This is a genomic window from Exiguobacterium sp. s16 (assembly GCF_018618115.1).
GTDB lineage: Bacteria > Bacillota > Bacilli > Exiguobacteriales > Exiguobacteriaceae > Exiguobacterium > Exiguobacterium mexicanum_A.
The window spans coordinates 115,344-172,044 of the sequence record NZ_JACSLM010000005.1 but is presented as its reverse complement, the minus strand read 5'-3'; the positions used below and the strand labels follow the sequence as shown (position 1 = coordinate 172,044).

Annotated in this window: 59 protein-coding genes, 1 tRNA gene, 1 pseudogene and 2 riboswitches (2 of these 63 only partly in view); of the genes and pseudogenes, 40 read left to right on the top strand and 21 right to left on the bottom strand. The window is 52.5% G+C overall.

Annotation, left to right across the window (positions count from 1 at the left end):
• Positions 1-125, top strand: the end of a protein-coding gene (gene nagB / locus KNP86_RS11075; protein ID WP_034781267.1) for a glucosamine-6-phosphate deaminase. Its footprint begins 640 nt before the window's first position; the window shows 125 of its 765 coding nt (coding positions 641-765); its start codon lies off the left edge, out of view; the stop codon is at positions 123-125.
• A gap of 151 nt (positions 126-276) precedes the next feature.
• Entirely contained in the window at positions 277-1,380 is a 1,104-nt protein-coding gene (locus KNP86_RS11070; protein ID WP_034781266.1) for an LCP family protein, read from the top strand.
• Positions 1,381-1,413: 33 nt separating this feature from the next.
• On the opposite strand, the gene KNP86_RS11065 is transcribed toward KNP86_RS11070, so the two are convergent.
• Positions 1,414-2,142, bottom strand: a complete 729-nt coding sequence (locus KNP86_RS11065) for a GntR family transcriptional regulator (protein WP_034781265.1) — start codon at positions 2,140-2,142, stop codon at positions 1,414-1,416.
• 90 nt (positions 2,143-2,232) lie between these two features.
• Between KNP86_RS11065 and KNP86_RS15730 the strand changes: the two are divergent.
• The 12 genes and pseudogenes from KNP86_RS15730 to KNP86_RS11010 form a co-directional block, all read left to right on the top strand.
• Positions 2,233-2,463 (top strand): annotated as a pseudogene (locus KNP86_RS15730) (alanine--tRNA ligase-related protein); the annotation flags it as partial.
• Complete coding sequence (locus KNP86_RS11060) at positions 2,452-3,399, top strand: alanyl-tRNA editing protein (protein WP_353048174.1); 948 nt, start codon at positions 2,452-2,454, stop codon at positions 3,397-3,399. The pseudogene KNP86_RS15730 and the gene KNP86_RS11060, both read left to right, overlap by 12 nt.
• A complete protein-coding gene (locus KNP86_RS11055) occupies positions 3,393-3,821 on the top strand; it encodes a GNAT family N-acetyltransferase (RefSeq protein WP_052090281.1) in 429 nt (142 codons plus the stop codon). The genes KNP86_RS11060 and KNP86_RS11055 overlap by 7 nt, the downstream gene beginning before the upstream one ends.
• Before the next feature lie 77 nt (positions 3,822-3,898).
• Positions 3,899-4,079, top strand: a riboswitch (Lysine riboswitch).
• A gap of 114 nt (positions 4,080-4,193) precedes the next feature.
• Positions 4,194-5,393, top strand: a complete 1,200-nt coding sequence (locus KNP86_RS11050) for an aspartate kinase (RefSeq protein ID WP_034781262.1) — start codon at positions 4,194-4,196, stop codon at positions 5,391-5,393.
• A 12-nt stretch (positions 5,394-5,405) separates the two neighbouring features.
• A complete protein-coding gene (locus KNP86_RS11045; protein WP_034781260.1) occupies positions 5,406-6,401 on the top strand; it encodes an aspartate-semialdehyde dehydrogenase in 996 nt (331 codons plus the stop codon).
• Between the two features lie 12 nt (positions 6,402-6,413).
• On the top strand, positions 6,414-7,295 hold the full coding sequence (gene dapA, locus KNP86_RS11040; protein WP_034781258.1) for a 4-hydroxy-tetrahydrodipicolinate synthase: 882 nt from the start codon (positions 6,414-6,416) through the stop codon (positions 7,293-7,295).
• Positions 7,292-8,041 (top strand): 4-hydroxy-tetrahydrodipicolinate reductase, encoded by a 750-nt coding sequence (gene dapB / locus KNP86_RS11035; RefSeq protein ID WP_034781256.1) that lies wholly within the window; start codon positions 7,292-7,294, stop codon positions 8,039-8,041. Before dapA ends, dapB begins: the two co-directional genes overlap by 4 nt.
• Entirely contained in the window at positions 8,019-8,726 is a 708-nt protein-coding gene (gene dapD, locus KNP86_RS11030) for a 2,3,4,5-tetrahydropyridine-2,6-dicarboxylate N-acetyltransferase (protein WP_034781255.1), read from the top strand. The genes dapB and dapD overlap by 23 nt, the downstream gene beginning before the upstream one ends.
• 46 nt (positions 8,727-8,772) lie before the next feature.
• A complete protein-coding gene (locus KNP86_RS11025; RefSeq protein WP_034781253.1) occupies positions 8,773-9,699 on the top strand; it encodes a branched-chain amino acid transaminase in 927 nt (308 codons plus the stop codon).
• Positions 9,700-9,712: 13 nt separating this feature from the next.
• On the top strand, positions 9,713-10,801 hold the full coding sequence (alr, locus tag KNP86_RS11020; protein ID WP_034781251.1) for an alanine racemase: 1,089 nt from the start codon (positions 9,713-9,715) through the stop codon (positions 10,799-10,801).
• Entirely contained in the window at positions 10,771-12,063 is a 1,293-nt protein-coding gene (gene lysA, locus KNP86_RS11015) for a diaminopimelate decarboxylase (RefSeq protein WP_034781248.1), read from the top strand. Before alr ends, lysA begins: the two co-directional genes overlap by 31 nt.
• Before the next feature lie 116 nt (positions 12,064-12,179).
• The gene (locus KNP86_RS11010) at positions 12,180-12,728 is read left to right on the top strand and encodes a nitroreductase family protein (RefSeq protein WP_034781247.1); all 549 of its coding nucleotides are present in this window, start codon (positions 12,180-12,182) and stop codon (positions 12,726-12,728) included.
• Positions 12,729-13,161: 433 nt separating this feature from the next.
• On the opposite strand, the gene KNP86_RS11005 is transcribed toward KNP86_RS11010, so the two are convergent.
• Positions 13,162-13,698, bottom strand: coding sequence for a gamma carbonic anhydrase family protein (locus KNP86_RS11005; RefSeq protein ID WP_034781244.1), 537 nt, complete (start codon positions 13,696-13,698; stop codon positions 13,162-13,164).
• A 120-nt stretch (positions 13,699-13,818) separates the two neighbouring features.
• On the opposite strand from KNP86_RS11005, the gene ade reads away from it, so the two are divergent.
• The 3 genes from ade to KNP86_RS10990 all read left to right on the top strand — a co-directional run bounded on the left by ade (position 13,819) and on the right by KNP86_RS10990 (position 17,868).
• A complete protein-coding gene (gene ade / locus KNP86_RS11000) occupies positions 13,819-15,528 on the top strand; it encodes an adenine deaminase (RefSeq protein ID WP_034781243.1) in 1,710 nt (569 codons plus the stop codon).
• A gap of 117 nt (positions 15,529-15,645) precedes the next feature.
• Entirely contained in the window at positions 15,646-15,930 is a 285-nt protein-coding gene (locus KNP86_RS10995; RefSeq protein WP_034781242.1) for a hypothetical protein, read from the top strand.
• Between the two features lie 57 nt (positions 15,931-15,987).
• Positions 15,988-16,162: riboswitch (Lysine riboswitch) on the top strand.
• A gap of 113 nt (positions 16,163-16,275) precedes the next feature.
• Positions 16,276-17,868 (top strand): Na+/H+ antiporter NhaC family protein, encoded by a 1,593-nt coding sequence (locus KNP86_RS10990; protein WP_034781241.1) that lies wholly within the window; start codon positions 16,276-16,278, stop codon positions 17,866-17,868.
• A gap of 122 nt (positions 17,869-17,990) precedes the next feature.
• On the opposite strand, the gene KNP86_RS10985 is transcribed toward KNP86_RS10990, so the two are convergent.
• Positions 17,991-19,622, bottom strand: a complete 1,632-nt coding sequence (locus KNP86_RS10985) for a peptide ABC transporter substrate-binding protein (protein WP_152567785.1) — start codon at positions 19,620-19,622, stop codon at positions 17,991-17,993.
• Between the two features lie 224 nt (positions 19,623-19,846).
• Between KNP86_RS10985 and KNP86_RS10980 the strand changes: the two genes are divergently transcribed.
• Positions 19,847-21,250 (top strand): basic amino acid/polyamine antiporter, encoded by a 1,404-nt coding sequence (locus KNP86_RS10980; protein WP_034781238.1) that lies wholly within the window; start codon positions 19,847-19,849, stop codon positions 21,248-21,250.
• A 41-nt stretch (positions 21,251-21,291) separates the two neighbouring features.
• Here KNP86_RS10980 and KNP86_RS10975 read toward each other — a convergent pair whose 3' ends face one another.
• Positions 21,292-23,334 (bottom strand): bifunctional diguanylate cyclase/phosphodiesterase, encoded by a 2,043-nt coding sequence (locus KNP86_RS10975; RefSeq protein WP_034781236.1) that lies wholly within the window; start codon positions 23,332-23,334, stop codon positions 21,292-21,294.
• A 156-nt stretch (positions 23,335-23,490) separates the two neighbouring features.
• On the opposite strand from KNP86_RS10975, the gene KNP86_RS10970 reads away from it, so the two are divergent.
• From KNP86_RS10970 to KNP86_RS10960, 3 genes are all read left to right on the top strand, one after another.
• Positions 23,491-24,693 carry an ornithine--oxo-acid transaminase gene (locus KNP86_RS10970; RefSeq protein ID WP_034781234.1) on the top strand — a complete coding sequence of 401 codons (1,203 nt, stop codon included), beginning with the start codon at positions 23,491-23,493 and terminating at the stop codon, positions 24,691-24,693.
• Positions 24,694-24,783: 90 nt separating this feature from the next.
• Positions 24,784-25,191 carry a fluoride efflux transporter CrcB gene (gene crcB / locus KNP86_RS10965; protein ID WP_034781232.1) on the top strand — a complete coding sequence of 136 codons (408 nt, stop codon included), beginning with the start codon at positions 24,784-24,786 and terminating at the stop codon, positions 25,189-25,191.
• Positions 25,188-25,532, top strand: a complete 345-nt coding sequence (locus tag KNP86_RS10960; protein WP_214754289.1) for a fluoride efflux transporter FluC — start codon at positions 25,188-25,190, stop codon at positions 25,530-25,532. Before crcB ends, KNP86_RS10960 begins: the two co-directional genes overlap by 4 nt.
• Before the next feature lie 35 nt (positions 25,533-25,567).
• Here KNP86_RS10960 and yhfH read toward each other — a convergent pair whose 3' ends face one another.
• Entirely contained in the window at positions 25,568-25,726 is a 159-nt protein-coding gene (yhfH, locus tag KNP86_RS10955; protein WP_021065246.1) for a protein YhfH, read from the bottom strand.
• A gap of 146 nt (positions 25,727-25,872) precedes the next feature.
• On the opposite strand from yhfH, the gene KNP86_RS10950 reads away from it, so the two are divergent.
• Positions 25,873-26,235, top strand: a complete 363-nt coding sequence (locus KNP86_RS10950) for an ArsR/SmtB family transcription factor (protein WP_034781229.1) — start codon at positions 25,873-25,875, stop codon at positions 26,233-26,235.
• Positions 26,236-26,344: 109 nt separating this feature from the next.
• Positions 26,345-28,378 carry a heavy metal translocating P-type ATPase gene (locus tag KNP86_RS10945; RefSeq protein ID WP_251130499.1) on the top strand — a complete coding sequence of 678 codons (2,034 nt, stop codon included), beginning with the start codon at positions 26,345-26,347 and terminating at the stop codon, positions 28,376-28,378.
• Between the two features lie 38 nt (positions 28,379-28,416).
• On the opposite strand, the gene KNP86_RS10940 is transcribed toward KNP86_RS10945, so the two are convergent.
• On the bottom strand, positions 28,417-29,043 hold the full coding sequence (locus tag KNP86_RS10940; protein ID WP_034781226.1) for a hypothetical protein: 627 nt from the start codon (positions 29,041-29,043) through the stop codon (positions 28,417-28,419).
• A gap of 159 nt (positions 29,044-29,202) precedes the next feature.
• On the opposite strand from KNP86_RS10940, the gene KNP86_RS10935 reads away from it, so the two are divergent.
• A complete protein-coding gene (locus KNP86_RS10935) occupies positions 29,203-31,272 on the top strand; it encodes an alpha-amylase family protein (RefSeq protein ID WP_233005449.1) in 2,070 nt (689 codons plus the stop codon).
• Between the two features lie 42 nt (positions 31,273-31,314).
• Here the strand turns inward: KNP86_RS10935 and KNP86_RS10930 are convergent, their stop codons facing one another.
• The 3 genes from KNP86_RS10930 to KNP86_RS10920 all read right to left on the bottom strand — a co-directional run bounded on the left by KNP86_RS10930 (position 31,315) and on the right by KNP86_RS10920 (position 35,381).
• The gene (locus KNP86_RS10930; protein WP_251130498.1) at positions 31,315-33,918 is read right to left on the bottom strand and encodes a putative bifunctional diguanylate cyclase/phosphodiesterase; all 2,604 of its coding nucleotides are present in this window, start codon (positions 33,916-33,918) and stop codon (positions 31,315-31,317) included.
• Between the two features lie 101 nt (positions 33,919-34,019).
• The gene (locus KNP86_RS10925) at positions 34,020-34,886 is read right to left on the bottom strand and encodes a YitT family protein (protein ID WP_034781221.1); all 867 of its coding nucleotides are present in this window, start codon (positions 34,884-34,886) and stop codon (positions 34,020-34,022) included.
• Positions 34,887-34,973: 87 nt separating this feature from the next.
• Entirely contained in the window at positions 34,974-35,381 is a 408-nt protein-coding gene (locus tag KNP86_RS10920) for a YkvA family protein (RefSeq protein WP_034781220.1), read from the bottom strand.
• A gap of 113 nt (positions 35,382-35,494) precedes the next feature.
• On the opposite strand from KNP86_RS10920, the gene KNP86_RS10915 reads away from it, so the two are divergent.
• A complete protein-coding gene (locus tag KNP86_RS10915) occupies positions 35,495-36,733 on the top strand; it encodes an aminopeptidase (RefSeq protein ID WP_200860057.1) in 1,239 nt (412 codons plus the stop codon).
• 42 nt (positions 36,734-36,775) lie between these two features.
• Here the strand turns inward: KNP86_RS10915 and KNP86_RS10910 are convergent, their stop codons facing one another.
• Positions 36,776-37,558 carry an alpha/beta hydrolase gene (locus tag KNP86_RS10910; RefSeq protein WP_034781218.1) on the bottom strand — a complete coding sequence of 261 codons (783 nt, stop codon included), beginning with the start codon at positions 37,556-37,558 and terminating at the stop codon, positions 36,776-36,778.
• Positions 37,559-37,683: 125 nt separating this feature from the next.
• On the opposite strand from KNP86_RS10910, the gene KNP86_RS10905 reads away from it, so the two are divergent.
• The 6 genes from KNP86_RS10905 (at position 37,684) to KNP86_RS10880 (ending at position 40,561) form a co-directional block, all read left to right on the top strand.
• Positions 37,684-38,262, top strand: coding sequence for a TetR/AcrR family transcriptional regulator (locus tag KNP86_RS10905; protein ID WP_214708893.1), 579 nt, complete (start codon positions 37,684-37,686; stop codon positions 38,260-38,262).
• On the top strand, positions 38,259-38,603 hold the full coding sequence (locus KNP86_RS10900; protein WP_167491846.1) for a DMT family transporter: 345 nt from the start codon (positions 38,259-38,261) through the stop codon (positions 38,601-38,603). The genes KNP86_RS10905 and KNP86_RS10900 overlap by 4 nt, the downstream gene beginning before the upstream one ends.
• Positions 38,600-38,914, top strand: a complete 315-nt coding sequence (locus KNP86_RS10895) for a DMT family transporter (protein ID WP_214754287.1) — start codon at positions 38,600-38,602, stop codon at positions 38,912-38,914. Before KNP86_RS10900 ends, KNP86_RS10895 begins: the two co-directional genes overlap by 4 nt.
• A 67-nt stretch (positions 38,915-38,981) precedes the next feature.
• Positions 38,982-39,539 carry a GNAT family N-acetyltransferase gene (locus KNP86_RS10890; RefSeq protein WP_029596076.1) on the top strand — a complete coding sequence of 186 codons (558 nt, stop codon included), beginning with the start codon at positions 38,982-38,984 and terminating at the stop codon, positions 39,537-39,539.
• Positions 39,540-39,626: 87 nt separating this feature from the next.
• Positions 39,627-39,699, top strand: a tRNA-Val gene (locus tag KNP86_RS10885).
• 157 nt (positions 39,700-39,856) lie between these two features.
• Entirely contained in the window at positions 39,857-40,561 is a 705-nt protein-coding gene (locus tag KNP86_RS10880) for a DUF554 domain-containing protein (RefSeq protein ID WP_034781214.1), read from the top strand.
• A gap of 46 nt (positions 40,562-40,607) precedes the next feature.
• Here the strand turns inward: KNP86_RS10880 and KNP86_RS10875 are convergent, their stop codons facing one another.
• From KNP86_RS10875 to KNP86_RS10860, 4 genes are all read right to left on the bottom strand, one after another.
• Positions 40,608-40,805 (bottom strand): hypothetical protein, encoded by a 198-nt coding sequence (locus KNP86_RS10875; RefSeq protein ID WP_034781212.1) that lies wholly within the window; start codon positions 40,803-40,805, stop codon positions 40,608-40,610.
• Between the two features lie 15 nt (positions 40,806-40,820).
• Positions 40,821-42,797 (bottom strand): ferrous iron transport protein B, encoded by a 1,977-nt coding sequence (gene feoB / locus KNP86_RS10870; RefSeq protein ID WP_214754285.1) that lies wholly within the window; start codon positions 42,795-42,797, stop codon positions 40,821-40,823.
• Positions 42,794-43,030: a FeoA family protein gene (locus KNP86_RS10865; RefSeq protein ID WP_214754283.1), complete on the bottom strand. Its 237-nt coding sequence runs from the start codon at positions 43,028-43,030 to the stop codon at positions 42,794-42,796. Before KNP86_RS10865 ends, feoB begins: the two co-directional genes overlap by 4 nt.
• Before the next feature lie 186 nt (positions 43,031-43,216).
• A complete protein-coding gene (locus KNP86_RS10860; RefSeq protein ID WP_034781206.1) occupies positions 43,217-44,014 on the bottom strand; it encodes a pyrroline-5-carboxylate reductase family protein in 798 nt (265 codons plus the stop codon).
• Between the two features lie 205 nt (positions 44,015-44,219).
• Between KNP86_RS10860 and yidD the strand changes: the two genes are divergently transcribed.
• Positions 44,220-44,489, top strand: a complete 270-nt coding sequence (yidD, locus tag KNP86_RS10855; RefSeq protein WP_034781204.1) for a membrane protein insertion efficiency factor YidD — start codon at positions 44,220-44,222, stop codon at positions 44,487-44,489.
• Positions 44,490-44,620: 131 nt separating this feature from the next.
• Positions 44,621-45,979, top strand: a complete 1,359-nt coding sequence (locus tag KNP86_RS10850; RefSeq protein WP_034781201.1) for an alanine/glycine:cation symporter family protein — start codon at positions 44,621-44,623, stop codon at positions 45,977-45,979.
• 18 nt (positions 45,980-45,997) lie between these two features.
• Here the strand turns inward: KNP86_RS10850 and KNP86_RS10845 are convergent, their stop codons facing one another.
• Positions 45,998-46,357, bottom strand: a complete 360-nt coding sequence (locus KNP86_RS10845; protein WP_034781199.1) for a potassium channel family protein — start codon at positions 46,355-46,357, stop codon at positions 45,998-46,000.
• 83 nt (positions 46,358-46,440) lie between these two features.
• On the opposite strand from KNP86_RS10845, the gene KNP86_RS10840 reads away from it, so the two are divergent.
• Positions 46,441-47,682: a cytochrome P450 gene (locus tag KNP86_RS10840; protein WP_214754281.1), complete on the top strand. Its 1,242-nt coding sequence runs from the start codon at positions 46,441-46,443 to the stop codon at positions 47,680-47,682.
• 16 nt (positions 47,683-47,698) lie between these two features.
• Here KNP86_RS10840 and KNP86_RS10835 read toward each other — a convergent pair whose 3' ends face one another.
• A complete protein-coding gene (locus KNP86_RS10835; protein ID WP_214754279.1) occupies positions 47,699-48,448 on the bottom strand; it encodes a sugar nucleotide-binding protein in 750 nt (249 codons plus the stop codon).
• A 100-nt stretch (positions 48,449-48,548) separates the two neighbouring features.
• On the opposite strand from KNP86_RS10835, the gene KNP86_RS10830 reads away from it, so the two are divergent.
• Both KNP86_RS10830 and KNP86_RS10825 read left to right on the top strand, forming a co-directional pair.
• Positions 48,549-49,103 (top strand): GNAT family N-acetyltransferase, encoded by a 555-nt coding sequence (locus KNP86_RS10830; RefSeq protein ID WP_214754278.1) that lies wholly within the window; start codon positions 48,549-48,551, stop codon positions 49,101-49,103.
• A 108-nt stretch (positions 49,104-49,211) separates the two neighbouring features.
• Positions 49,212-50,021, top strand: coding sequence for a DUF368 domain-containing protein (locus KNP86_RS10825; protein ID WP_214712213.1), 810 nt, complete (start codon positions 49,212-49,214; stop codon positions 50,019-50,021).
• Between the two features lie 65 nt (positions 50,022-50,086).
• On the opposite strand, the gene KNP86_RS10820 is transcribed toward KNP86_RS10825, so the two are convergent.
• The gene (locus tag KNP86_RS10820; protein ID WP_034781189.1) at positions 50,087-50,641 is read right to left on the bottom strand and encodes a methyltransferase family protein; all 555 of its coding nucleotides are present in this window, start codon (positions 50,639-50,641) and stop codon (positions 50,087-50,089) included.
• 116 nt (positions 50,642-50,757) lie between these two features.
• Positions 50,758-51,606 (bottom strand): ABC transporter ATP-binding protein, encoded by an 849-nt coding sequence (locus KNP86_RS10815; protein WP_034781188.1) that lies wholly within the window; start codon positions 51,604-51,606, stop codon positions 50,758-50,760.
• 189 nt (positions 51,607-51,795) lie between these two features.
• Here KNP86_RS10815 and KNP86_RS10810 point away from each other — a divergent pair, with 189 nt between their 5' ends.
• Entirely contained in the window at positions 51,796-52,845 is a 1,050-nt protein-coding gene (locus KNP86_RS10810; protein ID WP_034781187.1) for an NAD(P)/FAD-dependent oxidoreductase, read from the top strand.
• Positions 52,846-52,854: 9 nt separating this feature from the next.
• Here the strand turns inward: KNP86_RS10810 and KNP86_RS10805 are convergent, their stop codons facing one another.
• Positions 52,855-53,271, bottom strand: a complete 417-nt coding sequence (locus KNP86_RS10805; RefSeq protein WP_214754276.1) for a VOC family protein — start codon at positions 53,269-53,271, stop codon at positions 52,855-52,857.
• A gap of 102 nt (positions 53,272-53,373) precedes the next feature.
• On the opposite strand from KNP86_RS10805, the gene KNP86_RS10800 reads away from it, so the two are divergent.
• Entirely contained in the window at positions 53,374-53,745 is a 372-nt protein-coding gene (locus KNP86_RS10800) for a hypothetical protein (protein ID WP_034781184.1), read from the top strand.
• 58 nt (positions 53,746-53,803) lie between these two features.
• On the opposite strand, the gene KNP86_RS10795 is transcribed toward KNP86_RS10800, so the two are convergent.
• Entirely contained in the window at positions 53,804-54,676 is an 873-nt protein-coding gene (locus tag KNP86_RS10795) for a hypothetical protein (protein ID WP_214754274.1), read from the bottom strand.
• A gap of 364 nt (positions 54,677-55,040) precedes the next feature.
• Here KNP86_RS10795 and KNP86_RS10790 point away from each other — a divergent pair, with 364 nt between their 5' ends.
• A complete protein-coding gene (locus KNP86_RS10790) occupies positions 55,041-55,223 on the top strand; it encodes a hypothetical protein (RefSeq protein ID WP_233005286.1) in 183 nt (60 codons plus the stop codon).
• 180 nt (positions 55,224-55,403) lie between these two features.
• Here KNP86_RS10790 and KNP86_RS10785 read toward each other — a convergent pair whose 3' ends face one another.
• Positions 55,404-56,318: a hypothetical protein gene (locus KNP86_RS10785; RefSeq protein WP_034781180.1), complete on the bottom strand. Its 915-nt coding sequence runs from the start codon at positions 56,316-56,318 to the stop codon at positions 55,404-55,406.
• Positions 56,319-56,520: 202 nt separating this feature from the next.
• Here KNP86_RS10785 and KNP86_RS10780 point away from each other — a divergent pair, with 202 nt between their 5' ends.
• Positions 56,521-56,701, top strand: the start of a protein-coding gene (locus KNP86_RS10780; protein ID WP_214754272.1) for an LCP family protein. 1,049 nt of this gene lie beyond the right edge of the window; only the first 181 of its 1,230 coding nucleotides appear in the window; its start codon is at positions 56,521-56,523; its stop codon lies off the right edge, out of view.

The following is a 56,701-nucleotide window of genomic DNA, read 5'->3' as shown; positions in this document are numbered from 1 at the left end:
CGATCTTGCAGGCGCATCCAAGTGTCACGATCGTGCTCGACGCCGAAGCGGCTTCAGGATGCAGTGACGTGTTACAGGCACGTGGCAGCGAAGCGGCTGATCGATTCTTTTCCATCCGAGCTTAACGACCTGGAGACAAGTGTCTCCAGGTTTTTTTATGGCCAACTGTGGGAAATTGTATGGAAATGGATTTGTAATCAAAACGTTTTCGACAAAAGTCGAGGATTCCTCTATAATAGGTGAAGCTCATATCAATCGACCGTGAAGGAGAAAATCATGAATTCAAGAACCCAGGCTCGTAGACGTCGCAAAGGCCCGTCTGCGTTTTATAAGCTGTTCAGCGCCCTCGTATTGATCGCCGTCATCGTTGGCTCGAGCATGTATGGGACAGCGTTTTATAAAGCACATAACATGTTGTCCGGTACGCAAGTGACACTTGAGGATGATCCGACCCTCGAACCGACGCGATTCGATAAAGAGGATACCGAGAGCTTCCTCGTACTCGGGACGGACTTGTCCCCGCAAAAGAAAGCACGCGGGGAGTACGGTCGTTCAGACGTCATGATCGTCGTCATTTTGAACAAGAAAAATAAGCAGACGACGATGCTCAGCATCCCGCGTGACTCGTACGTCAATATCGACTACACGGGCTTCAACATCCCGTACGGCAAGACCGGACTCGATCAAGATAAGATCACGCATGCGTACTATTTCGGATCGATGGATGAATCGAACCCGAACAACGGGATGCGAGTAGCGACGAACACGATCGAAGACTTGGTCGGTATCGATATCGATCACGTCGTCTCGCTCAACTTCCAAGGGTTCGTCGACTTCATCGATGCCGTCGGCGGCGTCGAAATCGATGTCCCGTTCTCGTCGGAACAGAAGAGTTATGACGCTTCCCGTGAAGTCGTCCAAGTCGAAGAAGGATTGCAACAGTTGTCAGGTGAAGAGGCACTCGCTTACGTCCGGAACCGCTATGACGACCCACGCGGTGACATCGGACGCGGACAGCGCCAGATGGAAGTGATCAACGCGGTCCTTGACCAAGCGCTCGGCACATCACTCATCAACAACTATGACAAGGTGTTGAAGGCGGTCGGTGACAACATGCAGACGACGCTCGGTCCAAACGACTATATGCGCCTGATCGAAGACGTCGGTGCCCTCAACAACACGGTCCAGTATCAGTTGACCGGTGAAGGGGCCCGCGGCAACGACGGCCATTTCTATTACTTCTTGAACGAGCCGTTACTCGAAGAAGTCCGCTATCGTGTCCAACAGGCCGATGCGGGCAATGAAGTGGAGCCGATGACCGATACAGAGCTCGAAACGTATATGTATGACCCTGCCGGCATCACGTACGAAGCACAATAAAAAATGGTTTGCCGTCCGCGGCAAACCATTTTTTTACGTCCGATCCATGGAGACGGTGAACGAGTAGGCGTCACCACGGAACAAGGAACGGCTATATTCGAACATGTCTCCGTTTTCGAGATACGTTCGTTGATCGATCAAAAGGACAGGGGCGTTCGGAGAAATCGTCAACAGCTTCGCTTCTTCCGGCCCCGCGCTCCGTGCCTCGAGCGTTTGGGTCGCGTTCTTTAATCGAAGGCCGGACTGCTCGGCAAATTCATAGATTGAGCCGACGGCAACCGTCTCGGTCAGTTCTGGCAACAAGGCGACCGGGATATATGCGGTCTCGAGGGCGAGCACGTTCTCATCGGCGAGACGCAACCGTCGCATCTCATAGACGGGGGTATCAAGAGACACGCTCAACTTTTGAGCGATTTTCGCCGGGGCTGGAATCGTCTGGAACGATAACAGGCGGCTGAACGGTCGCATGCCCCGATGTTTGATTTCTTCTGAGAAACTCGTCAATCCAGACAAGGCCATCGTGATTTTCTTGTTGGCGACGAACGTTCCCCGGCCTTTTTGCCGGCTTAAGTAACCGGCGTTGACCAAGTTCGTGATCGCTTGTCGGACCGTCATCCGACTGACGTTATAGCGCTCGGAAAACTCCCGTTCGGATGGAATCGATTCTCCGGGTTGAAGCTCGCCGGCATCTATTTGTTGCTTTAAATAGGCTTCGATTTGATAATAAATAGGTAGCGGTGATTGTTTATCAATCTGTAACATGCATATCGCTCCTGACTTCGAAAGTAAGTGTTTCTTATTATAGACCAAATTAGACTAGTTGTCTGAACATATCCTACAGAAAAGGCGGCGACAGTAATGAATTCATGGCAATTTGAAACGACGGTGACCGAGACTCGCGCCGATGCGCGCGGGACATGGATCGCGCTTGAATCCACATTATTTTATGCAGAAGGCGGAGGACAACCACCGGATGCCGGGACACTCAGCGGAGAGCCCGTGCTCGATGTGCAACGGGTCGATGAGATCGTCTGGCACTTGATCGAACGTACGCTTGAACCTGGAACGCTTGTGACCGGCATCGTCGATGAGGCGGTCCGTCGCGACCACTCGATTCAACATACGGCCCAGCATGTTTTGACGGCTTTGTTAGAAGACGAGTATGGCATTCAGACGCTCAGTTTCGGGATTGGACCAGCCGACTCTTCGCTTGAAATCGATACGGATACATTCGATTGGGATCAAATCGAGTCGCTAGAACGAGACGTGCAACGCATCATCTTTGAGAACCGTCCGGTCCATGTGCGTGAATTCCCAGCCGAAGAAGTCGAACAAGACCGTTTACGAAAAGCGACCGACCGCACCGGAACCGTTCGCATCGTCGCCATCGACGGCCTCGATTACAACGCCTGTGGCGGGACCCATGTGGATTCAACGGGTCAACTCGGAATCGTCCATGTGACCTCGATGAAGAAAGTCCGTGGTAACGTCCGTTTGACGTACGTCGCCGGTCTTCGGGCCTTGGCCGCGGTCCATTCGTCCCGGACCGCACTACGGACGATTCACCAAACGTTGTCGACGACGAACGAGACGGTCGCCGCCCGTGTCATCGAAGAACGGAATCTTCGTCTCGAGCGGGACAAAGAAGTGAAGGCGCTCGAGGCCCGCGTCGCGAAAGCGAAAGTCGCCGCCTTCTTGCAAGAAGACAATTATGTCATCACCCACATCGGCAAAACGGAAGCAGAGACGCTCACGACGACGATCGTCGAACGCATCGCCGCGACCGGACGGATTGCCGTCGGAGCGAACCACTCGGGACAGAAGCTGTGGCTCATGCATGACGGGACACACGACATCGCCATCGGTAAGTTTTTGAAACGGACGCTCGACGACCTCGACATCGGTCGAGGGGGCGGCAGTCACAAACAAGCGCAAGCCCGCTTCGAGTCTGTCCTCGAGTTAGAACGAGCGACAGCGGAGATTGTGAAGCGGCTACAGGAAGGAATGGTATCATGTTGAAGATTGAACACGGGAACGACTCGAAACTGATTGAACTGGCCCGGTCTGTGCGGGAAACGGTGTTTATTGGTGAACAAGGGATCGCGCCGGAACTTGAGTATGACGAACTCGACCCGGACTGTATCCATTTTGTCGGAACGGTGGACGCTGAGCCTGTCACGACGGCACGTCTGCGCCCAATCGGTGACGGGGTCGGGAAAGTCGAACGGGTCGCCACACTTGCCACGAAGCGCGGCAACGGGTATGCCAAGGAGATCATGCTTTCGATCGAATCTGTCGCGCGGGCGAGGGAGTTACACGAGCTCAAACTAGGGGCGCAACTGACGGCACTTCCGTTCTATGAACGACTCGGGTACGAGGCGTACGGCGATGAATTTTTAGATGCTGACATTCCACATCGGATGATGCACAAGGCGTGGTGACCATTGTTTGAAATTTTCCTTTTTTCTAAAAAAAGGTTGGCAAGCCGGGAAGCATTTGTTATAACTAAAACTAACAACTGACAGATAGAGGTTGCGAATGACATGAGTAAGCTTGATCGATACGGACGCATTCCGGATCGAGCCGAAAGGGGAAATTCGCCGAAGTCGACGTTCGCATGCGTACGAACGAAGGCTGGGGTAGTCGTGAATAACGCCTACACTGCCATGGATGAAATGCCATGGAGCGCTATCTACGGAACGATTCTTTAATCGTTTTTCAACTGCGCGTACAAGCGGCAGACCGTAGGGAGAGTGCTTCCTACCGGTCTGCCGCTTTTTCTGTTGGTGGACATCATGAAAGTGGGGAACCTGATGACAACCGTATTGAAATTCGGAGGCAGCTCCGTTGCCACGATTGAACAAATCCAGGCCATTGCTGAATATTTACAGACTCGGGCCGCCGCCGGTGAAAAGCTCGTCGTCGTCGTTTCCGCGATGGGGAAAACGACGGACTCACTCTTGTCACTCGCCAAACAAATCACGGAACGTCCGATGATTCGTGAACTTGACCGCTTGCTCGCGGTCGGTGAGGAGCAGACGATCAGCCTGCTCAGCATCGCTTTGAACTCTCGGGGCGTGGCCGCCATCTCGCTCACCGGACAACAAGCCGGCATCGACACGATGGGCATTCACACGAAAAGTAAAATCAAAGCGATTCGAAAAGAAGTGTTAGAAGAAAAACTTCGGACGTATGACGTCGTCATCGTCGCCGGTTTCCAAGGTGTCAACGAGTTCGGTGACGTGACGACGCTCGGACGGGGTGGGTCGGATACGACGGCCGTCGCCTTGGCCGCCGTGCTCAGCAAACGTTGTGAAATCTATACAGACGTCGCCGGGGTCTACACGGCTGACCCACGTATCCACAAAACGGCACGCCGACTAGACACGGTCTCATATGACGAGATGATGGAGATGAGCGCGCTCGGGTCGAAAGTGATGGAGATGAGAAGCGTAGAGCTCGCGAAAAAATTTGATGTGAACATCTTTGTAGGGAAGACGCTTGCAAGCGAAGGAGGAACATGGATCATGGATATGACACAGGCGATGGAACAAAAAGCGGTGACGAGCGTGAGCGTCGTGAAGAACGTGCTCAGTGTCTCAATCAAACACATTCCACATTCGGTGGCAGGAGTTGCCGACATTTTCGAGAAGTTGTCACAGCGTCATGTCAATATCGATATGATCAGTCAGACGGCGTTCGATGGAGAAGTGTTCTTATCGTTCACGTGTCCGCTCGATGAAGAGGCGTTCCTCGAAGAAGCGCTCGCGGAATTGACCGAGACGTTTCCGCAAATCAAAATCGACCGTCATACCGAACATGCGAAAATTTCGGTCGTCGGCATCGGGATGCGTGACGCGACCGGGGTCGCGTCCGAATTGTTCGCCACGTTCCGTGAAAGCGGGATCCCATTCTATCAAGTCACGACATCCGAGATCAGCATCTCGTACACGATTAACGATCAAGACGTTGAAACGGCGGTCGCAGCCATCGCCGAACGTTTCCATTTATAAGGGGGAGTCACCATGTATAATGTAGCCGTCGTCGGCGCGACCGGAGCCGTCGGTCAAAAAATGATTGAAGTCTTGACCGAATACGAGTTTCCAATCAACGAATTATTGCTTTACGCTTCAGCCCGTTCAGCCGGAAAGACCGTGAACGTGAACGGAAAAGATGTCGTCATCCGGGAACTGTCGGACGCGATTTACGCCGACCCAATCGATATCGCGCTTTTCTCAGCCGGGGGGAGCCTCAGTGAACAATATGCACCTCGTCTGAGTGAACAAGGGGTCATCGTCATCGATAACTCGAGCGCGTTCCGGATGCAAGCGGACATCCCGCTCATCGTCCCGGAAGTGAACCGAGTCGAACTGAGCCCGGACAAGACACTCATCGCCAACCCGAACTGCTCGACGATTCAATCGGTCGTCGCACTCGCACCGCTTGCGGAAGTATACGGGTTGACGCGCGTCGCTTACACATCGTATCAAGCCGTCTCCGGGTCGGGTCAAAAAGGGATTGAAGACTTGGAACGTGGAGCGCGCGGCGAGGAACCGAAAAACTATCCGTATCCGATTTACGATAACGTCTTGCCGCACATCGATGTGTTCTTAGAGAACGGTTATACGAAAGAAGAACAGAAGATGATCGAGGAAACACGTAAAATTTTGAACGCGCCGAACCTCGGGGTGACGGCGACATGCGTCCGTGTCCCGGTCCGTAACAGCCACGCCGTCTCCATCACGGTCACGCTCGACCGCGAGGCGACGCTAGCCGAAGTGAAAGCCGTGCTCGCGGACGCGCCAGGTGTCGTCCTCATGGACAACCCGGGCGAACTCGTCTATCCGACACCGCTCGATGCGAACGGGACAGACGACGTGTACGTCGGTCGTGTCCGTGTCGACGAGTCACAGCCGAACACGTTCCATCTCTGGTGTGTCGCTGATAACGTTCGAAAAGGCGCGGCAGCGAACGCCGTCCAAATCGCCCAATGCATGATTGGGCAGACTGCTACAAAATAAGGGGGAGATTATATGTTCACAGGAGTCGCAACCGCACTCGCTACACCGTTTCAAGCAGACGGTCAGCTAAATCTCACAGCGTGGGAAACGTTGATTCAAGATCAAATTAAAGAGGGTGTCAGCGGTCTCGTGATCGGGGGAACGACCGGTGAAGGCATGACCATCACGGACGACGAGTTCGAGACGCTTCTCGTCAAAGCGATTGAAGTCGCGGCCGGTCGCGCCGTTATCATCGCCGGAACCGGGTCGAACAACACGGCGCTCAGCATTCAAAAGACGAAACGGGCCGCCGAACTCGGAGCCGAGATGGCGATGGTCGTCACGCCTTATTACAACAAGTCGACACAAGCGGGTCTGATTGCCCATTTCACAGCGATCGCCGACGCGTCACCGATTCCGCTCATGCTCTACAACGTACCATCGCGGACGGGCGTCGCCCTTGATCCGGCAACGGTTGGAGAACTCGCCGACCACCCACGCATCGCTGCGCTCAAGGAAGCGAGCGGGGATATCTCGGTGATGGCTCAAATGATGGCGCACGTGCCGGAAGGCTTCCCAGTCTATTGCGGGAACGATGATCAAATCCTTCCTTATATGGCTTGGGGTGCGCAAGGTGTCGTCTCGGTCCTCTCGAACGTCTATCCGGGTGCGACGGTCGCTTTAGCCGAAGCGCTCCTCGCCGGAGATTTAGAGACGGCACGCACATGGCAGCTCCGACTGCTCCCGGTCATCGACGAATTGTTCGCGGAAGTGAACCCGATTCCGGTCAAAGCGGCACTCAATGCACGCGGCTTCGAGTTCGGTGCACCACGTCTCCCGCTCGTCCCGATGAGTGCGACGGCCGAGGCCCGCTTGTTGTCGGCAATGGAGCAGTTCAATGAGGTGAGACAGTGAACTTACTCATTCATGGCTACGGAGCGATGGGACAGATCGTCGAAGAAGTCGCCCGGACACAAAACTTGAACGTTGCGGCCATCGTCTCACCGGCCGGAGGGGAGCATCCCGTCTCGTTGCAAGACGTCGAGGCCGACATCGATGTCGTCATCGACTTCTCGAACCCGGCACTGTTAGATGATGTGCTCGCTTTCGGGAAAGCCAAGCAAATCCCGCTCGTCATCGCGACGACGGGTTTCTCGGAAGCGGAACTTGCCAAAATTGAAGCGGCGTCTCAGGAGATCCCGATTTTCCAGTCGTATAATACGTCTTATGGGATCGCGCTCCTGAAACAGTTGCTCGACCAACTCGTCCCGCTCACGCTCGGTTATGACATCGAAGTGATTGAGGCGCACCACCGTAAAAAAGTCGACGCACCAAGCGGGACGGCAGAACTGCTCGCCCGTGCCATCGAAGCCAAACGCGATGTGACACCGGTATATGACCGGACACCGCGCCGCGAAGCGCGTGCAGCCGATGAACTCGGCATGCACTCGGTGCGCGGCGGCACGATCTTTGGGGAACATACGGTGCTCTTCGCCGGAGACGACGAAATGCTTGAATTGAAACATACGGCCCTGTCCAAACGCGTCTTCGCGAACGGGGCACTCGCCGCGGCGGCGACGATTCTCGACCGCCCGGCCGGACTATATAATTTAACGAACCTATACGAGGAGGCCACTCATGTTACTCACAAACGCTTATGAAATCGCGCAATACATTAAAGATGCCAAGAAAGAAACACCTGTCAAACTATACGTCAACGGTCAATTGGCCGGTCTAGACATCGAAGGGGCAAAAGCATTCGGGACCGACGAATCGAAATTATTCCTCACGACGGCCGAACGCGCAGCCGCTTTCGTTGAAGCGAACGCAGCGGTCATCACAGATACGCATCTCGAATACGACCGCCGGAACAGCGCCGTGCCGATGCTCGACACGACGAAATTGAACGCGCGCATCGAACCAGGTTCGTTCATCCGGGACCACGTTCAAATCGGCAATAACGTCGTCGTCATGATGGGTGCCGTCATCAATATCGGTGCCGTCATCGGTGACGGATCGATGGTCGACATGAACGCAGTCATCGGTGCCCGTGGGACGCTCGGGAAGAACGTCCACCTTGGAGCTGGCGCTGTCGTGGCGGGTGTCCTTGAGCCACCTTCAAAAGACCCGGTCATCATCGAAGACGGCGTCATGGTCGGTGCGAACGCCGTCATCTTGGAAGGCGTCCGTGTCGGTGAAAACGCAGTCGTCGCAGCAGGGAGTGTCGTCACGCAAGACGTCCCAGCAGGAAGCGTCGTCGCCGGTACACCAGCCCGTGTCATTAAGCAAAAAGATGAAAAAACCGCAGAAAAAACACAACTTGTTGATGACTTACGCTCCCTGTAACGTATAATAGACAGAAAATATAAACAATGAATGGGAGAGTTGAACAATGGAACAGTATGGACAATGGATGTGGCAAGACGGGGCTTGGATCGAGCCGAGTGACGCGAACACGAGTATCATGACGCACGCGATTCACTACGGTAGCGGGTTCTTCGAAGGGATTCGGGCATACCACACAGAGGAAGGCCCGGCCATCTTCCGACTCCGTGAACACTTGGAGCGACTCGTTCGTTCGTGTGCATACTATCACGTCGACTTGCCGTACACGGTCGATGAGCTCGAACAAGCGACAATCGAATTGATCGAACGCAACGGCTTCGAGGCTTGTTACATCCGCCCATTCGTTTTCCTCGGCACACCTTGGCAGGCACTCATGCCGACGCAGGAAACGAAAGTACACGTCGCGATCTCGTGCTGGCCGCTCGGCGAATATTTCAGCAAGACGGTCGGTATCCGCGCGAAAGTCGCATCGTATCGTCGCGTGTCTTCGACGATGATGCCGATGCAAGCGAAAGCGGCGGCGAACTATATGAACTCGCAACTCCTTAAAGGAGAAGCGGTGCGCGATGGATATGATGAAGCGATCGCCCTCGACATGAACGGAAACGTCAGCGAGGCGAGCGTCGCCAACATCTTCCTCGTCAAAGGAAACAAAATCTTCACACCGTCACTCGATTGCTCGGTGCTCGACGGCATCACGCGTCAAACGGTGATCGAACTCGCCCGTGAGGAAGGGTTCGAGGTCATCGAACGCCACATCGGACGTGACGAACTATATGTCGCAGATGAAATCTTCTTAACGGGGACGGCGGCTGAAGTGACGAGCGTCATCGAAATCGACAACATCTCAATCGGCGGCGGCGTCCAGACGGTCGCGACGAACATGCTCGCGCGTTACCGTGAGGCTGTGACGGGACAAATTCCGACACACCGCGATTGGATCACGTTCGTCAAAGCTGGAGTCAAAGAATAAAGGAGTTTTTTGTATGGGAGTCACAATTGACTTGAATGCGATTCGCGAAAACAAACGTCGGATTGAAGCGCTTGGCCGACCGGTGTTCGCCGTCGTGAAAAACAACGCCTATAACTTAGGGATGGAGCCAGTTGTGACGACACTGTACGAAGAAGGGGTGCGTCACTTCATGGTGACGACGCTGGACGAGGCGAGCGAGGTCCGGGCATCAGCTCCGGAAGCGCGCGTCCTCGTCATGAACCCGGTCTACGACTGGGCAACCGTCCATCGTGACCATCTTGACGTCGCCATCGGTTCCTATGACTGGCTCGTCTCGCAACGGGATCAGTTGGACGGTGTCCGCCTTCATTTAAAGCTCGACGTCGGGATGAACCGGTTCGGTGCCAAGACGTTCAAAGAAGCGCTGGCCATCGTCGCGTTTTGCCAAGACGAGGGGCTCGACCTCGTCGGGTTATGTACTCATTTCCCGCTCGCTGACGCCGACAACGCAGAAATCGAACACAGTGTGCACGTGGAACGGTTCGCCGACTGGTCGAATCGTCTCATCGAACGGCATTCGTTCGACATCGTGCATGCGGCCAATAGCGCCGCGACACTACAAGCGGATCCGCGCCTCGGGCATTGCACGCATGTGCGCGTGGGGATCTTCCTTTATGGCTATTCCTCGGTCGAACCGGTCGATTGGCTCATCCCGGCGTTTCACTGGGAAACAGAAGTCGTTGCCGTCCATGACATCGAGGCCGGTGCCCACGTCGGTTACGGTACGGGCTACACGGCCGAGACGAATGAACGCATCGCTGTGCTCTCGGTCGGTTATGGCGACGGACTCATGCGAGCCCGGCGCTTCTTACCGGCCCACATCGAAGGACGGGCCTATCCGTTCATCAGCAACATCTTCATGAGCCACAGTTTCTTGCGCGTCGATGACACGATTCAAGTCGGAGACCGTGTGGAGCTGTACGGCCATCTCACGAAAATCGATGACGTGACCCGCACCGGGCACGCCAATAACTCAGAACAATTATGCGCACGCTCATGGCGTGTCCCGCATCGCTTTGAAGGAGGCAATGTATGTACACCACCAACCAATCAGTTTGTATGATCGAAGGCGTGTCCGTCCGTGAACTTCAAGCGACGTACGGGACACCGCTCTATATCATGAGCGAGCCTGAACTCGAGCGTCGCCTCGGCCTCGTCCGGAACGCGTTCCTCGACAAGTATCCGAACACATATGCGCTCTACGCATCAAAAGCGATGTCGATCGCGGCCGTGTACGATAAAGTGATGGCAGCGGGCTTAAGCATCGACGTCGTCTCACGCGGTGAGATGTTCGTCGCGCTCCACGCAGGTGTCCCGGCTGACCGGATTCACGTCCACGGGTCGAACAAGACGGTGCAGGACATCACGTTCGCACTCGAGAACGGCATCACCCATTTCACGATTGACAATATGCGCGAAATCGGACTGTTGTCGGGCCTCGCGGTCGAACACGATGTCGACGTCAACGTCCTGCTCCGCATCGTCCCACAAGTCGTCGGAGGCGCCCATGAGGCGATTCAGACGGGTGGGGTCGACACGAAGTTCGGCTTCCCGACCCACGACGACACGTATCTCGAAGCGATCAAGGCGACGCTGCAGGCGGAACGTCTGCATTTGCAAGGCATCCACTGTCACGTCGGCTCGCAGATTCAAGAACCGACGTTGTTCATCAATACCGTCAAGACGATGGTCAACTTCATCGAGACAATCCGTCAAGAGACAGGATACACGGCCGACGTCTTGAATATCGGTGGTGGCTTCGGTGTCGCCTATCTCGAGTCGGACGACCCGCTCGACTTCGCCGACACGATGACACAAGTGATGGACACGCTCGTCGCGGAAGTGGAACGCTTCGGCTTGCCGCTTCCGAAAATCGGCATCGAGCCGGGCCGTTGGCTCGTCGCCAACGCCGGCGCGACGCTCTATGAAGTCGGGACGGTGAAAGAAGTGAGCGGTGTCCGCACGTACGTCTCGGTCGACGGAGGCATGACGGATAACATTCGTCCTGCTCTCTATGACGCCGAGTATGACGTCATCGCGGCGACACGGATGGATGAGCCGAAGACGATTGAAGCAAAAATCGTCGGGGCGTGCTGCGAGTCGGGAGACATCATCTCGAACCGTTCGCTCATCCCGCCGGTCGAAGCTGGCGATCTCCTCCTCGTCAAAGCGACGGGAGCGTACAATTTCTCGATGGCGAGCAACTATAACCAGATGCTCCGCCCGGCCGTCGTCTTCGTGAAAGACGGGACACATCGTCTCGTCGTCCGCAGACAGACACTTGAAGACTTGGTCGCCTGTGAGGTCGTCGGGCAATCGACATGATAGAACGAACGCATTCCTGACTCAGGGATGCGTTCTTTTTGTCGAAGTCATTCTCCTTCAAATGAGAAATGTTTTCAATTATGATGATAGAGAGAATAGAGGGGGAAGTGACTTCAATGGAAAAGACAGCAGGACAACAGTTGATTGAGTCGCGGCGGACGATTCGGATGTTCACTGAAGAACCGATTGCGACGAAAGTACTCTATGAATTGTTGGCATCGGCGCATCAGGCACCGTTTCATAACAAAGTCGAACCGTGGAATCTTTATTTGTTCAACGGGGATGGAAAAGACGTCTTGCTTCAGGCGCTCGAACCTGCGTTTCAAGATGGACCAGAGGCGAAGCGCGAGAAAATCGCGGGACGCATCCGGAACGCGGCAGCTTGCGTCTACGTGACGACGAAGCATTTTGAGACGGACAAAGGGAAGAAAGATGCGCTGCTCGCGACGGCGACGATGATTCAAAACTTTCATTTATTATGTAGTGAGCAACAGATCGGCCTCGTCTGGCGGACGGGCGGTATTTTTGAGGATGCCAGGCTTCAAGAGATGATTGGAGCTGAGGGTGAGACGTTTGTCGGACTGCTCCAGCTCGGTCGTTACGAAGACGTACCGCCGACGAAGCAACGTCAATCGATTGACGCTTGCTTGACGATTTTTGAGTGAACGAAAAGGTCCGAGCGTAGGTGACTACGATCGGACCAGTATTTATAGGTCAATGAGACTGAGCCGTTCATGTGAGCGCTCAGTTTATTTTTTTAACTTGGCTGCGAGCCAATCTTGAATGACATTCGTTGGAATCATTTTGTTCACGTTCCCTTAACTTTAGTTTCTTCCTCTTTAGTATTATCCGATTGCAATCGTTCCCAAACCTCTCGATGTGTTCCTTGCAGCGTATCGTCGAACGAATCCTCGATATGCAGGCAATAGCTTGGGTTAACGGACGAGGCGTACAAGTCTAACATGAGTTCGGCATGGTTTGGATACATTACAATTGGCCCCTTTCGACACGTCGGCTTGACTACATCCTCAGTATACAAAGGAAACATGAAGAAAAATCGGGATAATCGTTAACAATTTATGAATCTTGTAAACGCTTTCACAATCTTTGTGTCGATGTGAGTGGCTCGCATGTCGTCAAGTACTGCTCAGCCCGTTTCGCGTATTTGTTGACGGTCCGTTCCATGATGAAGCGATCCTCGTCATTGAGCGGACGGACGACTTTGGCGGGCACGCCCATGACCATGACGCCTTCCGGGATTTGCATGTTCGGTGTGACGAGTGCACCGGCTGCGATGAATGAACCTTTGCCGATTTTGGCTCCGTCGAGGACGGTCGCGTGCATGCCGATGAGACACCCTTCTTCAATTTCGCATCCGTGAATCATCGCCATGTGTCCAATCGACACCCGGTCATGGATGATGGTCGGAGACCCTTCATATTGATGGACCATCGATCCGTCTTGAATATTCACGTACGAACCAATTTGAATCGGTCCTTCATCGCCGCGGATGATCGTATTGAACCAGACGCCGGAATGGGCGCCAATCGTGACATCGCCGATGACGTGCGCCCCTGGTGCGATGAACACCGTCTCATCAACATGTGGAATCAATTCTCCTAATTTGTATTGCATATGTGTAACCCCTTTCAAACGGATATGCTTTCATTGTCGCATAAGTTGAAAAAGAAATTGCACCGGAAAGATTATTCTTGTTAAGATAGTAAAAATACGTAGAAAAAAGGAGACACACAGATGGAGAAACAACATTTGATCGACATCGCGGCGAAAAAAAAGAAAGCAGCGGTCGTCTTTAAAGATGTGGCGGTCATCGACGTCTACAGCCGTGAGACGATTCGCACCGACGTCGCCATCGACGCCGGCTATATTGTGGCCATTGGGGACGGCTACGAAGGGGAGACCGAATACCATGACCCGTCCTGGACGCTCGCACCGTCGTTCATCGACGCGCATGTCCATATCGAGTCGTCGATGGTACCCCCTCACGAGTTCGCCAAAGCGGTGCTTCCGCTCGGGGTGACGACGGTCATCGCCGATCCGCACGAGATTGCGAACGTGAACGGGGCACTCGGCATCGAGTATATGCTCGCCGACGCTAAAGGGTTGCCGCTCGACGTGCGGATGATGCTCCCGAGCTGTGTGCCGGCGACGCCGTTCGAGCACGCAGGGGCGAAGCTATACGCCGAGGACTTGGCGCCGTTTTTAGGGGACCCGGGCGTCCACGGTCTCGGCGAGGTGATGGACTATCCGTCTGTCGAGTCCGGAAGTGAGGATATGCTTCAAAAAATCGCACAAACCGAACACGTCGGGAAAGTCGTCGACGGCCATGCTTCGGGCCTCGGTCCAGACCAGCTGAACGTATACCGGACGGCGGGGATCATGACCGATCACGAATGCACGACGGCCGAAGAAGCGCTCGAACGGGTCCGGCGCGGCTTTTATGTTCAAATTCGAGAAGGGTCGGTCGCGCGGAACGTGGAGAAAGTCAGTCAGGCCATCACGGAAAGCAACGCTCACCGTTTCCTGTTCTGTACGGACGATAAACACTTGGACGACCTTGTCGCCGAAGGCGGGATCGACTACAACATTCGCATGGCGATCAAACAAGGTGTCAAACCAGAAACGGCCTATGCCGTCGCTAGTCTGCACGCGGCCGAGGCGTACGGACTCAAAGATGTGGGTGCCATCGCTCCTGGCAAACGAGCAAACTTTGTGATCTTGTCAGACGTCCAATCGGTAAAAATCGAAACCGTCTACGTGAACGGGGAAGTCGTCGCCGAAGAAGGAAAGGCGACGTTCGAAGCCGACGGGATTGAAGTGCCGAAACCGATGAAAGGTGAACTCAAACTACCCGATTTGACGGCGGACTCGTTCCGTTTAGCCGTGAAAGAAGAAGCGGTCGATGTGATTCAAGTATTGCCGAACAGTCTCTTGACGAAGCGACAGCGTCTTGTCTTCACACCTGACGCGTCCGGAGCCGACCTCGCCCAAGACATTGCCACGCTCGCCGTCATCGAACGCCATCACGGGACGGGGCACATGGCCCTGGCCCCGGTGACAGGGTTCGGCTTGAAGCGGGGCGCGCTCGCGGCGACGGTCGCCCATGATAGCCACAACCTCGTCATCGCGGGAGTAAGCCCGGACGACATGTTGCTCGCTGCCGAAACACTTGAAAAAGTGGGCGGTGGTGTCGTCGCGGTGTCAGAAGGTAAGGTACTGGCGGTCTTACCGCTCGAGATTGGAGGACTCATGACGAAACGTCCGTATGCGGAAGTGGCGGACGTACTCGAACAGTTGAACGATGCGCTCGACGTCGTCGGGGCCCATCGTCATTTCAATCCATATTTGACGATGTCGTTCCTCGCGCTCCCGGTCATCCCGGATTTGAAGTTGACTGATATAGGACTATTCGATGTGACGACGTTCTCATTCATCGAGTCGTAAGTCAGTCTAACGTATGATTTTTGTTAAGAACGACCCGAAACGATTGAACGCTCTTGGTTAAGTTGGTATAGTTACGACAAGTTTCATCGGTACAAATGGAAAGGGGGGATATAACAGATGGAACAAGTTGCTTACAACCGGTCGTATGATGAACATGAGGATTTGATCAATTCTGTATATCGTGCCTTCCAGGATCGATGTGAAGAATTGCCTGACGAGACGCGGACGAAACGGCGGCTGCGTCATCTCGTCTTACTGACGATTAAAGACCATACATCGTCACACGCCGAACGATTCGTCTTGTATCATTTCTTTAGTGATTTCTTTAAAGCGGTCGAGTCTGACGATCAAGCTGCACTCGCTGTGTTAAAACAAATCATCCGAGATGAAAAAAACTGTTGATTAGTCACTATGACCTATGATAATTTAGACGTAACTTTAAATGAATATTCGTGCTATCGATGAGGTAGAGGTGCGATGCTGATGAGTAAGTAGTCCGAGGATGACAACGGTGAAGACTACAGAAAGGCAAGATCGCCGAAGTGTAAAGTCATGTCTCTGACTTTGTGCTGGGCTGACGGGAAATACCCGTCAGACTGCCATACATATTTACGTATGGAGCGCTCCAAGTCGGCTAAGAAAGACGGAACATCCAGCGAGGGTGTCGGCTTTGTTGCCGATGCCCTCGCTTTGCGTTTTTTTAAGCATAGGGGGGCCTCATCTCAAACAGAAGAGGAGGAAATCAGCATGATAGATTATTCAACTTCGGTACTATCACTCGTACCGGCTTTACTCGCCATTATTATGGCCATCACAACACGGAAAGTCATTCCGTCACTCGGTGTCGGGATTATCGCAGGGGTGCTACTGCTTCACAATTTCAACCCGCTCGAATCGATTCAGTATTTATGGTCAAACATCATTGCGCTATTTTGGGCGGATGGGGCCATCAATGAATGGAACGTGCTGTTGATCGCGTTCTTGCTCTTGCTTGGCATCTTGTCATCCATCATTCAAACGTCGGGCGGAGCCCGTGCGTTCGGAGAATGGGCCGCTTCTAATGTCAAAACGGCTCGTGGCGCTCGCCTCGTCTCGTTCGGTCTTGGGATTTTGATTTTCATCGATGACTATTTCAACAGTCTTGCCGTCGGGAATATTAGCCGACCGCTGACGGACCGGAAAAAAGTATCACGCGCGAAACTCGCTTATACGATCGACTCCACGGCCGCACCGGTCTGTGTCATCAGCCCGCTCTCGAGTTGGGGAGCGTACATCATCGCCATCATCGCAGGAATTCTTGCGAAGTACTCAATCGACAGCTACTCGTCATTCTCAGCGTTCATCCAAATCATCCCGATGAACTTCTATGCCATCTTCGCACTTATGTTGACGGCGTATGTCGCTTACACGGGACTCGCGATCGGACCGATGCGTACACATGAGCTACGTGCCCTTCAAGGTGAGCTCTACGATTCATCGAAAGGCGCACCGATGGGGATGAGTGAAGATATTAAAGAACACGATGGCGGGAAAGTCCGCGACTTGATTGTCCCAATCATCGTGTTGATCATTGCCACTGTTTCAGCCATGTTGTACACAGGCGGACAAGCGCTTGCTGCCGATGGTCAAAGCTTCTCGCTTCTCGGTGCGTTCGAGTCGACAGATGTGACACGGTCACTCGTGACCGGTGCCGTCATCAGCTTGCTCGTTGCGCTCTTGCTCTTGATTGGTCGTAAAATTCCAGCTAAAGACTACGGTCATGCGACGTGGGCCGGTATCCGTGCCATGTGGCCCGCCGTACTCATCTTGCTCTTTGCCTGGACGATCATTGCCGTCATCGGAGATATGAGAACGGGTGATTACTTGGCAAGTTTCGTCACAGATTCGATTGCAGCATCTTACTTGCCGCTCATCTTGTTCGCGATCGCCGGTCTGATGGCGTTCTCGACAGGGACGAGCTGGGGGACGTTCGGTCTCATGCTTCCAATCGGGGCAGACTTGATTATGGCCGTCGATCCGGAACTGTTGCTCCCGACACTCGCGGCGGTACTCGCTGGTGCGGTGTTCGGTGACCACTGCTCACCGATTTCGGATACGACGATCCTCAGTTCGACGGGTGCTGGATCGCACCATATCGACCACGTGTTGACACAACTTCCATACGCGTTGATTGCGGCTGGTGTGTCAGCGGTCGGGTATTTGGTCCTCGGGATCACAGGCTCGATGTGGATCGGCTTCTTCGCAGCATTTGCGACGTTCGTCGTGGCCCTTGTCATCGCGCAAATCATTTCTAAACGCGGACGCGTGCCAGCTGAAATGCGCGCTGAACGCGAAGCGTAATTCATCATCTAGATCAAAGGCGTGCCACCGCTCGTGGCACGCCTTTTTTTGTGTATTGGCATAGGTGTCGATGTACAAACAAGCCCTGCCACAGGAGTGACAGGGCTTTTAGGGCTTGTTGATTAGTTGACGTCCAACCACTTGAAGCTAGCGTCAGCTCCGAACGGATGGCGGTGCATGTTTTGAATGTTTGAGCGTTCGAGGTACGCTTCACCTTTTTGGTAGATCGGTGCGATCGCGAAGTCATCTTCGAGCAAGATGCGTTCTGCTTCTTGCATCGTTTCCCAACGTTTCATTTGATCGGCTTCTTGTTTCGCGCTTTGGATCAATTTGTCGTACTCGTCGTTCGAGTAGGCCATCCGGTTGAATGGACCGTCCGTTACCCACATGTCGAGGTACGTCATTGGATCCTGGTAGTCAGGCCCCCAGCCAGCAGCCGAGACGTCGTACTCACCTTTACCTTCAAGGTCAAGGAAGTTTTTGAACGGCTGCTGCTTGATGTTGAGCGTGAGGCCAGGGAGGTTCTTCTCGAGCTCACCTTTGATGTACTCGTTGACTTTCTTGAACGCTTCTTCATCACGTGAGAGGAATTCAAGTTCGATCGTTTCGACGCCAAGCTCGGCAAGGCCTTTATCCCATGCCGCTTTCGCTTCGTCGACGTTGTAGCTTTGAAGGTCTGGATACTTCTCGCGGAAGTCGGCTCCGTCTTCTGTGAACGTGAAGTCTTTCGCAACGATATAGTTGGCCGGCTGTGAGCCGTCTGTCAAGATGACGTCTGTGACACCTTGCTTATCGAAGCCTTTCGCGAGCGCCTCACGAATGTTGACGTTTTGGAGCGCTTCGTTTTTCTGGTTGAAGCGAAGGAAGTTGATGCGTGCGTCGGCACGAGTCTTGAACTCTTCGCTGTCTTGGAATTGTGGTACGAATTCAGACGACAAAAGCGTGTAGTCGACTTCGCCCGATTCGAACAAGTTGACACCCGTCGCGACTTCTTTGACGACTTTGACGTTGATCGTCTCCATCTTGACGTTTTCAGCATCCCAATAGTCCGGGTTCTTTTTGTACACCCAACCTTCGTTGTCTTGCCAGCTGTCTAAGACGTAAGGCCCGTTGTAGAGCGTCTTATCGACCGCGCTCGCGAACGACTCGCCTTGCTCTTCGACGAACTCTTGCTTTTGTGGCATGTACGTCGGGAACCCTGTCAACCCGAGGAAGTAAGGGGCTGGTGCTTCCAATTGAACTTCGAGCGTCTTCTCGTCGACCGCTTTCGCGCCGAGCGCATCGAGTTCTTCTTCGCCTGCAAGGATTTTGTTGGCATTTTTCAAGTCTTGAAGGATGTACGCATATTCCGCGCCTGTCTCTGGGTTGAGGGCGCGCTTCCATGAATAGACGAAGTCTTCAGCTGTGACCGGTGAGCCATCTGACCAGTTCGCATCACGCAACTTGAAGGTGTATGTAAGTCCGTCTTCTGAAATCTCAACGTCTTCAGCAATTCCCGGTACCGGCTGGTTGTTCTCATCAAGACGATATAGTCCCTCGAAGACGTTGTTCGTCACGATGATCGATGTCGAGTCCGTTGTGAGCGTTGGGTCGAGTTGTGGTAAATCCGTCGCCGAGACGAGTGTGATTTCCTTCTTGGCATCACCCGATGATGATCCGTCCGACGAGCTCGACGATGATTCTTCTCCGCCGCCACATGCTGCTGTCGCAAGCAAGGCAACACCCGATAAAGCTAACCATTTCTTATTACGCATTGTCATACCTCCCGAAAATTCTGATTCTTTCGAATATATTGCAATTAAACTACAAACAAGATGAATGCGCAATAAAATTTTTTAAATTATTCGAAAATATAAACATTAGTGAAATACCTATCTAAACGTCATTGGATTCAGTAGAATAAGGAAATCATCGAATGATTATACATTATTCATGTATAGTTATTCGTCAGACGTCAACTTTTTTTGGAGGGTTTGGAATGAAGGGACAATCAGCCGGAATCGGCTTTTTCGGGCTTGCTGCCATGGTCGTCGGAACGATGATCGGCGGAGGCGCATTTAACTTGCCTGGCGCGATGGCGCAAGGTGCCGGGGTCGGTTCGGTATTGATCGGTTGGACGATCACGGGCATCGGCATGGTCATGCTCGCGTTCGTGTTTCAATTTTTAGCGAATACGCGTCCTGAGCTTGAAGGCGGGATTTATGCCTATGCAAAGGAAGGGTTCGGCAAGTTCGTCGGTTTCAACAGCGGGTGGGGTTATTGGATGTCCGCGTGGATTGGGACGGTGGCGAACATCACGTTGATCTTTAGCACACTCAGTTATTTCTTCCCGATCTTTTCGTCAGAGCATCGGTCGTTTCGATTGATTATGAGCGCGATCGTGATTTGGGGGCTGTTCTGGATCATCTCGCGAGGGATGAGAGAAGCGGCACTCCTCAATATCGTCACGACAATCGCGAAGCTCGTCCCAATCTTTTTATTTATCATCCTTATCTTGTTCGCTTTCCGGATCGACACATTCCAAATCGACTTTTGGGGTCAGTCGGGCTTCAGCTGGTCACAGGTGTTCCCGCAAGTGAAATCGACGATGCTCGTAACGTTATGGGCGTTCGTCGGCATCGAAGGAGCGGTCGTCTTATCATCACGGGCCCGTCATAAACGAGATGTCGGACGAGCGACGGTGATCGGACTGGTTGGGACACTCGTCATTTATATGATGATCTCAATCCTATCGTTCGGGGTGATGACCCAAGAGCAACTCGCGTCACTGGCGGAACCATCGATGGCGTATGTGCTTGAGGCGGTCGTCGGTCCCGTCGGTGCGACCCTCATCAATATCGGCCTCCTCGTCTCGCTCTCAGGTGCGTTGCTCGGGTGGACGATTCTCGCGACAGAGATTTCTTATGTGGCAAGTCGCGACGGGGTGTTCCCGAAATTGTTCAATCGGCTCAATCGGAATGAGACGCCGGTGAGTGCCTTGTTCATCACGCAAGTCTTCACACAACTCGTCACCATCATTGCACTCTTCTCCGAACAAACCTATTTGGTGCTCTCGAGCATTGCCGGGATTGCGGCCCTCGTCCCGTACTTGTTTTCCGCCTTGTTCGGTTGGAAAGAGGCACGACGCACAGGGACGCGCTCGATGCTTGTCATGTCGGGCATCGCGACCGTTTACGCGGCATGGCTCCTCTATGCGTCGGGTGTCGAATATATGCTCATCGCGATGATTCTTTACGCGCCGGGCGTGTTCGTCTTCATGATAGCCGAACGTGAACAGGGCCGGCCGTTCCTGAACCGTCTGCAATATATGATTGCGGTCGTCATTCTGTTGGCAGCCACGTACGGCGTCTATGGACTATGGACGGCCACGATCAGCCTATAAAAAAAGTCATCGAACGTCGTGAAGACGTCCGATGACTTTTTTTATTGCTTTCCGCCCGTTAACAGGCGAACGACTTCGATTGGAGGCATTGGCTTCGCATACAAGAAGCCTTGGAACGAATCGCAGGCAGTTTGCTTCAAATGATCGAGCATCTCTTGGTCCTCGACACCTTCGGCCACGACGTGCAGATGTAGGCTCTTGCCGAGATGGACGATGACATCGAGCAAGTGCGACTTCGAGGCGAGCCAATCGTCTAAAAAGACTTTATCGATTTTCAGCTCGTCGACCGGGAACGACTTCAAGTATTGGAGTGAAGAGAATCCAGTTCCAAAGTCGTCAATCGACAGGCGATAGTCGAGCCGCTTGATTTGATTCATCCGGGCGATGATTTCATCCGTCTGTTGCATGACGAGACTTTCCGTGATCTCGAGAATGATGTCGGACGGGTTTAAATTGAGCTGTTGCTTGATATTTCGGAGCGTATTGATGAAGCTGTCGCTCCGGAATTGGTTCGGTGAAATGTTGACAGCCATCGACAACGGATAATCAACGAGTCGTTGCCATGCTTTCAACTGTTTGGCGGCCTCAAGGATGACCCAGTTATTAATCGGGACGATCAGCGCCATCTCCTCGGCGAGCGGGATGAACTCCGACGGCGGGATTTGACCGAGTTCATCGTGATGCCAACGGAGAAGCGCCTCGAACCCGATGAGCCGGTCGGTCTTCAACTCGAACTTTGGTTGATATTCCAAATAAAAGTGTTTTTCCTCGAGCGCTTGATAGAGCGCTTTTTCGATATGGATTTGACGTGAGAACGCGTCGTCCATGTCTTTCGTGACGAACTGAATCGTGCCGACGCCAATCCGTTTCCCTTTGAACAAGGCGCTTTCGGCACGCGTATATAGTTCTTCTAATGAAGATGTGGCCGATGGATAGAAGACACAACCGATGGAAATCGACACCATGATCGAGTGATGATAAATCCGGAACGGTCGTTGCAGTTCATGTTGCAATTGGCGCAACAACTGGAACACTTCCTCTTTCGACTCTTCAAAGAACAGGAGTCCAAACAAACCGCCCGACGGATGGAACATGACGCTCGTCTCAGGCATGAACTGAGTGGCCCGGTCTTTGATTTGGACGAGTAGTTCGTTGCCGACACGGGAGCCGAACGATTCGTTGATGATTTTAAAGCGATCGATGTCGAACAAGGCGACATGGACCAAACCATCCCCTTGATCGACAGTTTTCAAGACGTGGGCATATTGGCGAAGCCACCCTTTTTTATTTAATAGACCGGTCAAATCGTTATGATAGGCGAGGTAGTTGACCTCTTGCTCGAGCCGTTTTTTATCCGAGACGTCAAATCCGAAGGCGGTATATTGCACGACTTCGCCTTCTTCGCTCAAGATTGGGACGACCGTCAAATTGAGCCAGCACGTGTTCGCCGTATGACGTTCCGAGCGGATGGGCATCTCGCCGTTCCAAATACGGTCGGTCGTAAGCGCTTGAAGCACGTCCTCGGCGATCGGGTCATTCTCGAATGACGGATGGATGAGCTCGAACCAATTACGACCGATAAATTGGTGGTCGGGGGCCCCGATCAATCCGCATAACAACGGGTTGATCTCGGTGATTTCCCCATACGCGTTCGCAGCCAGATAATAAGTCGACTGCTCAATCATCGCCTGAAAATGATGGAGTAAGTTGAACTGTTCCGTGCTGATGAGCGGACTAAACCCTTTCGGTAAAAAGGCTAAAAAATAGCCGGTGAAATCGTTGATGGAGAAGGATTGTAAATAGGCGGTCGCATAGACGACCGAACCGTTTTTATGTTTGAACGGCGTCATCGCCGTCGTCGAGAACGGATATTGAAGGAGCAGTGGCGACCACGTCTCGAGCGTATGCTCTAAGTGCTGGACGACCGGGAGTGGGTGGTGAAGGACCTCGTCCCGTTCCCATCCGAAGAGCGTTTCCGCATGCTCGTTCCAAAGAAGGACGTTGCCGTCGAGGTTGATGTAACAGCATGGGACAGATAAAGCATCGATGAACTCGTCAATCGGCAAATCGCGCAATGAAGCCACAGCATTTCCTCCAATCTACATCAAATGAATCGTACTCTACGTTCAGTGTACCTTATTTTCCCAACCCGAGGAATGGGCAAGTTGGTCGTTGTCAAAAGAAAGACGGTCATCATATACTGAAGGAGTAAGATAGTTTTTTGATAAGGGGGAAATCAAATGTCAAAGACACAAGAAGTGATTGAATTGACAGAGAAGTTCGGGGCGCACAACTATCATCCACTTCCAATCGTCATCTCGGAAGCGAAAGGGATCTGGGTGACGGATCCAGAGGGGAACCGCTACATGGATATGTTGAGTGCCTATTCGGCCGTCAACCAAGGTCATTGTCATCCGAAAATCATCCAAGCGCTAAAAGATCAGGCGGATAAAATCACGCTGACGTCACGTGCGTTTTACAATGATCAACTCGGTCGTTTCTACAAAAAAGTGGCAGCGCTTACAAACAAAGAGATGGTGTTGCCGATGAACACGGGTGCGGAAGCAGTCGAAACGGCTGTCAAAGCATCACGTCGCTGGGCGTATGAAGTGAAACAAATCCCAGGCCAAGCGGAAATCATCGTCTGCTCGGGCAACTTCCACGGCCGGACGATGGCGGCGGTGTCGATGTCGACAGAAGCGGAATATCAACGCGGATTCGGACCGCTATTGCCAGGGTTTAAAGTCGTGCCGTACGGTGACATCGATGCGTTCGAGGCGGCCATCACTGAAAATACGGCGGCGTTCATCGTCGAACCGATTCAAGGCGAAGCCGGGATCATCATCCCACCGGCTGGTTACTTGAAACGTGCCAGTGAGCTCTGCCAGCAGCATAATGTCTTGTTCGTGGCCGATGAGATTCAATCGGGGCTCGGTCGCTCAGGCAAATGGTTCGCCATCGAATGGGAAGATGTGGAGCCGGATATGTATATTCTCGGAAAAGCGCTCGGGGGCGGCGTATTCCCGGTATCATGTGTCGCAGCCAATGAGAGCGTCTTGAGCGTATTCAATCCAGGGTCGCACGGGTCGACGTTCGGCGGGAACCCGCTCGCGGCAGCCGTGTCGATCGCGTCGCTTGAAGTGTTAGAGGAAGAGCAACTGCCACAACGTTCACTTGAACTCGGGACGTACTTCATGGACCGATTGAAATCGATCGACAATCCGCTCATCAAAGATGTACGTGGACGCGGTCTATTCATCGGAATCGAATTGACAGAAGCGGCACGTCCTTATTGTGAAGCGCTCAAAGAGCGCGGTCTGCTCTGCAAAGAGACGCATGAGACGGTGATTCGTTTGGCGCCACCACTCGTCATCACGAAAGAAGAGCTCGATGAGGCGTTCGAGGCGATTTCGGCCGTGTTCGCACCAGCCGCTATTTCGTGATTGCGCATCGCTTGTTATAATGAATACAGACTCAAACACCTGTCTCGCGACGTGCTCGCGGCAGGTGTTTTTTTGAAGGGAGACGGGGCCATGCTCTATGTGTACGTCGGCTTGGCAGGAGCGCTCGGTGCCTTGGCACGTTATGGAATCGGGACAGGCATCGAGACGTTTTGGATCGGTCTGTTTCCGCTCGGGACGCTGCTCATCAATTTATCAGGAAGTTTCGCGCTCGGTTGGCTGACACACTTTCTGTTTCGTTCCGGACGTCTCTCCCCAAGTGTCGTCACTGCGGTCGGGACAGGGTTCATCGGCTCGTTTACGACGTTCTCGACGTTCAGTGTGGAGACGATTGAATTGTTAGAGGCTGACGCATTCGGTTCAGCTCTGCTTTATGTGACGCTCAGTCTCGGACTTGGGCTGTTTAGTTCATGGCTCGGATTTTGGTTTGGGCGGCGACGGTTCGATCGGGCTGTCATGCGAGAGGAGGGAGTGCGATGACGCTTCTCGTCATCATGATCGGCGCGTTCTTCGGGGCGATGGCGCGATTCGGGGTCGGTCAGTTCGTCAAAACCCGGACGACATCGGCGTTCCCGTGGGCGACGCTCATCGTCAATGTGACTGGTTCGTTTGGACTTGGGTATTTATACGGGGCGAATGTTCACCAAACGCTCATGCTCGGTCTCGGTGTCGGCTTTCTCGGTTCGTTCACGACGTTCTCGACGTTCAAGCTCGAAGTGATGCGGTTCGTTGCCAAAGACTGGTTTCGTTTCGGGATGTATTTGCTTGCGACCTATGTACTTGGTCTGCTGGCGGCCTATCTCGGTTATCATCTGCCATGAAAAATCCCTCGGAAACTTGTTCCGAGGGATTTGTTTTATTCGCTAAGTTGAAGTTTTTCAGCACAAGATGGGCATGTGTTCTCGTAAGACTCGCACTGCTCATCCATCTGTTTCCCACACTCTTGACACGTCTTATCCGGTAACTTCCGATAAAATTCGACGGAAGATTCAAGTCGGCTTGCCCATTCATTCATTGTAACTGCCCCCTTTATTTAAGTAACGTAGCTGTTATGTTGTTTTGATTGTATTATAACAGTGGTGTGTAAGTCAATAATAATATATAACAGATTTATAAATCGGATTTTGTTAGAATGAGAGTACAGAAAACGAGGTGAGACGGATGAAAGCACCCCAGTGTGAAACAATCGCCATTCAAAGTGAAGATGTGACGGTGTTACAACGGGCACTGACAGACCTAGATGCGGTTCGAGTCAGTCGATTGTTCAAGGCGTTCGCCGATCCGACCCGGCTCAAAGTGTTGTACGTCCTGACGTTAGAACGGGAACTGTGCGTCTGTGATGTGGCGGCCGTGATTGGACATTCAAACGCGACGGCGTCGCATCATTTACGGACGTTGCTCGAGCAAGGGCTTGTCAAATATCGAAAAGATGGAAAAGTCGTCTACTACTCACTCGACGATGATCACGTCCGGCTACTCGTCGAGATTGCGATGGCCCACAGTGCCGAACAAATTGATGCGTGACAAAGAGCCAGCTGGGATTCCAGTCGGCTCTTTTTTCGGTTGTAATTGTGAGTGAACAGCGTTATGATATATTCAAATGAACGTTTGAATGTAAAGGGGCGAGATAATTATGAAACGGGATGTATTACCTGTCGAAGGGATCACATGTACGAACTGTGCCGCCAAAATCGAGAAAAGCGTGACGGGAGAGGACGGTGTCGCCGCTTGTCAAATCGATTTTGCGACAAGTCGAATGATTATCGAATGGGATGATTCGAAGGATCACACGAAGACGCTCCGCGCCATCGAAGCGACGATGGGGCGAATTGAACCGGGTGCACATTTTGTCAAAGACGAGGCGGAAGTGCCGATGTCGGGTCGCTTATTGTGGCGGTTTGGCGTCGCGTTCGCCCTGCTGCTCGTCGGTCTGTACACCGATTCGCTCTTTGTGTACGCGATTGCCTATGTGGTCGCAGGCCATGACGTCGTCTATGCCGCAATTCGTAACGTATGGCATCGGGAATGGTTTGATGAAAAATTTTTAATGACGATTGCGACGATCGGTGCGATTGCGATTGCGGAGTATCCGGAAGCGGTCGCCGTCATGCTGTTCTACCAGCTCGGTGAATACTTCCAAGCACGGGCCGTCCACGCCTCGCGACGGTCGATTCAATCGCTGTTGAACATGAAGCCGACGATTGCGCGCGTGTTCGAAGATGGACGTGAAGTAGAAAGACGTCCTGAAGAGGTCGCGGTCGGTAGCATCATCATCGTTCGAGCAGGCGAACAGATCCCGATGGACGGTCGTGTGCTGCGAGGCTCGAGCTCATTGGATACGGCGTCGCTGACAGGTGAGTCGTTACCACGCCCAATCGGTCCCGAGGAAGACGTCCTTGCGGGAATGGTCAACCTTGACGGGCGGCTCGAAATACGAGTCGAACGCCCGGCGACTGAATCGAGCCTGCAAAAAATGATTGCCCTCGTCGAACAAGCGAGCATGAACAAGGCGAGAACGGAACAGATGATCACACGGTTGGCGAAAGTATACACGCCGGTCGTCGTCGTGCTCGCGGCGGTCGTCGCATTTGTTCCACCACTGTTTGTCGGAAATCTCGAGGAATGGGTATACCGGGCCTTGATCTTCCTCGTCATCAGTTGTCCATGCGCCTTGGTGATCTCGATTCCACTCGGCTATTTCGGTGGGATTGGAGCAGGTTCACGGCGGGGCATCCTAGTGAAAGGCGGCGAATATTTAGATGTGCTCGCCGAAGTCGATACGGTCGTATTCGATAAGACCGGTACGCTCACGACCGGCCGCTTTGAAGTGACCGATGTCGTGACAAACGGGGAGCTGACGACAGACGAGTTGCTTCAGCTTGCCGCCCGTGTTGAGATGGCCTCCACGCATCCGCTCGCAAAAGCAATCGTCGAGCATGCGGGTCCGGTCGCACCGTTCTCGATGATTCAAGAAGAACCGGGATACGGGTTGATGGCGATCGACGGTGAAAACCGCATTTACGTCGGCAGCGCCCGCTATGTTCAAAAATTGGGTTATCCAACCCCGGCGGAGACATCGGGGACGATCGTCCATATCGTCAAAAATGACCGTTGGCTCGGCCGAATCGAGTTGAGAGACCAAGTGAAGCCAGATGCGCAAGAAACGATTCAAGCTTTGAAGCGCTATGGTTATCAGACGGTCATGTTGACCGGGGACCGGCAAGAAGTCGCAGCCGCCGTCGGTTCGGCAATTGGAATCGATGAAGTGAGAAGCGAATTGCTTCCGCATCAAAAAGTCTCAGAAGTCGAGCGGTTGGCGACAACCGGCAAGGTCGCTTTTGTCGGTGACGGATTGAACGATGCGGCGGCGCTCGCACGAGCCGATGTCGGACTCGTAATGGGAGGCGTCGGGAGTGATGCAGCGGTCACGGCAGCCGACCTCGTGCTGATGAACGACGCTCCGCGAGACGTCGTGGCAGCGATTGAATTAAGTAAGCGGACACGGCGGATTGTTTGGCAAAACATCACGTTCGCGTTCGGTATGAAGGCGCTCTTCCTCTTGCTCGGTCTCTTCGGACTAGCCTCGATGTGGGAAGCCGTGTTTGCTGACGTCGGGGTTGCCTTGCTCGCCATCGGGAACGCCGCACGTCTCATTCATTCCAAATAAAAAGACCTCACAATGGAAATTGAGGTCGAGGGATCGTCTCATTGGAGACGGTCTTTTTTTCGTGTTTTGAAGAGGAGAAACAGCAAAACGAGCAGTGCGGCGATGAGCAAGATGGCAATCGACGTGAGGGCTTGAATCAACACATCGATTTGATTCTCGGTCGCGACGAGTTGTTTGCGGATGTCTTCATACTGTAGTTTCTTCAATGCGCGCAAATCTTCGAGGATCGTTTGGCGCTGATCGGTCATCGTCTCGGCTAGCTCGGTCGCGGCCTCGAGATCGCCGCGCTCATATAAGACAAGCACTTCGGCGGCGCCTTGCTCCCATATTCCGTCACGGTAAAGCAAATCAATCAGCGAGCTCGGTGTGCGCGGGTCGTTCGTGATCGACGTCTTCAACTCTTCAGCTTGCTGGGACATACTGTAATACGATTCTAAAAAACGTCGGTCTTCGTAGGCGAGCAACCCGCGAATGGCGTTGGCTCGTTCAATGTTAAAATACATGATCTCTTCAATGGCATCATAGGAATCGAGGCGTTGACTATGAATCGACTCGAGTTGATGTCTCGTGTCTCGAAGTTGAAACCCAAAACCCGCAAGGATCAGCGCGGATAAAAGTGACAACAAGATGAGTAAGGTCAGCCATTTCTGTTGGGACACGGTCATCCCTCCTTCCATACAATCGTACAATATTTACCGATTTCGTCGCAAAATATTTTTTTGGAAAAGGAAAATTTCGGGTAAAGGTATAAATATATAGTAAAGCGTTTCTTGTTATCGTTTACAATGAAATGAGGAACGATTTCATTCATAAGGAGAATACACATGCCAGAGAACTCATCGTTACGCAAGTTACACCAGGTCTTGAAAGAAAAACGAACGAACATGGAATACGACATTCCGGCCTTGTGGAACCGCCTGCAATTCCCTTCAGAGCCTGTCCGAGATGGCGTCGAACGGGTCAATCCTTACGATTTTTTAATCGAGACGATTGAAAAAGCGATTCTCCCGCATGCGGTCGACGGACGGGATTATCATCAGTCGGTCGCCCAAGCGGATGGATATCTTCAAACGGGCGGCGATTGGATTAAGCGTGCCTCCGTCTATTCGATGCAAGTCCGGACCTCGACGTCATGGGATCATGACGGTTCAGGTTATGTCGAGATGGAAAACTCGGTCGGGATGAAGGACACGGGAACGTTCGTCAAAACGCTCGCGCTAATCCCGCACTTGCTTTATATGGGAATTGACACGTTGTTCCTATTGCCAATCTCGCAACATAGCCACAAAAATAAAAAAGGCGAGTTTGGTTCTCCTTATGCCGTGCAAGACTTCTTTGGAATCGATGAAGAACTGAAAGAGACGTTGACGGGAGACGGGTTGACGGTCGAAGAAGAGTTCGCCGCGTTCGTCGAGGCATGCCATATGGTCGGGATTCGGGTCGTCATCGATGTCATCCCGCGCACATGCGCCCGTGACAACCGTCTCATTCTAGAAAATCCGGAATGGTTTTATTGGATCCCGGTGACGGAACTCGACTACTATCACCCGCCGCACGTGCCCGGTATCGGAGAGAACGTAAAACCAGAGCACGCTTTCTTGCCAATGATTTACGGGTCGGAAGACGTCTGGGCGCATTTGCGTCGTTTCTCGATGGCGCCGAACCTCGTTGACGCGGACAAGTGGGAGACGGTGAAGACGTACTTGCTCGAGCACCCGGAAGAGAACTTGCTCGCGGTCATCGAGCGTGAGTTCGGTTTGACGACCGCTCCAGCTTTTTCGGATTGTATCAATGACCCGCAACCGCCATGGTCGGACGTCACATACTTCCGTCTGTTCCTCGATCATCCGACAGCGGCAGCGCCTTACGTCAGCGAGGCGAACTTGGCTCCGTACATTCTGTTCGATTCAATCAAGTCGAATCAATTCCGGGGCGATCAAATCAATGAGCCGCTATGGGCGATGCTCGCCGATATCATCCCGCACTACCAGCGCGAATTTGGAATCGATGGGGCCCGCATCGATATGGGTCACGCCTTGCCGGTCGATTTGGCACAACGGATCCTTCAACAGCCACGCGCACTCGACGCCAACTTCAGTTTCATCGCTGAAGAATTGATCGAAATCGGAGCGTGGGCAGCGAAAGAAGCGGGCTATAACATGATTATCGGCTACGGGTTCTATAAAGAACCTCGATTCGATACGCATGAGACACACCAGTTCATTTATGACTCACGTTTCTTACCGTTGCCGGTGTTCGCGGCCGGAGAGACAGCGGACACGCGCCGCGTGGCGACACGGGACGGGGGACGGCAAGCGAGTCGCTTGCTCACTGTGTTGAACGGCTTCGTGCCGAACGGGGTCCCGATGACGAACTCGGGGCTCGAACTGTATGAGACGCAACCGATGAACACCGGGCTCGACTGCCGACCGGAAGAAGCGTACCAACTCTTCCCGACCGATCCGTACTTTGGTAAGCTCGCCTTCTTCGACGCGTATCAGTTCCATTGGGATCACCCGGAACGAGACGAGATGATCGAACTCATGCATCAAGTTGCCGAAGTGCGTCGTCGTTGGTTGGACGTCCTCGTCAACCCGAGTCATTTCGAACCGCTCGCGATGACGCACATGGATGCGCCGTTCATCGGCCTCGCTTGGCTGCGTCCGGATACGAACGAGACGCTCCTTGTCGTTGCCAACACGAGCATGCATCATCCGCTGCAGGGGAAAGTCCCGCTCGACGGGGTGCGCCGCCGTAACTGGAACGCAAGCCGTTTCGCCGAGATGGTCTACTCACCGACGTCATGGCCGTATGCCGAGCACTCGTTCGATGAGAATTGGGACCTGTGGGTCGATTTGAAGCCGGGCGAAGTCAAAATTTATGAGATGAAATAAGCAAATGCCCCGAATCGGTTTACCGGTTCGGGGCATTTTTTGTCACATCGTCTGCTTCATGTAGTAGATGACAAACTCATCGAGCGGCATCGGCTTCGCATAGCGATACCCTTGCATCGAATCACAGCCGATCTTTCGTAAGAAATTCTCTTGATATTCTGTCTCGACCCCTTCGGCGACGAGTGCCATCCCAAGTTGTCGGGCCATGGCAACGATCGTCGCGGTGACGGTTTGATACTCCCGGTTCTCTTCGAGTTGCATCGTGAACTCGCGCGGAATCTTTAACTCGTCAATCGGATAGCGGACGAGGTAGGCGAGTGAGCTGTAGCCGGTCCCGAAGTCATCGATCGACAGTTTGATGCCGAGCGCCTTGAGTTCGAGGATCCGTGTCAACACCCGGTCGGAATGGTGGGCGGCGACGGTCTCGGTCAATTCGAAGTTGAGTCGGCTCGGTTCGATTGGAAACCGCTCAAACAAAGTCGTCAAATACTCGATTAAATGTTCATCGAACAATTGACGGACGGAGAGGTTGACCGACAATTTCGGCAAATTGATGTCTCCTTGCTCGAAGGCGTACATCAATTGGAACGTCTCATGGATCATCCAGCGACCGAGATCATGGATGTGGCCCGTCTCCTCGGCGATCGGGATGAATTGGCTCGGCGGGATGAAAACCCCATCGCGTTGCCAGCGCATGAGCGCCTCGGCCCCGATGATGGCTTTCGTCGAGGCGTCGACTTGAGGCTGAAGGTAAAGCGAGATCTCGCCTTTTTCAAGGGCGGTGTCGAGCCCTTCCATCAACAGCTTGCGTTCTTCTTTATCCGCACGCAGCTCTGGCGCGAACAGGACGGTCTCATTACGTCCCTTGTCCTTTGCCTTGTACATCGCGAGGTCTGCGTTTGAGAGCAAGTGCTTGAGCGTCGATCCGTGGTCGGGATAGCGGACGATGCCAATCGACGCATGGATCTCGACGAGCGTTCCGCCCATAAAGTAAGGCGGGCGATAGACGAAGCGTCGCAACCGTTCGACTAACATCTCATCATCATCATGTTCGGCGACGACGATGAACTCGTCACCGCCGAGCCGTCCCGCGTACTCGTTCGGCAATAAGGCACCTCTTAGTCGTTTGCCGATGTGTTGCAGCAATTCATCGCCCATATGATGGCCGAACTGGTCGTTGATCTCTTTGAAGCCGTCCAGGTCGGAGAACATGAGCGAGAATCGTCGTCCTTCGGCGATGAGCCGTTCGATTTGTTCTTGCAACGCGTAACGGTTGTGTAGTCCCGTCAAACTGTCATGATTTGCTTGATAGTAGATTTGTTCTTGTTGCACGATCATTTGGGTGATGTCTTTGACGATGGCATAAATGCCTTCGACTTCCCCGTCGATAATCATCGGGATGTTCATCAGCTGCCAAACTCGCTTCGCCCCGTCCTCGGTGACGACATCGACGTCGAGCGTACGCGGGCGACCGTTCTTCAAATCATGCAATACGGTCGCATAGGCGGACCGGTCTTTTTGTTCGATGATATCTAATATGTTGGAACCGATGAGTGTCTCTGTGTCATGACCGAGCACCGAGCTGCCGGCCTCGTTTACGGACAACACTTCACCGTGAAGGTCGAACAAGAAAATTGGTTCGGCATGATAGGCGAACAGGGACCGATACTGTTGCTCCCGAATTTCAAGCTCATGTGCTTTCGTCGTCACTGCGACTTCAAGGTCAGTGTTGACGGTATGTAAGCGGTGGCTGATCAAGGCATTTTGCTTGGCGACGACGAACTGACGAATGAGTAGCAACAAGACGGCATTCGCGGTCATCGAATCGAGCACGGATGTACCGAGCAGCCGATCGGAGGCGAGCATGAACAGCATGACGATTGTGCTATAGACGACGTAATCGAACACGGAGTCATGGACGAGCGCGTCCTCGGTCGATTCATCAAACACGTAACTGATGGAAATGATGAAAATACTGGTCACTTGAAGCAAATGAATTAACTCGTGGCCGATGCCGTTGAAGATGAGCAATTGGTTCAAAATCGAAGCGGTCGTGAAGCCAAGAACGCCGACCAATAACAATACGCGGAAGCTCTGACCTGCCGAAGTGATTCGATTCAAGTAGAGAAAGCCGAGCATCATGTACAGACTGATCAGCACCATCTGTTCTTCAAACCCATTCAAGTTGGCGGCATAGCTCCCGTTCTCGCTCGAATAAATGAACAGATGCATGGCGCCGATCAACAGAAAACTGAGCAAGGCGAAGATGTCAAACGTTCGCAGTTTCAATGTCCGAATCTCAATCGACTGGGTGATCACGATCAACGACATGATTAAATAAAAGAAGTTTTGGATGAACGGCATAAGCTCAATTCCAGTTGACATGACGAAGTGATGCCCGACTAAATAGGCGATGAAACAAACATTGCCGGCGCTAATCAGTAAATGGATGTAGCGACGCATGCCGCGATTCCGAAGGACGGCGGTGATGCTGAAAACAGTCGCGATGAGCGTGACCGCCGTGAAATAGACGAACAAACTCGTCTCCCTCAAGTCATAAGGGGTGAACAGGATCAATAAAAGGCCGAGAAAAAAGGTCCCGACGAGCAAAGCGGGGACTGTTTGGCGCAACGAGTGGTTGGTCAACTCATGCACCTCCTTCTGTATATGTCTAAGAGGCTCATCATTATTATCGGATTGTTTATGGATTTGTTACACCAAAAAAATCGACAGCAAGCTGCTGTCGATTACAAGGTATACGAATGCTCTTTGAAGTTACCGACGACCGAATCGATTTCCGAGACGGTGACGAACGCTTCCGAGTCGATATCGGAGACGATTTGACGTAGTTTCGGAATTTCATTGTTTTGCACGACGACGTACAACATTTTCTTCGAGTCGTTCGAATAACCACCGGTTGCGTCCATGATTGTGACACCACGCTTCAAGTTTTGCTTGATGACGAGGTTGATTTCATCGGCTTTCTTACAGATAATGAAGCACTGCTTTTGTGCCGAGAAGAATCGGTGAATCGTCAACAGCGTTCGCGACCGGACGAAACTGAGCACGAGCGCGTACATGACCGCTTTAATATCGAACGTGATGAACACGAGAATATAGACGATGATGTCTTGCGTCAAAAAGATCTTAGGGAGCGATAAATTGCGGTTGTTCGTGTAAATGACTTTCCCGAGAATATCTAGGCCACCGGTCGAGGCACCTGCGAATAACAGCAAGGCAAGTCCGAGACCGGAGACGATTCCGCTGAACACCGAGGCGACGAGCGGGTCGTCGAGCGGGGTCGGCGGGATGAGCACGGGCAACGTATCAATCAAGATAGATGATAAGACGACGACGAGCCCGGTCATGAGAATGAACCGTTTCCCCAGATATTTAATCCCGACGATAAAGAGCGGGATATTCAACACGAGTTGCGTGAATCCGATCGGTGTGCCGAACAGCTCGTTGATGATCAAGGTGATCCCGACGATGCCCCCGGACCCGATCTCGTTTGGTTTGAGCAATAAGCCGACAAAGATCGATTGTAGAATCGTTCCGGCGATGATGAACAAAGTCGTCTCGACGGCGATTCGTTTTCTTGATTTTGCGTACATAGATGATGGCTAGGCGCCATACGCCCCCTTTGAAATAAACTCACTCAAGCGTACTCCGATGGTGGAGGAATTTCAAGCGCCGAACGATTACAATTCGTTGTGGAAGCGGTCGATATCGCTTGCGAGCTGTTCATGCACGTAATCGATGACTTGAGCGTCATCGAATAAGCCGAGTGGGGCGTCGTCCGGAATCGCATCGAATGGGGATACGAAGTATAAGACGGCCGCAACGAGGGCATGTTGTTTGTCCGGCTGCATCTCGAACTGGTGATTATAGACGGCACGCAACATGTTGAGTAACTGTTTCATTTGGAAGTAGAGCGTTAGTTCTTCTTCGCGCTCGATATTGCTAATCTCGTTTGAAGCGACGTCGACCGTCACTTTAGCGAGAGCGAGTTCGCCTTGGACCAAAAGGTCACCTAATGTTTCATTGTCGGTATAGTCCTCGGTCGCGCTCGTTAAAAAGTGTGTGTACGTTGTTTTCCAATCTGACATGTATATTCCTCCTTCTGTCTTCATCTACTAATATGCCCGTTTTTGCGATTTGGTTGCAACTTTTCCGAAAATTTAAGAAAATAGAAATAAGTGAAAAAGGAGGAACTGTACATATGTCTACTGTAACCATGCCGACTGAGGCAGAATTTGCCCGCTACGCTGAGCTTGCCGTCAAAAAAGGCGTCAACATTCAGCCGGGCCAACAGCTCGAAGTCCGAGCTGATATTAGCCAAGCACCGCTCGTCCGTCAAATCGTGAAAGCAGCTTACGCGGCTGGCGCGAAACAAGTGTATGTCAACTGGAGCGACGAAGAGACGACGAAAGTCCGTTACTTCAACGCCCCGGCGGATGCCTTCAAAGAATACCCGGAATGGCTCAAGGCCCGCTTTGAGCAATTGGCCGAAGAGAAGACGGCATTCCTATCGATCGTCAGCGACGACCCGGACGCACTGAACGGCGTTGAGTCGTCACGCATCGCGGACTCGAACCGTGCTGCCGGCGTGGCGCTCGCGAAATGGCGCAAATATGTCATGAGCGACAATGTCAGCTGGTCAATCGTTGCTGGCGCTTCGGAAGCATGGGCGAAGAAAGTCTTCCCAGACCGTGAAGACGCCGTACCAGCCCTTTGGAAAGCGATTTTCGAAGCGACACGCATGGACCAACCGGATGTGGTCGCGGCGTGGGATACGCATGACGCATCGCTCCGTGAACGCGCGACGTTACTCACGAACAAGAAGTACACGAAGCTCCATTACAAAGCACCGGGCACGGAGCTGACGATCGGCTTGCCGAAGAAACACGTCTTCCTTGGCGGCGGCGGTCCGAACATCGACGGTGTCGATTTCATCGCCAACATGCCGACTGAAGAAGTGTTCACGCTCGCCGATAAAGATTCGGTTGAAGGTCACGTGTCGAGCACGAAACCGCTCAGCTATAGCGGCAACTTGATCGATGGGTTCACGCTTTGGTTCGAAGGCGGGAAAGTCGTGAAGGCGGAAGCGAAACAAGGACAACAGGCACTCGATGAGTTGTTGAACCTCGATGAAGGGGCGCGTCGTATCGGAGAAGTCGCGCTCGTGCCGGACGACTCACCAATCTCGAACTCGGGTCTCCTTTTCTATAACACGTTGTTCGACGAAAACGCATCGTGCCACTTGGCGCTCGGACGCGCGTACTCGACATGTCTCGAAGGCGGACCGCAAATGTCAGCCGAAGAGCTCGCCGAGAACGGTGCGAACGACTCGATGACACACGTCGACTTCATGATCGGCTCGGCCGAGATGAACATCGACGGCGAACTCGAAGACGGTTCACGCGAAGCCATCATGCGTGACGGCAACTGGGTCATTTAATCAAGCAAGAGACGAATCCCTTCGTGGGATTCGTCTCTTTTTTCATGTCAATTCATAGAGGAAGGCGAGGGCGTTCGGTAGCCGACGCCGCCACGCAATCTCATTATGGACGGCACCGGGCTCGACCTCATAGCGGAAGGCGATCCCTGTTCGCGCGACCGTCTCGACGAGTTTCGCATTCGTATAAAGGTAATCCTCGGGTGTGATCGGTCCGCTCGTCTCGTTCGTCCCGATGTCCATATAGAGACGCGCCGTCACATCGGCCTGCTTCACTTCCCGAATGAGGGAGTCGAGATTAGCCCAAGCGGCTGTCGAGAGCGAGCCGACGCGCCGGATGGACGGATAGGCCGTCATCATATAGAGCGAGATGACCCCGCCCATCGAGCTGCCCATCACGCCGACGTCGTCTGGGTCGGTCGCGTAGCGTTCATCAATCCACGGCTTCAACTCTTGCATGAGCCAGTCGGCGTAAGCACGCCCTTTACCCCCGAGCGTGGGCCGTGTCTTGGCGAGTTCCGGTCCAATCCGCCGGTATAGCATCTCATCCTCATAAAACGAATACTCATCGTAGCGGTCGAGCCAGTCTGGGGCACTCGCGATGGCGACGACCATGAGCGGCAATTGTAAGTCCTCGATGTGGCGGTCGATCGACCAACCTTCGCCGATCGTGGCGGTCTTGCCGTCGAACACGTTTTGACCGTCGTGCATATAGAGGACCGGGATCCGCTTGTCAGCCGAAACAAAGTCGGGACGATAGACGCGGACGATCCGTTTCCGGCCGCGTGTCGTCTCGGTCGGTAACGTAAAGCTGAATTGCTCAAGCATATAAAGCGCTCCTTTCCCATTCACTGTCTCCATTTTGCCGGGTGGAACCGGGGAATGCAATCCGCACATTTGACTACCTACCGTTCGTTAGGTAAGGTGGTGAGAGAGAAAGGGGACGATCTGTGATGAATACGAAACAACGAATCGAACTGGCGGCGCGGCGCCGGTTTGCGCTTGAAGGATATGAAGGCCTGTCGCTCGCCTCGCTCGCTGAGGATGTCGGCATCAAAAAGGCGTCGCTATACGCCCATATCGAAGGGAAAGAACAACTGTTCAAGCAAGTCGTCGAGGACATGGGGAACCGTTATGCACACATCTGGCAGGAGGCACGGGACGCTTCCGTTGACGCTGCGCCGCTCGAGCGGATCGAGGCGATCGTCGAGGCGTTGATTCGCTTCTTTGAAGAGGAAGAGACGTGGATGCTGACGAAGCGGATGTTGCTCGTCCCACCGCCCGAGTTGCGATCGTTCATCGAGACGACGCTCGGTTCGGTCGAGACGGAACTGCAAGCGTTCGAGAAAGAACAGTTTCGATTGGCGATGGAGCAAGGGGCCTTACCCGAACAGTCACTCGAGGACGTGTATGACGCGTACTATTGTTTTCTAGACGGGGCGCTTCTTTCGCTCTTCACGCTTGAGACGAATCGCGTCAAACGGCAACGGGCCGCATTCACGATTTTCAAGAAAGGAGTCGGTTGGACATGAAACAAGATCAACTAGCCTGGGTTTGGCTCGTGCTCGCCGGTCTGCTCGAAATCGTTTGGGCGACGACGATGAAGCTGTCGAACGGGTTCACGGTGCTCGGTCCGAGCGTGATGACGATTCTATTATTGATTGTGAGTTTTGGATTGTTGGCGATGTCGTTCCGCACCTTACCGGCGGGGACGGGATACGCCGTCTTTACCGGCATCGGAGCCGTCGGAACGGTCATCGTCGGGGCGCTCTTGTTCGACGAGGCGCTCACCGGGATGAAGCTCGTCTTTATCATCACGCTTCTGATCGGTGTGGTCGGACTGAAACAAGTGACGGGAGGTGAGTCGGCATGAGTTGGGTATTTTTGATTGGTGCGGGTCTTGCTGAGATGATGGCCGTCTTTTGGATGGGTAAATCAAAAGGCTATCAGATTGTTAAATGGTCGATCTTGTCGGTCGGAACGTTTGCCTTAAGCTTTTATTTATTGTCGCGTTCGCTCGAGACGCTCCCGCTCGGATTGGCGTATTCGATTTGGGTCGGGATTGGGGCGGCCGGCGGGGTCGTGCTCGGCATGCTGTACTTGAACGAATCCCGGGACCAGTGGCGCATCTTCTTCTTATTGCTTATTATCGGAAGCGTCATCGGATTGAAAGTTGTCGCGTGATCAGGATTAGCTTCGAATAAAAACGGGAATTGAATAGTTCAGACTGTGAACGAAAGGGGCGGGGACGATGAGTCATATCAAACTGCAATCCGAGCGTCTACGACTCGAACCTTACACGATTGCTGATTTTTATTTCGTGAAATCGCTACTCCAAGATCCGCGCGTGATGCGTTTCATTAGCCCGGACGGAAAGCCATATACGGATGAACAGACGATCGAATGGTTCGAGCGCCAGTTGGCCCGCTATCAGACGGGTCGTCAAACCGGGTTGCTCAAATTGATGTCGCATGAAAATGACGAGCCGATCGGTCATGCCGGCACGTTGCTCCATGAACTCGACGGCACGATTGAACTTGAAGTCGGATATTGGTTGGCGCCGAAGCATTGGCATATGGGCTACGGACGCGAGGCAGCGGCTCGCCTTATGCGTCATGCGTTCGAAGAAGGTGAGAAAGAGATCATTTCCTTGATTCATCCGGATAACGTCCCATCGCAACGAGTCGCGAAAGCGAACGGATTGCATTGGGACCGTGACACCGAGTATCAAGGCATGCTCGTCTCGGTATATGCCGGTGATTTAGAGCGGTTATGCCGCCATATGAAACGGGAAGAAATGACGCGTTGAAAAAAAGTAAAAAAAGTTTTAAAAAACAGTTGCCAAGGCATTAGTTTCTTGATATATTAATAGTGTCCTTAAGAGAGGACACGACCTGATTCTGTAGCTCAGCTGGGAGAGCGCTACCTTGACAGGGTAGAGGTCGCTGGTTCGAGCCCAGTCAGAATCACTTGGGTGCCAAACCCGATGCGAAACCCATAGGAACGTGGGTTTCCGCGACGCCACTTCTTGCGAGAAGTGGCTTTTTTTGTTTTTCTTTCAATTGACAGTCTACATACACAGTTGGTATATTCCTCTCAATACATACAGAAACGGGGAGTTATACGATGGTCTTAACCGGAACAATCGTCAACGCGGCGTTGATCGTGATTGGCACATTACTTGGACTTTTATTTCACCGCATCCCCGAACGAATGAAAGAGACGGTCACCGCAGCCATCGGTCTCGCCGTCGTCTTGCTGGGGATTCAAATGGGGATGAAGAGTGAGAACTTTTTAATCGTCATCGGCAGTCTCGTCATCGGGGCGGCGCTCGGCGAATGGTGGAAACTTGATGAGAAGTTGAACGAGGTCGGCTATCAATTAGAACGCCGACTCGGCGGCAAGAGCAAGTCGAGTATCGCCGAAGGCTTCATCACGGCGACGCTCATCTTCGTCATCGGGGCGATGGCGGTCATCGGGGCACTCGACAGTGGATTGCGCGGGGACCATGATGTCCTCTATACAAAAGGATTGATTGACGGCTTCACGGCACTCGTCCTTAGCTCGACGCTAGGGATTGGGGTCATGTTCTCGGCCGTCCCGGTTCTCTTATACCAAGGGGCAATCGCCTTGCTCGCCATCCAAATCATGAAGTTTATCCCGGAATCGCTCATGGATGACTTTATTTTAGAAATGACAGCGACCGGCGGCGTCATGATCGTCGCGATCGGTTTAAATTTGGTCGGCATCACTCGGATTCGCGTCGCGAATCTATTGCCGGGGATTTTGATGGTCGCCGTCATCGTCACCGTGTTACATATCTTTCAATGAACAAATGGACGGGCGCAAAAAACGCGCCCGTCCATTTTTGTATAGGTCATGACTTTTTTGAGTTGGAACGTAAAGCCTCGGTGATGAGTTGATCCCAGTCGGCGGCCTCACAGGATGATGTGCACGTCGGTTTGATCTCACAAGTGGCACATTTCCCGCCTTTTGCTTTTCGTGTGTATCGACCAAGCGCATAAACGGCGTATCCGAAGACGCCAAGGCCAATCAATAGATCAAATAAAGACATCTCATTTCCTCCTTGTCACGAAAATCCGAGTAGACGGCCGATTTGGTAGATGAGCAACGATACGACATACGCCACGCCTAATCCGTAAAGGCTAGCGACCCACGTCAGCTTGGCGCTTCCTACCTCGCGCCGAATGACAGCAACGGTCGCCAGGCACGGCACATAAAGCAAGACGAACGCCATGAAGCTATACGCGCTCAACGGAGTGAACACGGGAAATAATGAAGCCGACAAATCGGATTCACTGACCGCATAGATGATCGCCATCGTCGAAACGACGACTTCTTTCGCCAAAAAACCGGTGATGAGTGCAGCGCCCGCTTGCCAGGTCCCAAATCCGAGCGGTACCAACAACGTCGCGATGACGCCACCGACCATGGCGAGAAAACTCTCGTCCATCGGCACGTCGAACCCATTTGGGCCGGAATAAGCGAGCAACCAAATGAAGACGGAACCTCCAAAGATGAACGTACCGGCTTTTCGGACGAACCCTTTTGCTTTTTGCCACGTGCTGCGCCAAAGCGTCAACCCCTGAGGGACCCGGTAAGGAGGTTGTTCGACGATAAAGAGGCTATTTCGGTCTTCTGCGGCCAAGAGGGACGTAAAAATTTTAGCGATGATCAATGCCAAGATGATTCCTAACATATAGAGCGACAGGACGACGAGCGCTTGATTCGATGCAAAAAAGCTAGCAGCAAAGACGGCGTAAATCGGTAGACGTGCAGAGCAAGACATGAACGGTGAAATGAATATCGTCACCAGCCGTTCGCGCTCCTCCTCGATCGTTCGGGCGGCCATGATACCCGGGACGTTGCAGCCGAAGCCGATGATCATCGGGATGAAGCTTTTCCCGTTCAGTCCAACGAGTTGCATGAAACGATCCATGACGATGGCGACGCGCGCCATATATCCTGAGTCCTCTAAGAATGAGATGAAGAAAAAGAGCACAAAGATTTGCGGCACGAAGACGAGGACGCCGCCGACACCGGCGATCACACCTTCGATGATCAACGCTTGGATGAAGGACGAGGTCCCGAGCGTTTGTAACAACCAGCTCGTTCCCGATGTGAGGGGACCGGTCAACAATCCATCCAATACATCGGATAAGGGCGCGCCGACCCAGTTGAACGTGATATGGAACAAGCTATAGAGCACCGCGAAGAAAATCGGTAAGCCCCAGATCGGATGTGTGACGACGGCATCGATGCGATCAGTCAGCGTGACGCGCCGGGTATTCCGTTCCTCGACGACGTGCTGACGAACGTCTTTCGTCCACTCGCGTCTTCGTTCCGTGATATGGGCATGAGCGAAGCGACCGAGTTTCATTTCCAACGTCTTTCGAATCGCGAGGACGGTTGGTGCTGAAGACTCAAGTAGCTCGGAAATGACGCGGTTTCCAGCCAAGTATTGGACAGCGACCCAGCGGTCACGGTCGGAGCGGCCGATCGCGTCCAAAATTTGTTGAATCGCTCGTTCGGTATCTTGCCCGTAGTCAAGGATGAACGGGTCGCGTGGTTTCGATTGAAGCGAGGATAAAAGGACATCACAACCGGCTCCGGTGCGCGCTGTGATGGGGAAAATATCGACGTTCAACCGTTCGCGCAACCGTTCTAGATTGATGGTGATCCCCCGTCCTTCAGCGACATCGACCATGTTCAATCCGATTTGGAGCGGGCGCCCCATTTCGAGCAGCTGGAGCGTCAATTGTAAATTGCGTTCGAATTGTGAGGCGTCGATGATGTTGAACAGCCCATCGAACGGTTCCTGTAACAGAAACCTCGAGACGATCGCTTCGTCAGCCGACAGCGGGTCTAAGTCATAGACACCCGGCAAGTCGATTAGCTGCCCGATGTTGCCATGCAATTGTCCGACTTTCTGTTCGACGGTGACGCCGGACCAGTTTCCGACGTGGGCGAAAGAACCTGTCAATCGATTGAACAATGACGTTTTTCCGGTATTCGGGTTCCCGATGAGGGCGATTCGTTGGGTCATGGGACAATCACCTCGATTTGTTCGGCGTCACAACGACGAATCGCAATCATTTGTTGATGTTCGATTTGTTCGATGGTGAGCGGTCCGGATAGGATGGCCCGACGTTTGATCCGTATGGAACAGCCCTCATAAAACCCTAAAGCAATCATGCGACGGCGCAGACGATCATCAATTCTCGTCAAATCGGATATGAACACAGGCTGATGCAACGGAATGGCAAGTAGTGAACGCATTGAGATCTCTCCATATTCATTAAATGATAATTGTTCTCAATAAGTAGCATACCATGCCCTTTGTCGTTGGAAGTTCCCATAATATGTGGATTTTATGACTTATCGAGCATACGAAGGGAAACGAAAAAACACCCGCTAGACGTCAGAACGTAACGTTCGACTTCTAGCGGGCATTTCATTCAATGGTTACGTTCTTTCAATCGGTGCGTCAATCGCTTCATGGTCTTCTTTCGCGCTTTCACGTAGTGCGGAGGACATGACGTCAGCCAAGTCGCGTGTGCGAAGGACACCGACACCCCGATCGGTCGGACCGTCCGGCGCGGCCACATCTGCGATCAAGTCGTTCGTCGGCCGTGTCTCATGGAGGAGAAGCTCAGCTGATCCTTTCATCGCTTGGGCGACGATTTGACGGGCTGTCGTTTCGTCAAATCCTGCTTCCGTCAAGACCGGTGTCATCGACCCGACAATCTCGTAAAAGAAAGCGGGGCTACAACCGGCGGCGGCCATAAAGGCCGACATCGTCTTCGCATCAGTCACAGCTGTACGACCAACACGCTCAAACAACGCCGTCGCCGTTTCACGGACCGTATCATCGGTCTCGGGTCCGAACCAGAGTCCGGTCATCCCGTTTTGATAAGCCACTGGCGTATTCGGCATCGCGCAGACGGCAGGGAGACCTGACGCCTCTTCAATTTCGCTCGGTTCGATATGAGCCGCTACGGAGACGAGGAGCGGTGTGGTCCACGTCTTCGAGCTTACATATGGAAGCACCCCGTCCGGTTGCATCGCAAGGACGACAATGTCATACGCGTTGACATCCTCTTCGTCGACGATTTGCACGCCGAGCTCAGTGTGAAGTTCTGTAAGACGTGTCCGGTCACTCCGGTTCGTCATCGTGATTTGTTCAGGAGACAGACCTGAGGCTAACCATCCGCGGACGAGTGACTCGCTCATCGATCCTGCTCCTACCATTAAAATATTCATAATCGTCACCTCTTCATATAGATTCGGTCGTGTACATGTTGCCTATCATAACAAATGATGCGTCAAATAGCGCCTCTCGTGCTCAAATTGTAAAACAAAGGAAAAACGTGACACCGTCTTGTCACTGGATTGTCGCAGACGTCACGGATGACAAGTCGAACCGGTCGAGCTATCATGGCAGTAATCAATCAGGAGGCGATGAAACGTGAAACGAGTGTTAGTCCGGGGGATTCAAGGGTATCAACGCTTCATTTCTCCGTTGAAACCACCGACGTGTCGGTTTTATCCGAGTTGTTCGCATTATGGGATCGAGGCGATCGAGAAACATGGTGCACTCAAAGGTGGTTATTTGACGACGCGCCGGCTCATGCGTTGCCAACCGTTCCATTCGGGCGGGCTCGACTACGTGCCGGACGAGTTCGATTGGAAGGCGCCGTTACAACGTGAAAAACCCCCATCTCAGCGAGACGTCTAATCGACGGCTCGCTGTTTTAGATACAGCCCCTCTTTCTCTGACTTGTTTTATCACAATACTTTTGACAATCTTCTAAGTATTCTGAAAAAATAGAGATGTACTCATTACATACGGGGAAAGGGGAATACAACATGGGTCAATCGTTCAGTGAACTCATCGGTACGATTTCAAACTTTGTGTGGGGACCACCGTTATTGATTTTGCTTGTGGGGACAGGCATTTATTTGACGGTACGTCTCGGGGGAATTCAAATCACGAAGTTGCCTTACGCATTGAAGCTCGCATTCTCTAAAAATCAGGACAAGTCATCGAAAGGGGATATCAGTCACTTCCAAGCACTCATGACCGCGCTCGCGGCTACGGTCGGTACGGGGAATATCGTCGGGGTCGCGACGGCTGTCGTGCTCGGTGGGCCAGGCGCGATCGTCTGGATGTGGGTATCCGGTTTCTTCGGAATGGCGACCAAATACGCGGAAGCCGTGCTCGCGGTCAAATATCGGGTCACTGATGAGCGGGGACAAATGGCTGGGGGACCAATGTATTACTTGGAGCGCGGCTTGAAACAGCGCTGGCTCGCCGTCGCCTTCGCGGGGTTCGCTTCCCTCGCGGCGTTCGGGATTGGAAACGGGGTACAGACGAATTCGGTGGCGATGGCACTCCAAACGACGTTTGATGTGCCGCTTTACGTATCCGGTATCTTGATCATGATCTTCACGGGTGCGGTCATCTTAGGTGGTGTCAAATCGATTGGACGCGTCGTCAGTTACTTCGTACCGGTCATGATCGTCTTTTATCTCGGCAGTGGATTATTGATTATGATTATGAACTATACGCTCATTCCAGATGCGATTTCACTCATCTTCAGCAGCACGTTAAGCGCCGAGGCAATTGGTGGAGGAGCGATCGGGGCGGCGATTCGTTACGGGGTGGCCCGCGGCGTCTTCTCGAACGAGGCCGGTCTTGGATCGGCCCCAATCGCGGCGGCGGCGGCCAAGACGGATATGCCAGGACGTCAGGCACTCGTCTCGATGACGCAAGTGTTCCTCGATACGCTCATCGTCTGTTCGGTCACAGGGATCACGCTCGTCATGGGCGGACAAATCGGGTCGGGGCTCGAAGGGGTCGCGTTGACGACGGCGACGTTCGAGCAATTTTTAGGGCCGACTGGCGGATATATCGTGACAATCGGCCTCGTCATGTTCGCCTATTCGACGGTGCTCGGATGGTCGTATTATGGAGAACGTTCGATTCACTACTTGTTCGGCCAGAAATCGATTATTCCGTATCGCATCGCCTTCGTCCTCGTGGCCGGACTCGGTGCGATGACGACGAACCTTAACTTGGTCTGGGCCCTTTCCGATGTGTTTAACGGTTTGATGGCCATCCCGAACTTGATTGGTCTGCTGTTCTTGTCGGGTGTCGTGATCGCCGAGACGAAACGGTTCAATCAGCAACTCGAGCTCGAAAATCGAAATCGAAAAGCATCTTAACGAAACACGCCACCGTCTTCAAGGAGACGGTGGCGTATTTCGTTTGCGGACCTCTTCGAGTCGCGCTTGCTGGAGGTGGTCAAAGACTTTGGTGATGAAGCCGACCATGATGCCGACACCAGTAATGACGTAGCCGATCGTGAACACTTTACCGAGATCGGTCGTCGGGACGAAATCCCCATAGCCGATCGTCGTGAGCGTGACGACGCTGAAATACAAGGCGTCAAGCCAACGCATGTCCTCGAACCGTGAATAAAATAGTGTCCCCGAGACGATGGTCAGGAGGGCGAGACTGAACAACACTTGAAACTCAGCGTCTTTCAGACCGCGCCAGATTCCGCGAAACATGCGACGAAACGTCAAAATAAATGAGAGCATTCGCCCGCCTCCTTTCTTTATAGGTTTGTTCGCTAAGAACAGGGGAACATCCTCTATAGAAAAGTTGGAAAGGATGATACATCATGACACGACCGATCCCGAAAGAACAAGGGCTCGACCATAGCTTGGCGTTCCTCCGGGAGGGCTACTTGTATGTCCCGAACCGCAGAAAAAGCTTTCAGTCAAACCTATTCGAAACGCGTTTACTTGGGGAGCGAGCAATCTGTCTCGGTGGTGCCGAGGCAGCCGCTTTATTTTATGACGCGGACAAATTCGTTCGGCAAGACGCGGCACCGAAGCGGTTGCTGAAGACGTTGTTCGGGGAGGACGGGGTGCAGACGTTGGACGGTGCGGCGCATGCACATCGAAAAAAGATGTTCATGTCGCTCATGTTCCCAGGAAATATCGAGCGACTGACGAGACTTGTCAGCCGTGAATGGGAACGAGCGCTCGATGCGACCGAAGACGAAACAGTGCTCTATCATATGGCGCAAGAAGTCCTCATGCGAGCCGTTTGTGAATGGGCCGGGATCCCGCTCGGTGAGCATGAAGTGAAACAGCGGACGGACGAGATGCGGTTGTTGTTCGAATCGGGGACGGCCCTTGGACCAAAGCACATACGTGGACGGGCGGCCCGGTCGTCGGCCGAGTCTTGGGTTCGGAAAATGGTCGAGGAAGTGCGGACGAACCGGTTGCTTCCGAACGAACAGACAGCACTGTATGAATTTTCATGGCATCGTGATGAGGCCGGGGAGCTGCTTCCGGCTGATGTCGTGGCGGTCGAGGTGATCAATATTATACGACCGACCGTGGCGGTGTCGATTTACGTCTTGTTCACTGTGCTCGCGTTGCATCAGTTTCCGGAGGCTCGTGCCCGGTTGGCCTACGGCGAGACGGATTCGACATGGTTCGTCCAAGAAGTCCGGCGCTTTTATCCGTTCTTCCCGGTGACGGCTGCGCGCGTCAAACAGGACTTTGAATGGGATGGGTTTGCGTTCGAGCAAGGGACGCTCGTCTTGCTCGACTTGTATGGGACGAACCACGACCCAGCGCATTGGACGGAACCCGAACAGTTCAATCCAGACCGGTTCAAAGGTTGGACCGAGAGCCCGTTCACGTTCATCCCTCAAGGTGGCGGGGATGTGGATTTTGGGCATCGCTGCGCCGGGGAACATGTGACGATCGCCATCATGCGTGAAACGATTGACGTGTTCTTGAACCGCTATCGCTATGAGGTGCCATCTCAAGACCTTAGTTATAGTTTTGTGGACTTACCGAGTTTGCCGAAAAGCGGGCTCGTGTTGAAACGGGTTGAACGCAAATGAGTCGCCGAGAGGCGACTCATTTTGTGTGCAAGGCTAACCGTTTCGTGATCGGTTGGATTGTGATGTTCGTGTCGACCATACGGTTATCCCGTTTCGGTTCGTCGGTTCGTTCGATTTGCCATGATGTGTCATGCAACTCTTTCAAGCCGAGTGCGATGTCATAGAGGGAATGGCTCGGGTTGCCGTTCAATTGATACAGTCCCGGCCCACGTTTCGTCAAAATCTCGAACAAGGCGTCCGCCGTATCTTCTAAAAACGAGCAGGACGGGTACCAGTGTGCGCTCGCGACGATTACACCTTTTCGCTTCATCTCGGTCTCGAAATAATCCATCATATTGTTCGAACCGGGACCGTCCCCGATTTGCCAACCGAGGCGGACGATTTGGGCACCGGGATTAGTCCGGGCGATGGTTTCTTCACACGCCCGTTTATAGGCACCATATTCATCTGTTGCATCGGGCGGTGTGTCCGGGGTGATTGGTCCCGTCACACTGTCGGAGAAGACGGAGACGGTGCTCGTGAAGAGGAAGGGGATTTTATATTCCCCGCATAGGCGTGCGAGCGTATCGGCCCATTCGGCGGCGCCCATGCCGATATGAAGAAAATAAGTCGGGCGGACCGATTCGATAAAGGCTCGCATCTCAGCCTCGTCAGATGTGGACACTTTCGTGCGGTCCCACGCGACCGGCTCGATGCCGTGCCGCTTTAATATACGGGCGACGACAGGGGCGACCGTCCCGTTCATGCCTGTCAAAATTGCTTTCATTACTTATTCCTCCCTTCTGTTTGTATCATCCCACACTTCACTGTCCGACAAACCCTTTGAAAGAAGCTTTGTGCTAGACTGATGGATGGAGGCGATAAAGATGAATATTCGAAAAGCGACACCGGATGACAGCACGCAAATCGCACCGCTCGTTTACGCGGCGATTCACGAAATTGCGTATTCGTTGACCGGTACGTCAGACCAACAACAAGTACTCGAACAACTCTCGATGTGGATTGGTCAGCCCGGAAACCGCTTGAGCTATGAAAACGTTTGGGTGGCGGAAAACGAGACAGTGATGGCGGGCATTCTGATTGCCTACCACGGGGAACGGGCATCGCAGTTGGATGAACCGATCAAGGCGTGGCTCCGGACCCAAGGGCAACCGGACACGTTAGACGTCGAAACGTCAGGGGATGTGCTCTATATCGATTCGGTCGCTGTCGACTCGTCGTTCGGCGGCCGTGGGATTGGGACGAAACTGATTCAACAAGCGATTGACCATGCCCGTGAGACAGGCATCCCACAAGTCACGCTCAACGTTGACCAGACGAATCCGGCAGCCGGGCGATTATATGAGCGGCTCGGTTTCAAAAAAGTGAAAGAAATCGATATCTCCGGAGGACGGTTTGATTATATGGCGCTCGCGCTTTGACTGAACCGTCAATCGGTCAATTATCAGTCTTAAAACCGATGCAAAATGATTGCGACTCGGCTATACTAAATGCTTGAAATGAATCAGTAGCGAAAAAGGAGATCATGTATGGAATGGAAAAATATCCTGCGCGGCATCGCGATGGGGACGAGTGACTTGATTCCCGGTGTCAGTGGTGGGACGATTGCAGTTATTTTAGGAATTTATGACCGGTTGATCGAAGCGATCAGTGGGATTTTCAGTCGACATTGGAAACAGCATATCTTGTTCTTGATTCCGCTCGGGATCGGGATGGCGGGTGCGATTTTAGGTCTTAGCCGCGTGATCGAATTTTTGCTGCTTGAATATTACGAGCCGACCCAGTTCTTTTTCATCGGGTTGATTCTCGGGATAATTCCGTTGCTCCTGTTTGAATTTCGATCACGTGCGGTCATGCGTCCGGTACATATCGTCGCCATGGTGATCGGGGCCATTCTTGTGGCGAGCATGGCTATCATTAAACCGGCAGATACGGCCATCATTACAGAACTTTCCACAAGCACGGCGATCCTGTTGTTCTTCTCAGGATGGCTCGGAAGTATGGCCATGTTGTTACCAGGGATTAGTGGCTCGTTCGTCTTGCTTCTCATCGGGGTCTATCCAACCGTCATCAGTGCGTTATCGAACTTGAATATTCTCATCATCGGTATCGTCGGTCTTGGGGTGGCGGTCGGTTTCATCGTCAGCAGTAAAGTGATCCGCTATTTGCTCGGCCATTTTCCAGGCATGACGTTTTCCGTCATTTTAGGCCTCGTCATCGGCTCGCTCGCGGTCGTATTCCCGGGTCTCCCGGACACGACGCTCATGTGGGTGCTCAGTATCCTCTCATTTGGAGCAGGCTTTATGATCGTCCGTCTGCTCGGACGCTTCTCTGTATAAAAAAACATGCACGACCGTCATCGATTGACGGCGTGCATGTTTTTGGTTTATTCAGCGATTGTTGCTCAATAGATGAACGGGATCAATCGTTTACGCGATTTGGCCCACGTTCGATACGCGCTCCCGAAATGAGAGGTCAGCATCTTCTCTTCGATATGAATTCGCCATAACAGCGCTAAACCAATCGAGAATGTGCCGAATAAGGCGATGCCCCAATGCGTGAAGTAAAGTGAAAACCCGAGCGTGATAAACAAGAGCCCTGTGTAGAGCGGGTGACGTAAATAGCGATACGGCCCCGAACTGACGAGTTCATCCTCGGGACGGACGACGACGTGACGGGTGAACTGATGGCGCAACTGCCCGATGCCCCAATAGCGGAGCGACACTCCGGCTACGTAGCAACCGAGTCCGAGCAGACGTTGGGGAAGCGGTTGACGTACATCTGTCCAGACGGATAATCCGATGGAAACCGCGAACACGATGACCATGATCAATGAAACGATGTAAAAACTGGCGTGCTCACTGGCGCCGTCGGTCGGTTCGGACCGATTTCGGTAACGCCAAATTTCATATAGCCAAGCGACTGAGATGAGAATGAAGAACCCGTCTAACCAATCCATAGCGTGCCTCCTTTCTCAGTATCTTCCACTCAATACCCGCGTCTTCCTCCCCAAAAACGCACGCTGAATGAAAAAACGTCTCGCAATGTGCGGGACGTCAAGTAGTGCTCAGCCGATTAATGCGCGTTGGCAAGCAGTGCTGCGGCGACCTGTTTGTCGTGTTTCACTTCGTTTGTCTCTTCTTTGATCAAGTGATACGTGAGACACATCGGCTTCTCGGTCCGCGGGTCGCGACCGATGATGGCATCGATGTGGAATACTTGTCTGAGGACGAGCGGACAGATGACTTCTTCGGCCGTTCCTGTCGCGAGTACTTCGCCGTCTTTCATCGCGACGATGTGATCGGCAAAGCGAGCGGCCTGATTCAAGTCGTGGAGGACCATGACGATGGTTCGTCCTTGGTCTCGATTGAGCGTCTCGAGCAGTTCGAGTACTTCGAGCTGATGGGCCAAGTCGAGATACGTCGTCGGTTCATCCAAGAAAATCAAATCGGTCTCTTGGGCGAGCGCCATCGCAATCCATACACGCTGACGTTGTCCGCCTGAGAGGGCATCGACGCTTCGGTCTTTATAGGCGAGCGTCCCGGTCACGTCAAGCGCCCAATCAATCACTTCATGATCATGTTTCGAAAGGCGGCCAAATCCGGATTGATAAGGGAACCGGCCGTAGGAGACGAGTTCTCCAACCGTCAATCCGCCGGCACCTTCTGGCGTTTGCGGCAGGATCGCCATTTTTCGGGCGATCTCTTTCGTGTTACATTTGGCGATGTCGGCTCCGTCCAAATGGACTGAACCGTTAGACGGAGAAAGAATCCGGGTCATCGCCTTCAAGAGCGTCGATTTTCCACAGCCGTTCGGTCCGATGATCGTCGTGATTTTATGGTCGGGAATCGACAAGCTCAATTGTTTTACAATCGTCTTGTCGCCATATCCGACCTCGATATCTGTCGTATGTATCCGTGACATGATGGATTCCCCTTTCCGTAGATGACGCCCGTGATAATGATTCTCAATATCGAATCTACTATAGCAAGTGCCACACATCGTGTCAATGTTTGTTTGATGTCAAAATAGATTGTCGACAGGCGTGTTTCAAGGTATAGTGAATGAGAATGAGAATCAATGGCGCTGGAGTTTCAAGGAAGGGTGAGGGCGATGAGCGAACAAGATGTATATGATGTAACGATTATTGGGGGCGGACCAGCCGGACTATATGCGACGTTTTATAGTGGGCTTCGTGGGATGAAGACGAAATTGATTGAGTTTCAACCACATCTCGGCGGCAAAATCCATGTCTATCCAGAGAAGATGATTTGGGACGTGGGCGGGGTCACACCGACGACCGGTGCTCGCCTTATCGAACAATTGGTGGAACAAGGCTTGACGTTTGATCCGACCGTCGTGCTCGGAGAGAAAGTCGAATCGATGACGAAGGACAACCAAGGCCATTTCGTACTCGATACGACACATGGACAGCATGTTTCCAAGACGGTCATCGTCGCGACAGGAAGCGGCATCCTACAACCACAGAAAATCGATATCAGCGGGGCAGAGCGCTTCGAGGTCTCGAATTTACACTATACGGTCAAATCGCTCATGGCGTTCAAAGGAAAGACAGTATTGATCTCAGGGGGCGGCAACAGTGCCATCGACTGGGCCAATGAGCTCGAACCGATTGCTGAGCGCGTCATTTTAACGTACCGGAAAGAAGCGCTCAAGGGACATGAGTCACAAGTCGATAAGTTGCTTTGTGGCCGTGTCGACTGTCGGTTGCATACGCAAATCGAAGACCTCATCTCTCGGGATGGGACGACGATTCATGCGGTTTCGCTCGTCGATTGCGGGACGGGGGAACGTGATCTCGTAGAAGTCGACGAAGTCGTCATCAACCATGGGTACGAGCAGGATACGGCGCTGCTCGGTGATTGCGAGTTACAAGTCGAGATGGTGGATGGTTTTTACGTGAAAGGCAATGCGAGCAGCGAGTCGTCGGTGCCAGGTTTATATGCGGCTGGCGACATTTTGACGCATGAAGGGAAAGTCCACCTCATCGCGGGCGCTTTCCAAGATGCGGCCAATGCCGTCAACCGTGCAAAGACGTTCATCGATCCGGACGCCACGAAAGCGGCGATGGTGTCCTCGCACAACGAACGGTTGAAGACAAAAAACCGTGATATCATCGAGCAGGCATTACAAAAGCAGTGAGGGGCTCCCTCACTGCTTGCTTGTTGTCGGATAGTCGCACAGTTCGACGATGACGCCGCCCGAATGACGTGGGTCCATATAGATGAGACGTCGGCCTTTTGCCGTCGTCCGCAACGTGTCCTCTAAAAAGGAAATGCCGTCTCGTTTGAGCGACTCGATCGATTGAGTTAAGTCATCAACCTGGTAGGCGATATGGTGGACGCCTTTGCCTCGTGCTTTCATGAAGCGGGCGATTGGACTCGTTGGGCTCGTCGGCAACAACAGTTCAATCACATCGTCACCGACGTGGATGACGGCGATTTCCGTCTCGACGCCGACCGCTGTGTTTGTGTAGCGATCGACGAGCTTCCCTTGTAGGACGGTCGTGTAAAATGAAATCGCTTCGTCTAAATCACGGACAGCGATTCCGGTATGGTCAATGTGCATCTTGATCCCTCCTCACACTCTAGTTTGACGAAACTTGAACAAAATGTCACTTCACAACGTTTTGTCGGAATCCGATATACTGAAAGAGGGAGGGACGGCGAAATGAACGGAAAGATCACTCTTGGATTGATCAGCGCGTTCGCGCTGGTGTCATTTGTGTTTGGACTCTCACTTGCGACGTTTGTCGATTATCGGATCAATGAAGAACAAGTCGTCCTGGAACGATTGACGACACATAAAAAAATTGGTCCTGCTGAAATTTTGTCGACGGAAGTGGACTTTCATTTGAACGGTTCCAATTATGCCCTGCGTTTTACAGACGAGCCACATATCACCTATTGGTTCAGCGTGGCGGACCGCGAGATCCAATTCGATCGAATCGAATCGTTGGATCGGCGCGATACAGGACTTAGAACCGATCTTTTTGAACAGATGCCACCGCTCGCGATGGAATCGACAAACGCTGCCGAATGAAAACACGAAACGAACGAGTCCGATGAAGGACCCAGAACGTTTCGTGTTTTTTTACTGTTTACTGTACAGAAGGATAAGGGACCAATTCTTTTAAAAATGTATGAGTGCTGACAGATGTTTGGGTGGCTTTTTGTTTTAGTAGGGCGTCTCGCAAGCTTGGTTGGAGCGATGTCACTGTGACCTTGACGTCTTGAATCTTTTTCAACTTTATGAAAGATGATTGTTGGAGGAACGAGAGACCTTCTCGGGTCGTGAATGAGTCGCACGTCATGTGGAGCTCATGAATATGCAAGCGCGAGAACTCGATTCGGCTATACATCGTGCCCACGACAGCACCGTTCCGTCTCAATGAATGGAACGCACCTTGATTTCGATGACATTCGTCGATGGTTCTAGCCGAAACCGGTAAGGCGCCTGGCAAAAGACGGGCGTACTGATTGCGGGTCGATGACCATAACGCATACGTTTCCGGATGCTCAAGGCAGAGTTGCCATTGCGCGTATGTCTCTTTTTGGAACGGTAGTACAGGTAAATCATAAACGGTCGACTCAAGATGAGGTGTGAACCCGATGGCGGTGAACGAATCGAGTCGTTGAAGTGCCTTTGCGTTTTGGACATTTAAAGAGACCATCGTTTTTTGTCCGATATGCGGATGGAATTGATACAAGACGCGATCGATCAACCCACGCAATGCCGCGAAGTTTGTATAGGCTGCATCAGTCATGCGAATCTGTTGGGTGGTGGGGAGGTCACGATAATCCACGGTGATGGCGGCCATGAGCTCATTTCCTAGCCAACCGGTATACAACGAGCACTGTGGTGGAAAGCTGAACAGATTCGGGACGTGCTGAGGGTTATAAAGATTGTGGAGCAATGGTCGAAGATGGGGTGGAAGTTCACGACTTTCTTTGATGGTAAAGGTCTGCTTCATCCGAGCGGTCCTACTTTCTATATAAAATGAGATACCCTTAAATTGTAAGCGTTACCACATATAAATGCTCGTATTAAATTGATGAACATTTATTGGGAAATCAAGGGCGTATTTGTTTCAAAAAACACCCAAAAATCTTTCCGATTTGACGTGGAAATGGCTCAAGGACGAGACTCTATCTGGCTAAGACATACATAAAGAGGTTTGATGGCGGAGGATGAAACAGGGTGTGATATTTGTTAAAACATAGAACAATCCAATTCATGTTAAATGAAAAAGACATGCTATACTGATGGGTAAGAAACGAGTCAAGGAGACGACTATGCGATACGTAATAAGTTTTTGGTTATTAGCAGTAGTGTTGATGGGTATACCGCATACGGCGCAGGCGGAAACGAATCCGATCGTTGTCCATGAGAACGTCATCGTTGACGAAGCGGTAGAACTATATGAAGGGTTTCGCTCCCCGAACGAGATGGTGTTCATTTTTGTATTGATTGTATTATTATCCGTGATTGGGCTAGGGATTATCAATGCGATTGAATAACGTGAAAACGTTCACAAAAATGCAATATCTGAATCGGAAGCGGTTTCAAATCTGATTTATACTAAACGTGTAGGAAGGAAGTTCTGCACCAACTTCCCCTCCTTTTCAGATGAACACCCCTCGTTCATATCATGTTTTGGAGTCAACCGACGCTGTCGATTGACTCCCTTTTTTGTATGATTAAAATTGGATTCGTTTTTCTTTGGCGAGTCGTCGCAATCGTTTCGTTTCATTCGCATGGCCACGACTTTCGAGCATATTCACATATACTTTGAACGGTTCTGAACGATGGGAGAAGAAAGGGATATATTCGGCGAACAACTTTTGTTCGGCTTCTGATAAATGGCCGCGCTCCACGAGTAATTCCAGCTCAAGCATCTTTAAGGCTTGATAATCGGCAAGGGCGTTCTCGTCTGTGTGGGCTTTGGCTAATGTGCGGTCGCACAACGTGGTCAAACGTTCACGGAGCAAATTCCATTCGGACGAATTATAAGATTGATCGAGGAGTGTCGAGAGCAGGTCGACCCGAGTCGAGTCAACATCTTTTGGGACATGGAGTGCGGTGTATAAGGAACGATCGATCCAAACGGCGGTCGTGGGGGCATCAAGTTGATAATACTGAATCAGTTGGGATAACATCGTGGTTTGAGACAATTTTAACAACCGGAAAGGATCGCTCGTTGTGAAGAGCGGTTCTTCTCCCGCTGAAGACGACAGCAACAAAAACATTTCTTCGTACATCGTCCGGGCCTCGGGCTCGTCATCCGCGTAATAGGCTAAATCGCGAATGATTTTTTTCGCATGAATGTACCAATTTTTTTGGTCACGTTCACTCATCACTTGGTTCGGTACTACATATAAGTGATCATAAGCCAATTCGACAAAACGTTCAGCGAGGACGATGGTTTGTGAGAGCGAATGACGTTCGTCTGACGATTTTTGTTCTTTATATCGTGTGAACTGGCTGACCATAAAGTCGATGTCTTTCTCTTCAATCACGGTTTTAGGGATGTTTCGATACATCTCGACAATCACATCGCGAAGCGTGGCTTCGCCGTACTGTTCTAGCAACATCCGTAACTTCCCGATACGCATTAGCTCTCCCTCCTTTCAAGAGGACGTCGAACAAAGTAACTGTCCGCAGATGGGCAGACACCAATTATTATTCCTTTCCCGCTTTCGATTCAAAACAACCCTTCCGTCTCATGCTTGAGACGGATTTTTACGTTAACCGTTGTCAGAAAAACGTTTGTCGATGATAATGTAGAAAAATCTAACCATAATTGAGGTATTGCATATGAATGACGATCAACACTTATCACGTGTCGAACGCAGAAAGCGTGAGCTCGAACGGGAACGGTTGAGTGAAGAGGCTCAGCTAAACGAACAAGCTCGACACGAAACGATAGATCATCAAACAAACGAAGAGAACCCGGAAAGATGGGAGACGGGCCGGCAAGCAGAGGCGACACAAGGCG

Coding starts and splice junctions, on each gene's coding strand:
- KNP86_RS10800 (WP_034781184.1), top strand. CDS start 53,374: ATGAACGGAAAGATCACTCTTGGATTGATCAGCGCGTTCGCGCTGGTG.
- KNP86_RS11010 (WP_034781247.1), top strand. CDS start 12,180: ATGGAAAAGACAGCAGGACAACAGTTGATTGAGTCGCGGCGGACGATT.
- lysA (WP_034781248.1), top strand. CDS start 10,771: ATGTACACCACCAACCAATCAGTTTGTATGATCGAAGGCGTGTCCGTC.
- crcB (WP_034781232.1), top strand. CDS start 24,784: ATGCTCTATGTGTACGTCGGCTTGGCAGGAGCGCTCGGTGCCTTGGCA.
- KNP86_RS10865 (WP_214754283.1), bottom strand. CDS start 43,030: ATGCGTTCACTACTTGCCATTCCGTTGCATCAGCCTGTGTTCATATCC.
- feoB (WP_214754285.1), bottom strand. CDS start 42,797: ATGACCCAACGAATCGCCCTCATCGGGAACCCGAATACCGGAAAAACG.
- KNP86_RS10935 (WP_233005449.1), top strand. CDS start 29,203: ATGCCAGAGAACTCATCGTTACGCAAGTTACACCAGGTCTTGAAAGAA.
- dapA (WP_034781258.1), top strand. CDS start 6,414: ATGTTCACAGGAGTCGCAACCGCACTCGCTACACCGTTTCAAGCAGAC.
- KNP86_RS11005 (WP_034781244.1), bottom strand. CDS start 13,698: ATGCAATACAAATTAGGAGAATTGATTCCACATGTTGATGAGACGGTG.
- KNP86_RS10890 (WP_029596076.1), top strand. CDS start 38,982: ATGAGTCATATCAAACTGCAATCCGAGCGTCTACGACTCGAACCTTAC.
- KNP86_RS10940 (WP_034781226.1), bottom strand. CDS start 29,043: ATGACCGTGTCCCAACAGAAATGGCTGACCTTACTCATCTTGTTGTCA.
- KNP86_RS10815 (WP_034781188.1), bottom strand. CDS start 51,606: ATGTCACGGATACATACGACAGATATCGAGGTCGGATATGGCGACAAG.
- KNP86_RS11045 (WP_034781260.1), top strand. CDS start 5,406: ATGTATAATGTAGCCGTCGTCGGCGCGACCGGAGCCGTCGGTCAAAAA.
- KNP86_RS10810 (WP_034781187.1), top strand. CDS start 51,796: ATGAGCGAACAAGATGTATATGATGTAACGATTATTGGGGGCGGACCA.
- KNP86_RS10980 (WP_034781238.1), top strand. CDS start 19,847: ATGAAGGGACAATCAGCCGGAATCGGCTTTTTCGGGCTTGCTGCCATG.
- KNP86_RS10920 (WP_034781220.1), bottom strand. CDS start 35,381: ATGTCAGATTGGAAAACAACGTACACACACTTTTTAACGAGCGCGACC.
- KNP86_RS10825 (WP_214712213.1), top strand. CDS start 49,212: ATGGAATGGAAAAATATCCTGCGCGGCATCGCGATGGGGACGAGTGAC.
- alr (WP_034781251.1), top strand. CDS start 9,713: ATGGGAGTCACAATTGACTTGAATGCGATTCGCGAAAACAAACGTCGG.
- KNP86_RS10925 (WP_034781221.1), bottom strand. CDS start 34,886: ATGTACGCAAAATCAAGAAAACGAATCGCCGTCGAGACGACTTTGTTC.
- KNP86_RS10845 (WP_034781199.1), bottom strand. CDS start 46,357: ATGCTCTCATTTATTTTGACGTTTCGTCGCATGTTTCGCGGAATCTGG.
- KNP86_RS11055 (WP_052090281.1), top strand. CDS start 3,393: ATGTTGAAGATTGAACACGGGAACGACTCGAAACTGATTGAACTGGCC.
- KNP86_RS10905 (WP_214708893.1), top strand. CDS start 37,684: ATGAATACGAAACAACGAATCGAACTGGCGGCGCGGCGCCGGTTTGCG.
- KNP86_RS10960 (WP_214754289.1), top strand. CDS start 25,188: ATGACGCTTCTCGTCATCATGATCGGCGCGTTCTTCGGGGCGATGGCG.
- KNP86_RS10805 (WP_214754276.1), bottom strand. CDS start 53,271: ATGCACATTGACCATACCGGAATCGCTGTCCGTGATTTAGACGAAGCG.
- KNP86_RS10995 (WP_034781242.1), top strand. CDS start 15,646: ATGGAACAAGTTGCTTACAACCGGTCGTATGATGAACATGAGGATTTG.
- KNP86_RS10915 (WP_200860057.1), top strand. CDS start 35,495: ATGTCTACTGTAACCATGCCGACTGAGGCAGAATTTGCCCGCTACGCT.
- KNP86_RS10860 (WP_034781206.1), bottom strand. CDS start 44,014: ATGAATATTTTAATGGTAGGAGCAGGATCGATGAGCGAGTCACTCGTC.
- KNP86_RS11050 (WP_034781262.1), top strand. CDS start 4,194: ATGACAACCGTATTGAAATTCGGAGGCAGCTCCGTTGCCACGATTGAA.
- KNP86_RS10970 (WP_034781234.1), top strand. CDS start 23,491: ATGTCAAAGACACAAGAAGTGATTGAATTGACAGAGAAGTTCGGGGCG.
- KNP86_RS10985 (WP_152567785.1), bottom strand. CDS start 19,622: ATGCGTAATAAGAAATGGTTAGCTTTATCGGGTGTTGCCTTGCTTGCG.
- KNP86_RS11025 (WP_034781253.1), top strand. CDS start 8,773: ATGGAACAGTATGGACAATGGATGTGGCAAGACGGGGCTTGGATCGAG.
- yhfH (WP_021065246.1), bottom strand. CDS start 25,726: ATGAATGAATGGGCAAGCCGACTTGAATCTTCCGTCGAATTTTATCGG.
- KNP86_RS10830 (WP_214754278.1), top strand. CDS start 48,549: ATGAATATTCGAAAAGCGACACCGGATGACAGCACGCAAATCGCACCG.
- KNP86_RS10850 (WP_034781201.1), top strand. CDS start 44,621: ATGGGTCAATCGTTCAGTGAACTCATCGGTACGATTTCAAACTTTGTG.
- KNP86_RS10950 (WP_034781229.1), top strand. CDS start 25,873: ATGAAAGCACCCCAGTGTGAAACAATCGCCATTCAAAGTGAAGATGTG.
- KNP86_RS10910 (WP_034781218.1), bottom strand. CDS start 37,558: ATGCTTGAGCAATTCAGCTTTACGTTACCGACCGAGACGACACGCGGC.
- KNP86_RS10895 (WP_214754287.1), top strand. CDS start 38,600: ATGAGTTGGGTATTTTTGATTGGTGCGGGTCTTGCTGAGATGATGGCC.
- KNP86_RS10820 (WP_034781189.1), bottom strand. CDS start 50,641: ATGGATTGGTTAGACGGGTTCTTCATTCTCATCTCAGTCGCTTGGCTA.
- KNP86_RS10840 (WP_214754281.1), top strand. CDS start 46,441: ATGACACGACCGATCCCGAAAGAACAAGGGCTCGACCATAGCTTGGCG.
- dapD (WP_034781255.1), top strand. CDS start 8,019: ATGTTACTCACAAACGCTTATGAAATCGCGCAATACATTAAAGATGCC.
- KNP86_RS10990 (WP_034781241.1), top strand. CDS start 16,276: ATGATAGATTATTCAACTTCGGTACTATCACTCGTACCGGCTTTACTC.
- KNP86_RS10835 (WP_214754279.1), bottom strand. CDS start 48,448: ATGAAAGCAATTTTGACAGGCATGAACGGGACGGTCGCCCCTGTCGTC.
- KNP86_RS10900 (WP_167491846.1), top strand. CDS start 38,259: ATGAAACAAGATCAACTAGCCTGGGTTTGGCTCGTGCTCGCCGGTCTG.
- KNP86_RS10795 (WP_214754274.1), bottom strand. CDS start 54,676: ATGAAGCAGACCTTTACCATCAAAGAAAGTCGTGAACTTCCACCCCAT.
- KNP86_RS10785 (WP_034781180.1), bottom strand. CDS start 56,318: ATGCGTATCGGGAAGTTACGGATGTTGCTAGAACAGTACGGCGAAGCC.
- ade (WP_034781243.1), top strand. CDS start 13,819: ATGGAGAAACAACATTTGATCGACATCGCGGCGAAAAAAAAGAAAGCA.
- KNP86_RS10880 (WP_034781214.1), top strand. CDS start 39,857: ATGGTCTTAACCGGAACAATCGTCAACGCGGCGTTGATCGTGATTGGC.
- KNP86_RS11065 (WP_034781265.1), bottom strand. CDS start 2,142: ATGTTACAGATTGATAAACAATCACCGCTACCTATTTATTATCAAATC.
- KNP86_RS10875 (WP_034781212.1), bottom strand. CDS start 40,805: ATGTCTTTATTTGATCTATTGATTGGCCTTGGCGTCTTCGGATACGCC.
- KNP86_RS10790 (WP_233005286.1), top strand. CDS start 55,041: ATGGGTATACCGCATACGGCGCAGGCGGAAACGAATCCGATCGTTGTC.
- KNP86_RS10945 (WP_251130499.1), top strand. CDS start 26,345: ATGAAACGGGATGTATTACCTGTCGAAGGGATCACATGTACGAACTGT.
- KNP86_RS11070 (WP_034781266.1), top strand. CDS start 277: ATGAATTCAAGAACCCAGGCTCGTAGACGTCGCAAAGGCCCGTCTGCG.